The organism is Streptomyces altiplanensis (genome assembly GCF_053591575.1).
The window spans coordinates 1-56,702 of sequence record NZ_JBSFUB010000023.1 but is presented as its reverse complement, the minus strand read 5'-3'; the positions used below and the strand labels follow the sequence as shown (position 1 = coordinate 56,702).

Here is a 56,702-nt window from a genome sequence, read left to right as displayed (position 1 = left end):
GGTAGGACGTGCCGACACCGCCGACGTCGGGCAGGCCGCCGCCCGCGATGGCCTTGTCGTACTTCGACTGCACGTCCGCGATGGGGACCGGGACGTACGTGACGTCGATGTCCGGGTTCTCCTTCTCGAACGCGTCGATGATCTTCTGCCACACCGCCGTGCGGGCACCGCCGTTGTTGTCCCAGAAGGTGATCCTGCCCTTGCCGGAACCCTCTTTTCCGCTGTGGTAGCCACTGCCGTCGTCACCGCAGGCTGTCGCGGTCAGGGCCAGCACCACCGCGGTCAGCGACGCCACGGCCGCCTTCCCCGCCCTGTGATGCTTCATCCGCTTGGCCGGTTCTTCCTCCGGATTCGGTCGGTTGCGGGCAGGGGAGGGCGTCCTGGGGACGAAGGGCATCGGCGCTCTTCCGTATCTCACGTATCGCGTCTCGTATATGACGTACGAAGTACGACGCGATGAAACTAGGACCGCACTTGTGTTTCGTCAATGCTTCGCACACGACAAGTTCCGTGTTTCTTCAGCGAGTTGGGATTGGCACATCCGCCGCACCCATGTACGGAGGGACTGCTCGTCCGAGGAGGGCCGAAGGGCGCACTGGCTCAGCGCACCTCACCGGTACCGGGCCATTGGTACAGTCGAGAGACGGAGGTCCGCGCCGGAAGGAGACCAACGGATCATGGCGGTGGACGAGCTCGACACCCGCATCCTGCGGCTGCTCATCGAGCAGCCCCGCACCAGCGTGCGCGAGTACGCCCGGGTGCTCGGCATCGCCCGCGGGACGCTCCAGGCCCGGCTCGACCGGCTGGAGCGCGACGGCGTGATCACCGGCACGGGCCCGGCCCTGTCCCCCGCCGCGCTCGGCCACCCGGTGCTCGCCTTCGTGCACGTCGAGGTCACCCAGGGGCACCTGGACGAGGTCGGCGACGCGCTGGCGGCCGTGCCCGAGATCATCGAGGCGTTCTCCATCACCGGTGGCGGCGACCTGCTGACGCGGGTGGCGGCGCGCGACAACGGGCACTTGGAGGACGTCATCCAGCGGCTGATCCAGATTCCCGGCGTGGTGCGGACACGGACCGAGGTGGCGCTGCGCGAGCGGGTGCCGCACCGGCTGCTCCCGCTGGTCGAGTCCGTGGGCAGGGCGGCCGCGAAGCAGCGCTGACCGGCGGCTTGGCATGCTGGAGCCATGAGCATCCCGCCCCGCACCTCAGTCGTCTTCGATCTCGACGGCACCCTCGTGGACAGCGAGCCGAACTACTACCGGGCGGGCCGGCAGCTGCTCGCCCGGTACGGCGTCACGGACTTCACCTGGGAGGAGCACACCCGCTTCATCGGCATCGGCACCCGCGAGACGCTGGCGGCCCTGCGGGAGCGGTACGGGATCACCGCGCCGCTCGACGAGATGCTCGCCGGGAAGAACCGGCTCTACCTGGAGCTGGCGGCCGCCGCCACCGAGGTGTTCCCCGAGATGCGGAAGTTCGTGGAGCGGCTGCACGCCGAGGGGACCCCGATGATCGTGGCCTCGGGCTCCTCCCGCGCCGCCATCGAGGCGGTGCTCGCGGGCACCGGCCTGGACGCCCTGATCACCGCGGTCGTCTCCGCCGAGGAGGTCCCGCACGGCAAGCCCGCGCCCGACATCTTCCTGGAGGCCGCCCGCAGGCTCGGCGCCGCCCCCGCCGACTGCGTGGTCCTGGAGGACGCCCCGGCGGGAGCGGCGGCGGCGCACGCCGCGGGCATGCGCTGCGTCGCCGTGCCCTATGTGCGCGGGACGGCGGACGACCCGGCGTTCGCCACGGCCGGGCTGCTCTTCCCTGGCGGCCAGAGCGAGTTCACGGCGCGGGCCGCGTACGACTGGCTCGGGCAGTCGCCGTCGCCCGCCCCGCCGGACGGGCGGCGTACGCGCCGGGTTCGCCATGGGTGAGCGTCCCGGTCCCGGTGATCAGGGCGGGCTTGGCGGGCATCCGTCCCGCCCGGCGGGGGACGTGCCCGGTCCCGGGCAGCTCACCGAGCCGGTGCGCGGTGGTGTCCGGCCGCCGTGCCCGGCGGGCTCCGGACCGCCGGGCACGGAGACCGGCCAGCTGCTCCTCGGTACGTGAGGGCACGGCGCGGCTCCGATTCCGAGCAGGTGGACGCCGGCGCCGATGCCGATGAGCAGGGCGGCGCCGACTTCTCCGGCCGATTTTTCCGGCTGATTTTTCCGGCCCGCTCTCCGGCCCGCTCTCCGGCCCGCTCTCCGGAAAGCTCCATGGGAGCTGCCGCCGTGCTCGTCGCCAGTCGCGGGGAGACCGCCGTACGGATTCTCCGCGCCGCGGCCGAAGCCGGCACGCGCACCGTGGCGGTGCACGCCGAGGGCGACGCGGACGCGGCGCACGTCCGACCGGCCGAGCGGCGAACCCGGCGGCATGGCCCGGAGGGTGCGGTGCGCCTGGGCTGCCGCAAGGAGCCGGCGGCCGTCGCGGATCAGGACGAGCGGCGGGCGGCGCCCGTTCGCCGGCACCTGACGAGGCGACGGATTACCGGCCCTTCACACATACCCCACCGTTCCCGCGCGGCGGACTTGATGCGAGCATGCCGTTCGGCAGTATTCGCACAACGAGGGAAACGGAGCACCATACGTGAAAACTGGGGGCATATCATTCCGCCGGTGGGGGACGGCGCTGGTCGCGTCGACGGCGGCATTCGCGGTGATCACACCCACCACCACCGCACAGGCAGCCACCGGCCCTTCCGTCAGCGCGAAGGGCGCGTTCCTGCTCGACAGCAAGCCGAACAAGACGCTGTGGAGCAAGTCCGCCGACACCAAGCGGCAGATGGCCAGCACGACGAAGGTCATGACCGCCGTCGTGGTGCTGGAGACCCCGGGGGTCGACCTCAACAAGAAGATCACCGTCAAGCAGAGCCACCGCGACTACGTCGCGCGCAACGGCGCGAGCACGGCCGATCTGCGCACGGGTGACAAGCTGACGGTCCGTCAGCTGCTGTACGGGCTGATGCTGCCGTCGGGCTGCGACGCCGCGTACGCCCTCGCCGACACGTTCGGCACGGGCAGCACCCAGGCCGCCCGTACGAAGTCGTTCATCTCCAAGATGAACAAGAAGGCTTCCGACCTGGGGATGCGCAACACCACGTACGACTCCTTCGACGGCATTTCGCGGGCCGGGAACAACCTGACCACGCCCCGGGACTCGGCCAAGCTGGCCCGGCGCGCTCTCGGGAACTCGACCTTCGGGGCGGTCGTGAAGGCGACCAGCACCAAGCAGAAGGCCACCAACGGCCGGGTCTACACCTGGTACAACACGAACCAGCTGCTCGGTTCGTACAGCGGTGCCATCGGCATCAAGACCGGTACCGGTTCCGTCGCGGGCCCCTGCCTGGTGTTCGCCGCCAAGCGGGGCGACCGCACGGTCGTGGGGGTCGTCCTCAACGACGCCAACCGCTACACGGACGCCAAGAAGATGCTGGACTGGGCGTTCAAGACGCGCACGTCGATGAAGCTGCGCACGCTCCCGGCGGGAGCCGAGCAGGACTAGTCACACGCGGTGAGAGCGCCCCGGCCGGATCGTCTCCGGCCGGGGCGTTTTTGCCGTACCGGCAAGGACGTTTCCCAATGAGTGGGGTCCGGGCGCAGTATCTCCGGTGAAAGGGAGGTACTTCACATGACTTTTGACGTTGTGGTCGTCGGTGGCGGCGCCGCGGGGCTCAGCGGGGCCCTGACCCTGGCCCGGGCCCGCCGCTCGGTGCTGGTGATCGACTCGGGCCGGCCGCGCAACGCGCCGGCGGCCCACACCCACGGCTACCTGACGCGCGACGGCGTGGCCCCCGCTCAGCTGCTGGCCGAGGGGCGGGCGGAGGTGACCGGCTACGGCGGGGAGATCGTCACGGGCAACGTCGTGGCGGCGGAGCGCCTGGACGGCGGGGACTTCCGCGTCGTACTCGAGGACGGGCCGGCGGTCACGGCGCGTCGGCTGCTGGTGACCACCGGACTGGTCGACGAGCTCCCCGACGTGCCCGGTGTGGCCGAGCGGTGGGGACGCGAGGTGCTGCACTGCCCGTACTGCCACGGCTGGGAGGTGCGTGACCAGCCGGTCGCCGTCCTGGCCACGGGGCCGCTCTCGGTGCACCAGGCACTGATGTGGCGGCAGTGGAGCAAGGACGTGACGCTCTTCCTGCACACCGCGCCCGAGCCGGGCGACGAGGAGTACGAGCAGCTCGCCGCCCGCGAGATCGCCGTGGTGGACGGCCGGGTGGCGGGCCTGGAGGTGACGGACGACCGGCTCACGGGGGTGACCCTGGAGGACGGCAAGGTCTTCCCCTGCCGGGCCGCCGTGGTCGCGCCGCGCTTCACCGCACGGGCCGGCTTCCTCACCACGCTGGGCCTGGAGGCGACCGAGCAGGAGAGGGACGGACACGTCATCGGCAGTTACGTCGCCGCCGACGCGACCGGGGCGACGGCGGTGCCGGGGGTGTGGGTGGCCGGCAACGTCACCAGCCTGACCGAGCAGGTCATCGGCGCCGCCGGCGCGGGTGTGCGCGCCGGCGCGGCGCTCAACGCGGACCTGATCGCCGAGGAGACGCGCCGGGCGGTCGCCGCCCGGCGCCGGGCCGGGTGACCGGGGGCGCCCGTACTCCTCCCGTACCCCCTGGGGGGACGTCCCGCTCCCAGGGGGTTTTCCCCTTCACCTTCGGCTTCGGCTTCGGCTTCGGCGGGTGCCGGACCGGGCCGCCCGCCACGGCGTCTTCGGCCCCGCTCACGGCTTGAGCAGGGTCTTGATCATGCCGTCCTGCTTCGTCTGGAACGTCTTGTACGCCTGGGGCCCGTCCTCCAGCGGCAGGGTGTGGGTGGCGAACCCCTCGACCCCCAGCGGGTCCTCGTCACCGAGGAGCGGCAGGATGTCGTCCACCCAGCGGTGCACGTTGGCCTGGCCCATCCGCAGCTGGATCTGCTTGTCGAAGAGCGTCAGCATCGGCATCGGGTCCGCCATGCCGCCGTACACACCGGACAGGGAGATCGTCCCGCCCCGGCGCACCACGTCGATCGCGGTGTACAGGGCGTGCAGCCGGTCGACCCCGGCGTGTTCCATCACCCGTTGCGCGACCGGGTCCGGCAGCAGGCCGGCCACCCACTGCGCGGCCTTGGCGACGGGCGCGCCGTGGGCCTCCATGCCGACGGCGTCGATCACGGAGTCGGTGCCCCGGCCACCGGTCAGATCGCGGACGGCGTCGGGGAGGCCCTTCCCGTAACTGCGCAGATCGAGCGTCCGGACGCCCCGGGCGCCCGCGCGGCTCAGCCGCTCCGGCACCAGGTCGACACCGATCACCAGGCTCGCGCCCCGGTGGAGGGCGATGCGGGCCGCCATCTCACCGATCGGTCCCAGGCCGAGGACGGTCACGGTGCCGCCGGGCGGAATCGCCGCGTACTCGACGGCCTGCCAGGCGGTGGGCAGTACGTCGGAGAGGTAGACGAACCGTTCGTCGGGCGGTCCATCGGGCACCTTGACCGGCAGGCTGTCACCGAACGGCACTCGCAGGAACTCGGCCTGCCCGCCCGGGACTTGGCCGTAGAGCTTGGTGTATCCGAAAAGCGCCGCGCCGGTGCCGCGCTCTCGTACCTGGGTGGTCTCGCACTGCGAGTGCAGTCCCTGTTCGCACATGAAGCAGTGCTGGCAGGAGACATTGAACGGGATCACGACCCGGTCGCCCGGCGCGAGCGCGGTCACACCGGCGCCCACTTCCTCGACGACACCCATGGGCTCGTGTCCGAGGATGTCCCCCGGATCCAGATAGGGGGACAGCACCTCGTACAGGTGGAGGTCGGAACCGCAGATGCCGGACGAGGTGACGCGTACGATCACGTCGGTCGGCTCTTTCAGCTCCGGGTCGGGCACCGTGTCCACCCGTACGTCCCGCTTTCCGTGCCAGGTCAGTGCGCGCATGGTCTCTCTCCTCGTCACCGAGTTCCTCTGACGCTCCGGGTCCCCCCTCCGGCCGCCGTCATGCCCGGTCGCCCGGCGCGCCGTACGCGGCGGAGGCCCCGGCCGCCGTACCCGGCGGAGGCCGGGCGCGCCGGGTTTGGCCCGGGGCGGGGCGGGCACCCGGCGGCTCATGGATGGGCTGCCACTGGACCAGAGGTGGTTACGCAGGGCTGCCTGCGCGGACACCGACCCCGAACTCTTCTTCCCCGTGGGCGTCAAAGGCCCCGCACTGGACGAGCAGGCCGCGGCCAAGGAGGTGTGCGGGCGCTGCCCGGTGACCCGGCAGTGCCTCGCCTACGCGCTGCGGTCCGGACAGCGCAGCGGGGTGTGGGGCGGGATGGGCGAGGAGGAACGCTCCCCCTTGCACCGGGCCAGAGCGCGGGCCGGCCAAAGCGGGCACTCTCGTCACTGAAGCGCCCACTGAAGCCAGGAGCCAGGTCACCGGCGCGGGAACCTGCTCCGGCAGGCTGTTCACGGGCGTACGCGGGCGTCCCGCCGGACCGCCGGGACCGGCGGCACCGGTCGGGTGGCACCGGCCCGGCGGCACCGGTCGGGCAGCCGCGGCGTGCTCAGCCGCTCACCGCCGGTTCCCCCGCGCCCGTTGTCTGTTCGGACCAGATGACTTTGCCGTTTTCGGTGTAGCGGGTGCCCCAGCGTTCGGCGAACTGGGCGACGAGGAACAGGCCCCGGCCGCCCTCGTCGGTCGTCGCCGCGTAGCGCAGGTGCGGCGCGGTGCTGCTGGTGTCGGAGACTTCGCAGATCAGGGTGCGGTCGTACAGCAGACGGACCCGGATCGGGGCGGCGCCGTAGCGGATGGCGTTGGTGACCAGCTCGCTGAGGATCAGTTCCGTGGTGAAGGCCTCCTCCTCCAGTCCCCAGTCGGCGAGCCGGCGGGCGACTCCCTTGCGGACCTCCGCGACGGCGGAAGGGGCCGGCGCCACGTCCCAGTCGGCGACCCGGTCCGGGTCGAGGAGGCGCGTACCGGCCACGAGGAGAGCGACGTCGTCGCTCGGAGGCGCGGGCAGCATCGCTTCGAGCACGTCGGCGCAGATCTCCTCGGGGCTGCGCCCGGGGCGGCTCAGGCTGGTGCGCAGCAGCTCCAGGCCGGTGTCGATGTCCCGCTTGCCCGCCTCGACGAGGCCGTCCGTGTAGAGCACCAGCCGGCTGCCTTCCGGCACGTGCAGTTCGACCGCCTCGAAGGGCAGGGTGCCCAGGCCGAGGGGGAGGCCGGCGGGAATCGCGGGAAACTCCACGGTGCCGTCGGGCAGGACCAGCGCGGGTCCCGGGTGGCCCGCTCCGGCGACGGAGCAGTTCCCGGTGACCGGGTCGTAGATCGCGTACAGGCAGGTGGCACCGGTGACCTCCACGCCTTCGGGCCCGGCCCCCTCCTCCTGGTCCATCCGGGCGACCAGTTCGTCGACGCGTGCGAGGAGCTCGTCGGCCGGCAGGTCCAGCGTGGAGAAGTTCTGGACCGCCGTGCGCAGCCGCCCCATCGTGGCGGCCGCGTGCAGACCGTGCCCGACGACGTCACCGACGACCAGGGCCACACGGGCACCGGGCAGCGGGATGACGTCGAACCAGTCCCCGCCCACCCCGGCCCGCGCCGGCAGGTAGCGGAAGGCGACATCGAGGGCGTCCTGCTCGGGCACACCGCTGGGCAGCAGGCTGCGTTGCAGCGCCACCGCCGTCTCGTGCTCGCGGGTGTAGCGGCGGGCGTTGTCGACGCAGACGGCGGCCCGGGCCACCAGTTCCTCGGCGAAGGTCACGTCTTCCTCGTCGAAGGGTTCCGGGTTCCGCGAGCGCCAGAAATTGGCCACCCCCAGGACGACGCCGCGCGCGTGCAGCGGCACCGAGAGCAGTGAGTGGACTCCGTACGCGAGGAGCTGCTCGATGCGCTCGGGATCGCGCCGGCGCAAGGTCTCCGACGTCGCCACGTCGGTTTCCAGGATCGCGCGGCCGTTGCGCATGCCCGCGGTGGCCGGCGGGCTGTCGGGGGCGAGGCCGGTCACGCTGCCGATCGGGCGGAAGGGAGGGTACGGGCTCAGGCCGGAGACGGCCGTGCGGAGCATTCTCGTGACCGTTCCGGGGCCGGTCGCCGGTTCCTCTCCGCGCAGCACGGGTTCGGCCAGGTCGACCGTGGCGGTGTCGGCGAACCGCGGGATCGCCACCTCGGTCAGCTCCTGCGTGGTCCGGGTGATGTCGAGGGTGGTGCCGATGCGCGTGCCGGCCTCGTACAGCAGGAGCAGGCGCTCCCGTACGCCTTCGGCCTTTCCGGCGAGGGCTCTCAGCTCGGTGGTGTCCCGCAGGGTGGCGACGGTTCCGGGGGGTCCGCCGTGTTCGCCGGTGTGCCGCAGGCTGACGGCCAGCAGGCGGTCACCGGCCCTGCGGAGCTCGTCCGTGGCGCCCCGGCCGGAGGCCAGCAGTCCGGCGACGGCGGGGTCCAGACCCACATCCGTCACGGCGCGGCCCTCGGCGTCCGCGGGCAGGCAGAGCAGTCGGCGCGCCTCGTCGTTGGCCAGCAGCAGCCGCCCGTCGTCGCCGATGATGAGGACCCCTTCCCGGACGGCGTGCAGCACCGCGTCGTGGTGCTCGTACAGCCGGGCCAGCTCGGCCGGATCCAGGCCGCGGGTCTGCCGCAGCAGGCGCCGGCTGACCAGCACCGCCCCGCCGGAGGCCAGTACCAGCGCCACGGCGGCGGAACCGAGGAGGACCGGCAGCTGGCGGCCCCCCGTGCCCTGGACCCGGTCGACCGTGATCCCGGCCGTCACCGAGCCGGCGGCCGAGCCGTCCTCCCGGCGGACGGCGGACACGGAGATCACGGAGGACCCCGCGGCCGTCTCCGTGATCCGCGTGACGGGTTCGGCCGGAGGTTCTCCGGGGCCCTTCACGTGATCTCCGATGAGGGAGGGGTCCGGATGGGTGTACCGGATTCCGTCCGGTGAGGACACGACGACGAGGTCGACGCCCGCTCCCTTCCTGGCCTCCTCGGCCCACGGCTGGAGAACGGCGGTGGGATCTCCGCTGTCCAGCGCGGGCAGGATCGCCGGGGAGTGGGCGAACGTCTCGGCGACGGCGAGCGTGCGCTGGCGGGCCTCGTCCATGCTGTCGCGCCGCGCCTGGAACACCTGGGACGCCACTGCCGCGGCGATGAGCAGCACGACGAAGACCAGCAGGAGCAGGAACACCTGCCCGGCCACACTGCGTACGCCGAAGAGGGACCGGAAGCGCGGGCCCGGCGGCCGGGACCGCCCGTCCCGGCCGGGCGGTGCGGAATCCACGTGGCCGCGGCCTCGTCCGCCACCGCTCCGGTGCGGCCGCCGGCCGGCTCCGCGGAGCCGCGCCCCGATCCGGTTGAATCCGCCCATAAGGCCATTCTTGCCTCATTGTCGCGGCTCCGGCGACGGCGGTCGGGCGGGCCGGGCCGCTTCCGCGCGCGAACGCGAAGACGACCGGGACCGTGCCGGCCGGGCGGATACGACCGGATGCGTACAGCCGGACGCGGGCGGCGGGCCGGTGTCGCGGATCCGCGGCAGCGCCGGCAGCGCGGGCGGCCGCAGCGAGGGGTCGCCGACCGGATCGACGGTCAGTTCCCCTTCCCGCTCGGCTTCGTCGCCCGTACCGGGGCACCTTCGCGCGGAAGTCCGGCGTCCGGGTCAGCCGACCGGGAGCCGGTCTCCCACGGAGGCGGCCGCGGAGCGTACGCCGTGCACCGCACCGGAGACGCCGGCGCCCGCCTCGCGCCCGGCCCGGCGCACGCGGCGACGGCCGGAAGAGGCCGCGGCGCGCGAGCGGTAGGCCAGTGACGGCTTCCCGTGCGTGTCCGCGGCGGCGATCAGCAGCCCGCCGAGCAGGGACAGGTTCTTGGTGAACTGGGTGCGCTGACGGGCCCGCTCGTCAGGGTCCTCGGTCTTCCACCAGGCGTGCCCGGCGAGGGTCGTGGGGACGAGCGAGACCGCCAGCGCGAGGGCTGCGGCGCGCGGGAGGCGGCCCGTCGCGAGCAGGGCGCCGGCCCCCAGCTGAACGGCTCCGTTGATCCGTACGAGCCGGACCGTGTCGTCCGGCAGCTGGGGGATCCGGTCCGTGACGGGCTGGACGACCGGGTCGGCGGCGGAGAGCACGGAGTGCGGGTCGCGGAAGGTGCGCAGTCCGCCCGAGAGGAAGACGGAAGCGAGCAGGGGGCGTGCGGCTTTCCTCAGAATCGGCATGGTGAGCGCGTGCCCCGAATCCGGGCGGGGCACGCGTGTGCGTCAGGAGTGATGCCGGCCGCTCCCCCGCTCGCGTACCGGACGCCCCGGCGTCGGCGCCGTCCGCCGCCACGTACGCGCGACGGCCGGCGCCGGCGCCGGCCGTCGCGGCGGCACAGCAGGCCCCGGGGCCGGGCCCGGCAACACCGTGCCGCCGCCGTGGTGGGCCGTTCATCGCGGGCCGGTCCGAGGCAGGAGGCCCGCCCCCGCCTCCTGGACCCGGAACGCCCGCCGGGAGCCCTCCGCCGTGACCCGCACCCCGTCGCCCTCGCGCACCGCGCGGAAGACGCCCGCGGGGCGTCCCTCCAGGTCGGGGACGGTGACCACGGCGCCGTCCGTGTCCGGGGTCACGAGCAGCGTCAGGTCGTCGAGCCAGTCGCCGTCGGGGCGCCGGTCGTCGGAGCCCAGCGGGAGCAGTGCCCCCGGGCGCACGTACAGCGGCAGGCTGTCGAAACCGTGGACCTCGCGCCTCCATCCCGGCCCCTGGACCGTCTCGCCGGTCAGCAGGTGCGTCCAGGCGCCTTCGGGGAGGTAGAACTCGACGTCTCCGTCGGCGGTGAAGACGGGGGCCACCAGGAGATCGGGACCGAGCATGTACTGGCGGTCCAGGGTGCGGCAGGCGGGGTCGTCGGGGAATTCCAGCAGCATGGGGCGCATCACGGGGACGCCGGTGCGGTGCGCCTCGACCGCGACGCCGTAGAGGTACGGCATCAGGCGGTGCTTGAGCAGCGTGAACTTGCGCGCGACCGCCACCGCTTCCTCGCCGAACGCCCACGGCACCCGGTACGAGACGTTGCCGTGCAGCCGGCTGTGCGAGGACAGCAGCCCGAAGGCGAGCCAGCGTTTGAAGACCTCCGGCTCCGGTGTGCCCTCGAAGCCGCCGATGTCATGGCTCCAGAAGCCGAAGCCGCTCAGGGACAGGGACAGGCCACCGCGCAGGGATTCGGCCATGGCGCCCAGGGACGCGAAGCAGTCGCCGCCCCAGTGCACCGGGAACTGCTGCCCTCCGGCCGTCGCCGACCGGGCGAAGAGCACCGCCTGGCCCGGGCCCCGCTCCTTCTCCAGGAGTTCGAAGACCGTGCTGTTGTAGAGGTGCGTGTAGTAGTTGTGCATCCGCTCCGGATCCGAGCCGTCGTGCCAGACCACATCGGTGGGGACGCGCTCGCCGAAGTCGGTCTTGAAGCAGTCCACGCCCTGGTCGAGGAGGACGCGCAGCTTGTCCGTGTACCACTCGCGCGCCCCCGGGTGGGTGAAGTCCACCAGGGCCATGCCCGGCTGCCACAGGTCCCACTGCCAGATGTCGCCGTTCGGGCGCCGTACCAGGAAGCCCCGGGCCGCGGCCTCGGCGAACAGCGCGGACTTCTGGGCGATGTAGGGGTTGATCCACATGCTGACCTTGAGGCCGCGCTCCGTGAGTCTGCGCAGCATGCCCTCCGGGTCGGGGAAGACCTCCGGGTCCCACTCCAGGTCCGACCACTGGTATTCGCGCATCCAGAAGCAGTCGAAGTGGAAGACGCTCAGCGGGATGTCGTGTTCCGCCATGCCGTCGACGAAGGAGGAGACGGTCTCCTCGTCGTACGGCGTGCAGAAGGAGGTCGTCAGCCACAGCCCGAACGACCAGGCCGGGGGCAACGCGGGACGGCCGGTCAGCGCCGTGTAGCGGCGCAGCACGTCCTTGGGCGTCGGTCCCGCGACGACGTAGAACTCCAGCGACTGGTCCTCGACGCTGAACTGCACCTGTCCGACGGACTCGGAGCCGATCTCGTACGACACCTTGCCGGGGTGGTTGACGAAGACGCCGTAGCCGCGCGAGGAGAGGTGGAAGGGGATGTTCTTGTACGCCTGCTCGCTGCTCGTGCCGCCGTCGGCCTGCCAGACGTCGACGCTCTGGCCGTTCTTGACGTACGGGGTGAAGCGTTCGCCGAGGCCGTAGATGTGCTCGCCGACGCCGAGCGCGAGCTGCCCGATCATGTGGTGGGCGCCGTCGGGGGTGGTGGCGAAGGCGGTGCCCCGGCGCTCGACGGCCGTCAGCCGCTGCCCGTCGGCGTCGAGGAACTCCAGGCCCCAGGGCGCCTCGGCGCCGGTGTTCAGGCGCAGTGTGAGCGGTCCGCTGGTCAGCTCGGTGACGTCCGCCTCACGGCGGACCTTGCCGGCGCCGGGTTCCGCCTGCGCGCCCGGCAGGGCGAAGTCGGGGCCGCGGTGCGCCCGGCCGGCGTGGTGGGTGGTGCGGACGCCGATGACGCCCTCGGCCGGGGAGAAGCATTCGACGGTGATGAGCGGGGAGTTGAGGGTGTCGCCCCGGTCGCGTACGCGCTTGACGGACGCGTACGCCGTGAAGTGGTCGTCGCCCGCGCGCAGATCGCGTACCTCGGTGGCGTACGAGGCCTGTACGCCGTCGCGCATGAGCCAGAAGCCGTCGGTGAACTTCATCGAGTGGTGTTCCTCGGATTCGGTGCGGACGGGAAGGTGAGCCGTGCCAGGCGGACGGAGCCGCGCAGCCGCACGGCCAGGTCGTGCACGCCGGAGGCGGTGAAGGGGGCGGTGCGGGTCGCGTAGTCGTACGGTCCGCCGGCCGGGGTGACGGCGACGGTGGTGGCCGTGGCGCCCCAGGTGAGTTCGACGGATCCCCCGCCGGACGCCTCGACGGTGACGGAACGGACGCCGTCCTCCCCGAAGTCGCAGTCGCGGAAGACCAGTTGTCCCTCGGCGGCGCCGTCGGCCGGTGTCACGGCGTCACCGGACGCCCTGGTGCGGTCGACGATCTCGGTGCCGCGCTGTTCGTCGTACGACGCGGCATCGAGGCCCGCCTCCCGTACGGGCCTGGCGGCGAGCGGGTCGCCTTCGGCCCGTACGGACGCGGTGAGCCTGATGTCCGCGCTGGAGGCCCCGGCGAGCAGTTCGTACGTGCCGGGCGCCACGGTCCAGCGGGCGTGGGCGACGTCCCAGAACCCCAGCTCCGACAGCGGGAGCCGGAACTCCAGGCGCTGTGCCGCCCCTGCGGCGAGGTGCACGCGGCGGTGCGCGGCGAGCTGCCGGGACGGCCGGAGGACCGGCGGGTCCACCGCCCGGGTGTAGAGCTGGACCACTTCGCCGGCGTCGACGGGACCGGTGTTCGTGACGGTCAGCGTGACGTGGAGCAGGTCCCCGTCGCGCTCGGCCGCCAGGTCCTCGTAGGCGAAGGACGAGTAGCCCAGGCCGTGTCCGAAGGGGTAGAGCGGGGAGCCCCCGAAGTACAGGTACGTCTGGCGGGAGCCGATGATGTCGTAGTCGAACAGGTCCGGGAGGTCGGCGTCGGCCGCGTACCAGGTCTGCGGCAGCCGCCCGGCCGGTGAGACGTCGCCGGCCAGTACGCGGGCGAGCGCGGTGCCCGCGGCCTGGCCGCCGTGCGCGCTCCAGAGCAGCGCGGGCAGCTCGGCGTGGGCGTCGGCGACCGCGTACGGATAGGCCGAGACCAGGGCCAGCGCGGTACGCGGATTGGCGTCCCGGGCCGCGCGCCACAGCCGTTCCTGGTGCGGCGGCAGGGCCAGCGTCGTACGGTCCTCGGTCTCGCGCCCGTTGATGTGCGGGTCGTTTCCGGCGACGACGACCACGACGTCCGCGGCGGCCGCGGCGCGGGTCACCGCCTCCTCGCCCCGCTCCAGGAATTCGATCGTGAAGCTCTCCCCTTCGGCGGCGACCTCCACCGTGCCGTCGGCGGCGACACCGACGTACCCGCCCGTACCCGTGTGCCTGAGGAGGGACTCCTCCCCCCGGCTCTCCAGCGTGAAGGTCTCCTGGACCACCCATCCTCCGGGCCGGTCGGCGGACGCGCGGACGAATCCGTCGGCGCCGGCCGAGAGGTACCGGCCGTCGGGGGCGCGCAGCGTCAGCGTTCCGCCGCCCCAGTCGATCAGGGCGAGTTCGGTGGGCTCGGACCCCGTGGTCAGGGGCGGCAGGTCGGTACGGCCCGTGAGCAGCGCCGGGTCCAGTGCGCCTTCCACCGCCTGCTCCTCGCCGCCCGCCGGGGCCCGGGGCACCTGGAGCCAGCCCGTGGAGCACTTCAGGCGGACCCGGTCCACGCCCTCGGCGAAGGTGACGTTCTCGGCGCCGAAGCGTTCGCGCAGGCCGTCGAGTGCGGTGGAGCGGCGGATCAGCGAGCCGCTGTACCAGTCGGTCTTGCACTCGTCGGCGAGCAGTCCCACGACCGCGATCCGGGTGCCCTCGGCGAGCGGCAGCATCCCGTCGTTCTTGAGCAGCACGATCGCCTGCTCGGCGGCCTCCTGGGCGAGGGCCCGGTGCTCACCGGTGTCGAAGTCCCGCAGGGTGGTGCCCGCGTACGGATCGAGACCGGGGTCGAACTCTCCGAGCCGGAACCGGACGGAGAGGTGGCGGCGTACCGCCGTGTCGATGTCCGACTCGGTGAGCAGCCCCTGTTCCAGGGCGCGGCGGATCCGGCCGGTGACGACCGACGCGTCGGTGCCGTGGTCGGTGAAGCTGTCCACGCCGGCGCGGAGCGCGGCGGCGGTGGCCTCTTCGTGGGTGTCGAAGTACTTCTCGGATTCGACGAGGTTGGTGGGCGCGCCGGCGTCGGAGCACACCAGCAGCTCCTCGTCGGTCCAGGTGCGCAAGTGCTCGGACAGATGGGGCGACACGTGGTTGGGACGGCCGTTGACCAGGTTGTACGCGGGCATCACCCCGGCGACCGCGCCCGCTTCGACGGCTCCCCGGAAGGCGCGCAGGTCGTACTCGTGCAGCACGCGCGGCCGCACCGACGCGGACGAGGTGTCCCTGAGGGTCTCGTTGTTGTGGGCCAGCCAGTGCTTGAGCACGGGCGCGGTGCGCCAGTAGACCGGGTGGTCGCCGCGCAGGCCCCTGGTGTACGCGACCGCGATCGCCGTGGTGAGTACGGGGTCCTCCGAGTACCCCTCCTCGCCCCTGCCCCACAGCGGGTGGCGCAGCAGGTTCACGGTGGGAGCCCAGACGTTGAGGCCGACGCGGTCGTCGCGGGAGCGCATGGCCCGCGCTTCGGTGCCGACCGCCTCGCCGACCCTGCGCACCAGGTCCTCGTTCCAGCTCGCGCCGAGCCCCACCGCCTGCGGGAAGACCGTCGCGGGCCCCATCCAGGCGACACCGTGCAGGGCCTCCTGTCCGGTGCGGAAGGGGCCGATGCCGAGCCGTTCCACGGCGGGTGCGAACTGGTGCAGCATCGCGATGCGTTCGTCGAGCGTCAGGCGGGCCAGCAGGTCGTCGATGCGCTTGCCGAAGGGAAGATCGGGGTCGCGGAACGGTGGCGGGCTTGTCGTCACGTACATATCCCCTTGTGGCGCTGGAGGAAGAAATCTTCGAAGCGCTTCGATGCTCGGTGCTCGACGGTTCGCGTGTCAAGGACTCACACCGACGCACCACGGCCCCCTCAAGCAGCGGATGGACTACACCACTTCCGTGCTCTGACCGAAGAATGTGCGCATCGAGCCTTGTTCCGGCTCGCGGCTTCACTTAACCTCGCAGCAACATTGAAGCGCTTCGAAAGCCGACCGGCGGTTACCGCTGTGTGTCCAGGCGCGCCACGAAGGGTTGACGCAATGACGCCGAACTTCCCATCCTCCCGCTCTGCCCTGAGCCGGAGAAGCCTCCTCTCGTCCACCGCGGTCGCCGCGGTGGCGGTGGCCGGCGGCATGCCGCTGCTCACCGCCTGCGGGGGCGGCGGCGGGTCGAAGAACGAGGGCACGACAACGGGGAAGAAACTGAAGGACCTGCTCCCCTCCTACGCGGCGACGTCCCTGGTCACCCCGGACTTCCCCAGCAGGAACGGTTCCGCGGCCGGCTTCACCACCGCGCTGCCCGCCGACAAGCTCGTCGTGTCGGTCCCGAAGAAGCTCGGCAGGGGCAGCGAACTCACCATCATGTCGCCGATCTACGGCACGTCCCCCCAGGCGGGCAATCCGTACTGGACGGCGATGGACGAAGGGGCCGGTGTCCGCGTCAAGTGGCAGAACCAGGACGGCGCCACCTACGGCCAGAAGCTGGGCGCGGTCCTCGCCTCCAGCTCCATACCGGACGCGGTCGTCATCCCCGGCTGGGAGCTGATGGGGAAGATCCCCAGCGCCGTCAGCAACAAGTTCGCCGACCTGGGCCCGTACCTGTCGGGCGACAAGGTCAAGGAGTACCCGAACCTCGCCGCGATCCCCACCCCGGCCTGGCGGCGGTCGGTCTTCGGCGGCAAGCTGCGCGGGCTGCCGATGCCGGGGGCCGACACCCCCAACATCGCGGCGTTCTACCGCGCCGACCTCTTCGACCAGAAGGGGCTCACCGCGCCGAAGTCCACCAAGGAGTTCTACGACCTCTGCAAGGAGCTCAACGCCCCGAAGAGCAAGGTCTGGGCCTGCGGTGACATGACCTGGGCGGCCTACGTCTTCTTCGGCGTACTGCCCGAGAAGCCGCACTACTGGCAGCTCGTCGACGGCAAGCTGGTCAACCGCTACGAGACCCCCGAGTTCCTGGAAGCCCTGGACTGGTCGCGGTCGCTGTACTCGGCCGGCTTCGTGCATCCGGACGCCAAGTCCGAGAGCGGCGACATCGGCAACCTCTTCGCCGGCGGCAAGGTCCTGATGTACAACGCCGACCTGTCCGACTGGTACGGGAAGACCGCGGTCCAGCGCGTGGAGAACAAGAAGTTCGCCATGGCGGCGATGGACTACTTCGCCCACGACGGCGGCAAGCCCACCCTCTACGCGGCCGCGCCCTCCAACATGTGGTGCTTCATCAACGAGAAGGCCGACGAGAAGACGGTCCGCGACGTCCTCGCGCTCGCCAACTTCACCGCCGCGCCGTACGGCTCCAAGGAGCAGCGGCTGCGGCAGTTCGGTGTCGAGGGTGTCCACCACACCCTCGAGAACGGGGTGCTCACCAAGAACGGCAAGGGCAACAACGAGGTCTTCGGGACGTACGAGTACATCGCTTCCTCCGCTCCCTTCCTCGCCTACCCCGACCAGCCCGACGTGGTCAAGGGCATGACCGGGTGGCAGCAGCGCATGGGGGCGTACCTCAAGAAGCCGCTCTTCTACGGCATGCAGATCCAGGAGCCCAACCGGTACACCGAGCTCAACAGCCAGTTCGAGGACCTGGAGAAGGACATCGTGCGCGGCCGCAAGAAGATCGGTGACATGCAGCGGGCGGTCTCCGACTGGAAGTCCGGCGGCGGCGACGAGCTGCGCGACTGGTACATGAAGCTGCTCGACGAGACGGGCAGCTCGGCCACCTGACCAGCGCCGCGCGGCACCGAGGAGACACGATGGCCCACAGCACTTCGGCCAAAGACCCGGGGGTCGCCCCCGGGGAGAGCACCACGGGGGTGACCCGGGCGGACCGCGGCGACACGCGGCAGCCGCCACCTGACGAGGGAGAGGAAACCGGCCGGAGCGGGGAGCGGGCAGGCACCGAGGAGGAACGCCCCGGCTCCGGCAGGACAGCGAACGGCATCACGCTGCGGCACCGGCTGCGGCGGGACCGCGCCCTGCTGCTGATGGTCGTGCCGGCCCTCCTGCTGCTGCTGGTCTTCAACTACGTGCCGCTGATCGGCAATGTCGTGGCCTTCCAGGACTACGACCCGTACATCGCGGACAACGCGTTCCAGGCGATCGCGCAGAGCCCGTGGGTGGGAATCGAACACTTCCGCCACATGGTCGAGGACCGGCTGTTCTGGCAGTCGCTCAGGAACACCCTCGCGATCTTCCTGATCCAGCTGACGCTGTTCTTCCCGGTCCCGATCCTGCTCGCGCTGTTCATCAACAGCTTTGTACGCCCCCGGGTGCGGGCGGTCGCCCAGGCGATCCTCTACCTGCCGCACTTCTTCTCCTGGGTCCTGGTCGTCACGATCTTCCAGCAGATGTTCGGCGGGGCGGGCCTGGTGGCGCAGACGCTGCGCGACCACGGCCACAGCGGGTTCGACCTCATGACCGACCCGGGTCTGTTCAAGTTCCTGATCACCTTCGAGATGGTCTGGAAGGACGCGGGCTGGGGGGTCATCGTCTTCCTCGCCGCGCTGGCCGCCGTCAGCCCGGACCTGTACGAAGCCGCCGCGATGGACGGCGCCGGCCGCTGGCGGCGGATGTGGCACATCACCCTGCCCGCCCTGCGTCCGGTCGTGGCGCTGCTCCTGGTGCTCCAGGTCGGCAACGCGCTCACGGTCGGCTTCGAGCAGATCCTCCTCCAGCGCACCGCGGTCGGGCCGACCGCCGCCGAAGTCCTGGACACCTACGTCTGGAACATCGGTATTCAGAACGGCAACTTCAGCTACGCGGCCGCCGTCGGGATCATCAAGGGCGTCTTCGGCCTCCTGCTGGTGCTCGGAGCCAACAAGGCCGCCCACCTGATGGGCGAGCAGGGGGTGTACAAGCGATGAGCGCGCTCATGGGAACCACACAGGGCCGCTTCGTACGCGGCCGGCTGCGCCCGGCGTGGGAGGAGGAACCCAGCCGGGCGGGGCTCGCCACCAAGGGGGTGACGCTGGTCCTGGTCTGCCTGGGCGTGCTCTTCCCGGTCTGGGTGGTGATCGTCACCAGCCTGTCCTCGGCGAAGACGATCACCGAGACCGGCGGCCTGGTGGTGATCCCCCGGGACATCACCTTCATCGCCTACCAGGAGCTGCTGAGCGGTGGCCAGGTCACCCGCGCCGCGCTGGTCAGCGTCGGCGTCACCGTCATCGGCACGCTCTTCAGCATGACGGTGTCCGTGCTCTGCGCCTTCGGCCTCTCGCGCACCGGGTCCGTGCTGCACCGGCCGATCCTCGTGTTCCTGATCGCCACGATGTTCTTCGGCGCCGGACTGATCCCCACCTACCTGGTGGTGCAGGGCCTGGGGCTCACCGACACCTATCTGTCGCTGATCCTGCCGAGTGCTCTCAACGTCTTCAACATCCTGGTGCTGCGCGCGTTCTTCATGAGCACCGCGCAGGAACTCATCGAGAGCGCCCGCATCGACGGAGCCGGAGACCTCCGTATCCTCTGGCAGATCGTCATGCCGCTCTCGCGGGCGGTGGTCGCGGTGATCACGCTCTTCTACGCGGTCGGCTACTGGAGCGCGTGGTTCAACGCCTCGATCTACATCAGCGACCCCGACATGCTGCCGCTCCAGAACATCATGCAGCAGCTGGTCATCAAGCAGACCCGGCCCACCGGCCTGGCGCAGGTCATCAACACCGGGCAGCTGTCGCCGCTCGCCATCCAGATGGCGGTGATGGTGCTGGCCCTCGTGCCGGTCGCGGTGCTCTCGCCCTTCGTGCAGAAGCACTTCAAGCAAGGCATGCTCACCGGCGCGATCAAGGGCTGACGGCCCTGCCCCGCTCCCGGCTCCCGAGGCCGGGACTCCGGACCGCCGCCGCGCGCGAGCGCACCTGAACCGCCCGCGCGCGGCGGCACCCACCACTCGCGTCCCCTCTCTCCCCCTCCTGCCCGCAAGAAGGAGACCACCATGCCGGAATCGCCGCGTACGCCCAGCAGACGTTCCCTGCTCGCCGGTGCCTCGGCCGCGGCCGCGCTCGCCGCGCTGCCCGCCGCCCCGGGCGCCGCCCACGCCGCGTCCGCCCCGGGCCCCGCCCCCGCCGGCGCGGCCGCCGGCACCCGGCCGTACCGCTGGCGCAACGCCGTCATCGGCGGCACCGGCTTCATCACCGGTGTGCTCTTCCACCCCCGGGTGAAGGGGCTGGCCTACGCCCGTACGGACATCGGCGGCGCGTACCGGTGGTCCGACACCACCGGTACCTGGACCCCGCTGACCGACCACCTCGGCTGGGACGACTGGAACCTGCTGGGCGTCGAGGCGATCGCCGTCGACCCCGCCCGTCCCGACCGCCTCTACCTCGCCCTCGGCACGTACTCCCAGCCCTGGAGCGAATACGGCGCGGTACTCCGCTCGGACGACAGGGGCGCCACGTGGTCCCGCGCCGACCTGACGGTCAAGCTCGGCGCCAACGAGGACGGCCGCGGCACCGGTGAGCGCCTGCTCGTCGATCCGGGCGCGGGCGACACCCTGTGGCTGGGCACCCGCCACGACGGCCTGCTCAGGTCGACGGACCGCGGCGCCACCTGGGCCGCGGCGGACTTCCCGGCCACGCCGTCCGCCTCCGGCCAGGGCATCACCTTCCTCGCCGCCGCGGGACGGGCCGTGTACGCCGGCTGGGGCGACGGCGGCGCGGCGAACCTGTACCGGAGGACCGGCGCGGGCTGGGAGGCCGTACCCGGGCAGCCGGCCGGCGAGAACGCCAAGGTGCCGATCCACGCCGCGTACGACACCGGCACCCGCGCCCTGTACGTCACGTACGCCGACAGCCCCGGGCCCAACAACCAGACCGGCGGCTCGGTCCACAAGCTGAACACCGTGACCGGCCGGTGGACGGACGTCACCCCGGTGCGGGAGGGCGGCGCCTTCGGCTACGGCGGTCTCGCCGTGGACGCGCGCCGCTCCGGCACGGTCGTCGTGTCGACCAACAACCGCTGGTCGGAGGTCGACACCCTCTTCCGCTCCACCGACGGCGGGAAGTCCTGGACCTCCCTCAAGGACACCGCCGTCCTCGACGTCTCCGAGACCCCCTACCTGAAGTGGGGTGAGGACAAGCCCAAGTTCGGCTGGTGGATCCAGACCGTCGCCATCGACCCGTACGACTCGAAGCACATCGTGTACGGCACGGGCGCGACCCTCTTCGGCACCCGCGACCTCGTCCACTGGGCACCGCAGATCCGGGGCCTGGAGGAGGCCGCCGTCCGCCAGCTGATCTCGCCCCCGGCCGGTGAGGCGCATCTGATCAGCGGGCTCGGGGACCTCGGCGTGATGTACCACGAGCGGCTGACGGCCTCCCCCTCGCGCGGCATGGCGTCGAACCCCGTCATGGGGTCGGCCACCGGGCTCGCCCAGGCCGCGCTCAGGCCCTCGTACGTGGTGCGGGCCGGCTGGGGCGACCACGGCAACGGCGCGTACTCCCGCGACGGCGGCCGGACCTGGGCGCCCTTCGCGGCCCAGCCGGACCTCGCCACCAGCGCGCCGGGGCCGATCGCCGTGAGCGCCGACGGGAAGACCCTGCTGTGGTCCTTCGTCCACTGGGACGGAACCAGGCACCCCGCGCACCGCTCCGCCGACAACGGCGCCACCTGGTCCGAGGTCCCTTCCTTCCCGAAGGGCGCCGCACCGGTCGCCGACCCGGTCCGCCCGGCGCTCTTCTACGCGTACGACTCCGACGCGGGAACCCTGTACGCCAGTACGGACAGCGGCCGCACCTTCACCGCCCGGGCGACCGGACTGCCGTCCGGCGACGCCCAGTTCAAGATCGTGGCCGCCCCCGGGCGCAGCGGCGACCTGTGGCTGTCCGCCAAGGAGAACGGCCTGTACCGGTCGGCGGACGGCGGCGCGTCCTTCACCCGGGTCACCAGCTGCCGGGCCTCGTACAACCTCGGCTTCGGCAGGGCCGCCCACGGCGCCCCGTACCCGGCGGTCTACCAGGTCGGGTCCGTGGACGCCCTCACCGCCGTCTACCGCTCCGACGACGGGGCGAAGACCTGGATCCGCATCAACGACGACGCCCACCAGTGGGGCTGGACCGGCGAGACCATCACCGGCGACCCCAGAATCCACGGCCGCGTCTACCTCGGCACCAACGGCCGCGGCATCCAGTACGGAGACCCCAAGTGATCAACGGCCGGCTGCTCTTCGGCGGCGACTACAACCCCGAGCAGTGGCCCGAGGAGGTCTGGTCCGACGACGTACGCCTCATGAAGCAGGCGGGCGTCAACTCCGTCACCCTCGGCGTCTTCTCCTGGGCGAAGATCGAACCGCGCCCCGGGGCGCGCGAGTTCGGCTGGCTGGACCGCCTGATGGACCTGATGCACGAGAACGGCATCGGAGTGGTCCTCGCGACCCCCACCGCCTCCCCGCCGCCGTGGATGGGCAAGCTGCACCCCGAGACGCTGCCGCGCGACGAGGACGGCCGGACCGTCTGGTGGGGTTCCCGCCAGCAGTTCTCCCACTCCAGTCTCGTCTACCGGCGGTACGCGGCCGCCATCACCGAAGACCTCGCCGCCCGCTACGGCAGTCACCCGGCGCTCACCATGTGGCACATCAACAACGAGTACTGCACCCACGACTGGGGCGACGAGGCGGCCCGCGCCTTCCGCGACTGGCTGCGCGCCAAGTACACCTCGACGGACGCCCTCAACGAGGCCTGGGGCACCGCCTTCTGGAGCCAGCGCTACGACTCCTGGGAGGAGATCCTCCCGCCCCGCCGCGCGCAGTACATGAAGAACCCGGCCCAGGTGCTCGACTTCAAGCGCTTCACGTCCGACGCGCTCCTGGAGTGCTACCTCGCCGAGCGCGACATCGTCGCCCGCCACACCCCGCACATCCCGGTCACCACCAACTTCATGCCGTTCTGGACGGGTCAGGACGCCTGGGAGTGGTCCCGCCACGAGGACATCGTCTCGGTCGACATCTACCCGGACCCCAAGGACCCGTGGGCGGGCCAGTACAACGCCATGATCGGCGACATGACCCGCTCCCAGGCGGGCGGTCCCTGGATGGTGATGGAGCAGGCGGCGGGCCCGGTCAACTGGCGCGGCGTCAACCACCCCAAGCCGCCCGGCCTGAACCGCCTGCTCTCCCTCCAGTCCGTGGCCCGCGGAGCGGACGCCGTCTGTTACTTCCAGTGGCGGCAGTCCCGGCAGGGCTCGGAGAAGTACCACTCCGGGATGGTCAGCCACGCGGGCGAGCACGGCCGTACGTTCCGGGAGGTCGGCCGCCTCGGTGCCGAGCTCGCCCGGCTGGCCCCCGCGGTCACCGGCACCCACTCCCCCTCCCAGGTGGCGATCCTGCACGACTGGGAGTCCTGGTGGGCCGACCAGCAGGAGGGCCGCCCCTCGGTCCACGTCGAGTACCCGCAGGTCGTGCGGGCCTGGCACCGCGCCCTGTGGGAGGAGGGCGTCGCGACCGACTTCGCCCGCCCCGAGGGCGCGCTGGGCGGGTACGCCGTGGTCGTCGTCCCGCACCTCTACCTCCTCACCGACGCCGCGATCGACAACCTCCTGGCGTACGTGCGCGACGGCGGCACCCTCGTGTGCGGCTTCCACACGGGAGCCGCCGACGAGGACGACCGCATCCGCCCCGGTGGCATGGATCCGCGCCTGAGGGAGCTCTTCGGCATCCGCACGGTCCACGAGTGGTGGCCGCTGGACGCGGACGAGACGGTGGAGTGCGAGGGCTTCCGGGGCACGCTGTGGTCCGAGGAACTGGAAGCCGCGGCGGACGCCGAGACACTCGTCCGCTACAAGGGTGGCGAACTCGACGGTCTGCCGGCCGTCCTGCGCAAGGGCCGCGCGCAGTACGTCTCCACCCTCCCCGAGCCGGAGGCGCTGCGTGAACTGCTCGCGCGCGTCACCCGGGAAGCCGGCGTACGGCCTCCGCTCACCGGTCTCCCCGCCGGGGTGGAGGCCGTACGCCGCGGCGAACTCCTCTTCCTGCTGAACCACGGGCGCGAGCCGGTGACGGTGAGCCTGCCCGGCAGCCACGACGACCTGCTCAGCGGCGCCTCGATCGAGGGCTCGCTGGTGCTGGCCCGTTACGGCGTGGCGGTGCTCCGCCCGTAACCCTCCCCCTCCTCCCCGCCACCTCTCACACATCCCCGAACCCCCGCGCGGTCCCCCTGACCACGCGGTAGCGCGTCCCCCCACCCCCATGGAAAGGAACACCCATGGCACGTCGCACGCTCGTCACAGCCCTTCTCGCCCCCGCACTGGCCCTCACCGGCCTGGTCGGCCTCGCGTCGGCCCCCGCCCACGCCGCCGTCTGGAACACCTGCGACAAGTGGGGCAACACGAGCCTGAACGGCTACACGCTCTACAACAACATCTGGGGATCCGGCGCCGGCAGCCAGTGCGTGTGGGCCAACTCCGGCACCACATGGGGGGTCTGGGCCGACCACCCGGCCACCAGTGGCATCAAGTCCTACCCCAACTCCAAGAAGGTGATCGGCAAGTCGATCACCGCCCTGTCCTCGCTCTCCAGCAGCTACAACGTCACCGTCCCGTCGTCGGGCGACTACAACACGTCGTACGACATCTGGGACACCGACTACGACTACGAGATCATGCTCTGGGTCAACCACAACGGCAACGTCGGCGCCCTCGGCTCGTACCAGGGAACCGTGACCCTCGGCGGCCACACCTGGGACACCTACAAGGGCAACAACGGTGCCAACGAGGTCTTCTCCTTCCTCCGCACCTCCGACTCCGCCTCCGGCACCGTGAACATCCTGCCCGTCCTGAAGTGGATCAAGGACACCAAGCGCTGGATGGGCAACGAGACCATCGGTGACGTCCAGTTCGGTTACGAGATCAGCGGCTCGCCGGGCGGTCTGGACTTCCGGACCAACAACCTGACGGTCTCCTCCAGCTGATCCCCGCGCCCCGCGGGCACCGGGTCGCCGCGGCAGCCTTCCCGAAGGCCGCGGCGGCCCGGCTGCGCATCTCCTCCCCCCTCCCCCCACACCACGAGGACGACTCCATGCCCGGATCCGCCCGCCTCGCCCGCCGGCGCCGCCGAGGCGTCATGAAGACCGCGGGACTGCTCGCCACCGCGCTCGTCGCGACCGCCGGCGCCCTGACCGTCAGCCAGTCCGCCGGAGCGGCCGGTGCCGCCGGTGCCGCCGGTGCCGCCGGAGAGATGTCCCGGCCCGCCAACAAGGCCACCACCGCCCTGGCCGCCGCGCGCGTGGCCGAGAAGCTCGGCCGCGGGCCCGTCGCCGTACCCGCGAGCGGAGGCGTCCTGGTCACCTGGCGCATGCTCGGCAGCGACACGGAGGACGTGTCCTTCAAGCTGTACCGCGGCGGGACGCTGATCCAGCAGACCCAGAAGACCAACTACCTCGACACGGCCGGGAGCACCGGCTCCTCGTACGAACTCCGGGCCGTCGTCGGCGGTGTGGAGCAGCCGGGCGAGAAGGCCGGCGTATGGGCCTCCGGCCGTCTCGACATCCCCCTCGACAAGCCGCCGGGCGGCACGACCCGCGACGGCGTCGCCTACACCTACGCCGCCAACGACGCCTCCACGGCGGACCTGGACGGCGACGGCGCCTACGAGCTGGTCCTGAAGTGGGCGCCGTCCAACGCCACCGACGTGGCCAACTCCGGTACCTGCACGGGCCCGACGGTCTACGACGCGTACGAGCTGAGCGGCAGGCGGCTGTGGCGCGTGAACCTCGGGACGAACGTGCGCAGTGGTTCGCACTACGACTCGTTCCAGGTGTACGACTACGACGGTGACGGCAGGGCCGAGATGGCGCTCCGGACGTCCGACGGGTCGAAGGATTCCGCCGGCACCGTCATAGGCGACGCGAGGGCCTCGCACCTGGCCGCCGACTGCGCGGTGCTGAGCGGCCCCGAGTTCCTGTCGGTCTTCGACGGGCGGACCGGCAGAGTCATGGACTCGGTCCCCTTCGAGCCCGCGCGGGGCGCCGTCTCCGACTGGGGCGACACCTGGGGCAACAGGGAAGGGCGGCTGCTGTCCGCCACCGCGTACGTCAGCGGCTCCAGGCCCAGCATGATCTTCAGCCGCGGCATCTACGAGCGCGTCGCGCTGGCGGCGTACGACTGGAACGGCACCGGCCTCACCCGCCGCTGGAAGTTCGACAGCAACAGCTCCACCAACGCGGGCAAGGGTTACGACCAGCAGGGCAATCACAATCTCGCGGTCGCCGACGTGGACGCGGACGGCAGGGACGAGATCGTCTACGGCGCCATGGCCGTCGACGACAACGGCCACGGGCTGTGGACGACCAGGCTGGGTCACGGTGACGCGCTGCACGTCGGCGACCTGGATCCGGCCCGTCCCGGTCTGGAGTCCTTCAACGTGCACGAGCACACGGGCTCCGCGTACGGCTACGAGATGCACGACGCGAAGACCGGCGCGGTCCTGTGGGGCGGCAGAACCGGAACCGACGTCGGCCGCGGCATCTGCGCGGACCTGACACGCGGCCACGCCGGGGCCGAGTGCTGGTCCAGCGGCGGCGGGCTCCACGCCGCCGACGGCACCAGGATCAGCGACACGGTCCCGGCCTTCGGCGGCGGCGCCTCGTACAACTCCGCGATCTGGTGGGACGGCGATGCCCACCGCGAGCTCCTCGACCACCGCTGGTCGGGTTCGGCGGGCTCCGGTTACGGCCAGGTGCTGAAGTACGACGGCGACAGTGAGCTCACCCGCATCTGGTACGACCAGGACGCCCGGTCCAACAACTGGACCAAGGGCAACCCCTCGCTGAGCGCCGACCTCCTCGGCGACTGGCGCGAGGAGATGCTGTGGCGCAACGCCGACTCCACCGCGCTGCGGCTGTACACCACCCCGCACCCCACCGAGTACCGCCTGCCGACGCTCATGAGCGACCCGGTCTACCGGCTCGGTGTGGCATGGCAGAACACCGGCTACAACCAGCCGCCGCAGGTGAGCTACTACCTCGGCACCAAGTGAGGGAGGAAGCCCGGAACTGACCGGACCCACGGTACGGGCCGGGCCGGGCCGGGCCGGGCCGGTGCAGGCCAGGCGGGTGCAGATCAGGCGGGGTGCGGGTCAGGGGTCGGCGCGGGTCAGGCGGGGGCGGGCCCCGTGCTGGCCCGCACCGTCAGTTCCGGGGCGAGCAGTTCGATGCCGTCCGTGCCGTGCCCGTTCAGCTTGGCGACGACGTGCTCCACCGCCCGCCGCCCCATCTCCTGGGCCGGGATGGCCACCGACGTCAGCCGTACGGAGGCATGGACCGCGACCGGGTCCGGGCAGACGGCGACCACGGACACGTCCTCGGGGACCGCCCGGCCCTGCCGGCGCAACAGGGCGAGCAGTGGCTCGACGGCCGACTCGTTCTGCACGACGAAGCCGGTGGTGCGGGGCCGCTCGTCGAAGATCCGGGCGAGGGTCGCGGCCATCGCGTCGTACCCGCCGTCGCTGGGGCGGTGCAGCAGACGCAGGTCCAGCTCGCGGGCGCGGGCGCGCAGCCCTTCGAGGGTGCGCTCGGCGAAGCCGGTGTGCCGCTCGTAGACGGCGGGCGCCTCGCCGATCACCGCGATGTCGCGGTGGCCGAGGCCGGCCAGGTGCTCGGCGCAGAGCGCACCCGTCGCCACGAAGTCGAGGTCCACGCAGGTCAGCCCGACAGTTTCGGCGGGCAGACCGATGAGCACGGCGGGCTGCCCGCTCTCGCGCAGCAGCGGCAGCCGGTCGTCGTCGAGCTCGACGTCCATCAGGATCATGGCGTCCGCCATCCCGCTGCCGGTGACCCGGCGTACGGCGGGCGCCCCCTCCTCGCCGGTCAGCAGCAGCACGTCGTACCCGTGGGTGCGCGCGGTCGTGGCGACGGCGACGGCGATCTCCATCATCACGGGTACGTACATGTCGGTGCGCAGCGGCATCATCAGCGCGATGATGTTGGACTTGCTGCTCGCCAGGGCCCGGGCGCCCGCATTGGGGTGGTAGCCGAGATCCTGGATGCTGCGCTCGACACGCAGGCGCGTCGCGGAGGAGATCGAGCGCTTGCCGCTGAGGACGTAACTCACCGTGCTGGCCGAGACTCCGGCGTGGCGGGCGACCTCGGCGAGGGTGACCATTCGACATCTCCCGAACATGGCGGCCGGGGTGGCGAAACGCTTCGCCTCCGGCTGCCGCAGTGTCAGTGACAGATACTGGTTCCGACCTTAGAGGGGCACTTCAGAGCTGTCCAGAGGGTGAGTCGAAGCGCTTCGACTTATTGTCCTCCCGTCCAGGGCGCACGGGGGACGGAGGCACGGTGGTGCGGCGCCCCCGGGAGGGACGCCGCACCGGTGCTCCGGACGTTACAGTGCCGGATGGGCGTTCTTCAGGAGCTGCTGGAACTGGGCGGAGAACCACTGGCCGGACAGCGGAGCGTCGGGCAGGGCACCCGACATGTTGTGGTTGTTCCGGGGGTTGCCGGTGTACGTCGGGTCGCACATCCGGTCGAAGCCCTTCCCCTCGTCGTTGGGGATCGCCTTGCTGGCGCCGTCGGACTCACCCGGGGGCTTCATCCAGACGTACGCGTCGATCCCCGCGGCGGGCGCGGCCTGCGGACGCTCGCCGAGCCCGGCACCCGCCTGGTTGCACCAGTTGCCGAGGTGGATGCGGCGGTCGTAGCGGCCACCGTCCACATAGGTGTCGACGGTGGTCTTCGGCCCCGGCTGGGCGGGACGGGCGCTGCCGCCCCAGCCGTTGCGCGAGGTGTCGATCAGCATGCCGAGCTTGGTGTCGAAGCCGATCGAGACGAGCTTGTTGCGCATGGCCTGCGCGTAGGAGAGCTCATCGGTGTAGCGGTTCCAGTCGACCCACTTGGACTGGCGGACCGAGACACCGTTGACGCTGTCGTCGATGGTGAAGTTGTTCTCCTTCAGGGCGCTGTAGTTGGCGGTGTTGACGATGAACCCGTGGACGTCGCCGACCGTGGCGCCCTCGGCCGTGGCCGCCTGCTTGAACAGGTCGGCGGAGGCACCGAAGTTGTCGTCCCAGCCGAGCCAGCCGTGGTGTCCGGCGTCGACGTAGTTGTAGACGTTGGGTGCGTTTCCGAGCTTGTTGAGGGCGTAGCCGACCCCCTTGATGTAGTTGCCGTTGGCCTTCATGACGTCGCAGTTCGGCGTGGCGGTGGGGCGCGGCGTGACGTTGGTGACGAGGTTGGGCAGCGAGTCGATCTCGACGGTGGTGACGATCCGCAGCGAGGCGTACTTCGGGTCGGCGAGGATCGCCGCGATCGGGTCGATGTAGTCGCTCTTGTACTTGTCGATCTCCGTCGCGCCGAGTTCGCCGTTGGAGGCGAGGGCGGCGCAGTCACGTCCCGGCAGGTTGTAGATGACGAGCTGTACGTAGAGTTCGCCGGTGCCCTTCTGCTTGAGCGCCTCGTCGAGGTGGTCGCGCAGGCCCATGCCGGTGCCCACGCCCTCGATCGCGGCGGTCCGGTCGAGCCAGACGCCGGTGGGCTGGCCGGCCACGGCGGCGCCGCCCGGTTCGGCGGCGGCCTTCGCGGCCCACTCCGGGTTCACGTACCCCTTGGCACCGGCATACGGGTTGTCCACCCGGGTGCCCGGCACGGGCGGGTCCGTGGGGTCGGGGCCGGGGCCGGGGCCGCCTCCGTCGACGTTGCAGGTGACGCCGTCGAGGGTGAAGGCGGCGGGCAGGGCGTTGGTTCCGCTGTGGGTGGCGTTGAAGCCGAAGCTGACCGAGCCGCCCGTGGCGAGCGAGGCGTTGTAGCCCTCATTGGCGGCGGTGACCTGGGCGCCGCTCTGGCTGATCCTGGCGTTCCACCCCTGGGTGACCTTCTGGTCGCCGGCGTACGACCACTTCACGGCCCACCCGTTCTTGGCGGAGCCGTGGTTGGTGACGGTGACGGCGGCGCTGAACCCGCCGCCCCACTGGTTCTGCACCTTGTAGTCGACGGTGCAGGGGACGGCGGACGCGCCCGCGCCCGTGTCCGTGGGCATCGTCGCCATGGCGGTTCCGGCCGTCCCGGACACCAGCGCGAGCGCGGCGAGTAACGCGATTCTTGTGCGGTTCATCTCGGGTCCTGTCTGTCGAGTCGTCCGAGGTCCTGACGGCGCATCGGTGTGCCGTCACATCTGCCGATCAGCGGCGGCCCGAAGGAGGGTTTCCAGGCGTTCGGGGCCAACCGGGGTACGCCGGTCCGTGCACATCGGGCCACGGCGCGGCGACAGGCGTGAGCATCGTGTTCCGGCTCGCCACCGAAGGCGGGGCGAGGGCGGCACCGACAAGCGGTGCGGGTGAATGCGGGGGGCGTCACATGAGCGACTCCTTACAGCTCTGACACGCCGTCACAGACGCGTCGACTGATGGAACCGCTCCCACTGGTGTTTTGAAGCTAGCGGCAAGTTCCGTCAAGCAACAGAGGAGTTCACGTATTCATCTGTCGAATTAGTTCGACTCTTCAAGCCCCTTGACCCCTCTCGCTTCCCCTCTCCACTCTGGGAGCGCTCCCACTGGTTCGCAGCTTGTTGTTCCGCCGACGGAGTGAGCAGCACGGCAAGACCGAACTCCACTCCGGTCGGCGGAGTCGCACCCGTCTCCACGTCATCACCGGTTCCGGGCCCCACCGGCACCACTGAAGGGACACCCCCCATGCGATCCCCTGTGCCACGGCCGGGCAGAGCGCGCCTGCTCTCCGTCCTGCTCGCCCTGCCGGCCCTGACCGGCGGCCTCCTCGCCGGCGCGCCACCGGGCTTTGCCGAACCGGCAGGCCGGGCCGCCGCGGACAGGCCGGCCGCGGCGGTGGCCGCGGACACCTACACCTGGAAGAACGTGCGGATCGACGGCGGCGGCTTCGTTCCCGGCATCGTCTTCAACCGCACCGAGAAGAACCTGGCCTACGCCCGCACCGACATCGGCGGCGCCTACCGCTGGCAGCAGGACACCCGGACGTGGACACCGCTCCTGGACTCGGTGGGCTGGGAGGACTGGGGGCACACCGGCGTCGTCAGCATCGCCTCCGACGCCGTCGAGCCGAGCAAGGTCTACGCGGCCGTGGGCACGTACACCAACGACTGGGACCCGGGCAACGGCGCCGTACTGCGCTCCTCCGACCGGGGCGCGAGCTGGAAGAAGACCGGCCTGCCGTTCAAGCTGGGCGGCAACATGCCGGGGCGCGGCATGGGCGAGCGCCTCGCGGTGGACCCGCACAAGAACAGCGTGCTCTACCTCGGCGCGCCCAGCGGCAAGGGCCTGTGGCGCTCCACGGACTCGGGCGTCACGTGGTCGCAGGTGACCGCCTTCCCCAACCCCGGCAACTACCGGCAGGACCCGTCCGACACGAGCGGGTACGCCTCCGACAACCAGGGCATCGTCTGGGTCACCTTCGACGAGTCCACCGGATCGCCGGGCAGCGCCACCAGGACGGTCTACGTGGGCGTCGCCGACAAGGAGAACACGGTCTACCGCTCGACCGACGCGGGCGCGACCTGGTCGCGGCTCGCGGGCCAGCCCACCGGTCTGCTCGCCCACAAGGGCGTCCTCGACGCCGAGAACGGCTACCTCTACCTCCCCTACAGCGACACGGGCGGACCGTACGACGGCGGCAAGGGCCAGGTCTGGCGGTACGCGACGAAGACCGGGGAGTGGAAGGACATCAGCCCGGTCGCCGAGGCCGACACGCACTACGGCTTCAGCGGACTGAGCATCGACCGGCAGCGCCCGGGCACCGTCATGGTGACCGGCTACAGCTCCTGGTGGCCGGACACGCAGATCTTCCGCTCCACGGACCGGGGCGCCACCTGGACGACGGCCTGGTCCTACTCCTCGTATCCCGAGCGCGCCAACCGCTACACGATGGACGTCTCGTCCGTGCCGTGGCTGTCCTGGGGCGCGCATCCCGCGCCGCCCGAACAGAGTCCGAAGCTGGGGTGGATGACCGAGGCCCTGGAGATCGACCCGTTCGACTCGGACCGCATGATGTACGGGACGGGCGCGACGGTCTACGGAACCGAGAACCTCGGCGCGTGGGACACCGGCGGCAAGTTCACCGTAGAGCCGATGGTGCGGGGCCTGGAGGAGACCGCGGTCAACGACCTCGCCGCGCCGCCGTCCGGGGCGCCGCTGCTGAGCGCGCTGGGGGACATCGGCGGCTTCCGCCACACCGACGTCACCAAGGTGCCGGCGCTGATGTACCAGTCGCCGAACTTCTCCACCACGACCAGTCTGGACTTCGCCGAGTCCGAGCCGGACACGGTGGTACGGGTGGGCAACGCCGAAGCGGGCCCGCACGTCTCCTTCTCCCGGGACAACGGCGCCACCTGGCAGGCGGGAAGCGACCCGGCCGGCGTGACCGGCGGCGGCACGGTCGCGGTGTCCGCCGACGGCGGCCGGTTCGTGTGGAGCCCGCAGGGCGCGGGGGTGCAGACCGGATCCGGCTCCTCCTGGACCGCGTCCACCGGTCTGCCGGCGGACGCGGTCGTGGAGTCCGACCGTGTCGACCCGAAGACCTTCTACGGCTTCAAGTCCGGCACTTTCTACGCCAGTTCGGACGGCGGTGCGACCTTCACGGCGAAGGCGTCCAGCGGACTGCCCACGGACGGCAGCGTCCGTTTCAAGGCGGTGCCGGGCGCCAAGGGCGACATCTGGCTGGCCGGCGGATCGGCCGGGGGCGCGTACGGGCTGTGGCACTCGACGGACGGCGGGGCCACCTTCACCAGGCTGACCGGCGTGACCGAGGCCGACACGATCGGTTTCGGCAAGGCCGCGCCGGGCGCCTCGTACCAGACCCTCTACACCAGCGCGAAGATCGGCGGCGTACGCGGCATCTTCCGCTCCACGGACGCCGGAGCGAGCTGGACCCGTATCAATGACGACGCCCACCAGTGGGGGTGGACCGGCGCGGCCGTCACCGGTGACCCCCGGGTCTACGGACGGGTGTACGTGGGGACCAACGGCCGCGGCATCCTGTACGGCGACACGGCGGACTCCGGCGGTCCCGGCGGTCCCGGCGGTCCCGGTGACCCGGGCGACCCTCCGGGCCCGGGCACCTGCTCCGTCACCTACAGGATCACGAACCAGTGGTCCGGCGGCTTCCAGGCCGAGGCGACCCTCACCAACAGCGGCAGCACGGCCTGGGACGGCTGGTCGCTGGGCTGGTCCTTCCCGAACGGCCAGAAAGTCACCCAGCTGTGGAACGCCTCGTACGCACAGGAGGGCGCGGCGGTGACGGTGAAGAACCTGGGCTGGAACGCGAAGGTGCCACCCGGCGCGTCGGTCGGCTTCGGGTTCACCGGCAGCTGGTCGGGGGCCAATGACGGACCCGCGGCATTCACCCAGGGGGGCAAGGCCTGCACCACCGGCTGACACCGCTCCGACAGGGCCGGGGGGCGCGTGTGTGTACGCACCCGCCCCCCGGTGTGCCCGCCGAAGGTTCGTCCGTTCGCACTACTGCTGTGGCGATGACCCGTGCGGTGTGTGAGCGTGATCGGGATGTCGCGGACAGGCGCCGTCGAGACCTTCTGCCCCAGGGAGCCTTCAGATGTCGGAACGCAACACCGTCCTGCGCAGTCTGCACGATCTGGGTCTGGCCGCGTGGTTCGGCGGTTCGCTGATGGGAGCCGTAGGACTGAACGGCGCCGCCGTGTCCGAGGGCGGAACCGAGGCCGCCGGCGCGCGGATCGCCAGTAGCGGCTGGGCGAAATGGACGCCGGTCAACGCCGCCGCCATCGCGGTCCACCTGGTGGGCAGCAGCGGCCTGCTGGCGGCCAACGCCGCCCGCGTCGCGACCCAGCAGGGTGTGGCGGCCTCCACCCTGGCCAAGACGGTTCTCACCGGTGGGGCACTGGCCGCCACCGCGTACGCCCGGCTGCTCGGCAAGAAGGTGGAACTCGCGTCCTCCTCGGACCCCGAGGACACCGAGAAGGCGGCCAAGCACCCCGTCGACCTGGAGAAGGCCAAGCGCCACCTGGCGTGGATGCAGTGGGCGGTGCCCGCGACGACCGGCGGCCTGCTGATCCTCAACGCCCTGCACGGGGAACAGCAGCGCCCCTCGCAGCAGCACCAGGGCATGCTGCACAGGATGATGCCGCCGATGCCGGCGATGGGCCGGCACATGTGAGACGGGTTCCGGGCCGCCCCGCGCCGGCGGCCTCGGACCACGCACCTGCACGGGCCCGGCTTCCGTACGGTCCACGGAAGCCGGGCCCGTGCTCCGGGCCACCGGCTCGCCGGCGATCCGTCCGTACCCCTGACGACGCTCCTCGGGCGGACCCGGGCGGCAGCCCTGTACGCGGCTGCCACCGGGGCGACGACGGGGGAGATCGCCCGAGCGGCAGGGGTTTCCGCGGCGTCCGCCAGCCGGCACGCCACCGCACTGCGTGACGCCGGGCTCATCATCAGCAGCCGGCACGCCACGACGGTGCTGCACACTCTCACCCCCGTGGGCGCCTCGGTGCTCCGCGCGTCCTCGAACGGGGACGGCCCGTGACCACCGGGGCCGCACGTCATGGACCGATGCAGTGCGACCTGGACGCATGCATGACGCGACCGCAGTACGCGACGAAGGCATCGTCGGCCGCGTCTCCGACCGCAAACGCAGACACCGGCCCTGGCCGGTAATCGCCACGCGCACCGGGACGGTCCAGGACATCGGTCGGTCTTGTGCGCCTGGGCGCCGGCAGACCGGTCCGCCGGCGCCCAGGCGTGCTCAGGAGCAACCGGGGGCTGTTCCTGCGGTGCTGGTGGCTTTCGTGAGGACGGGTCAGCCGGGCCAGGTGCCGGTCAGGCGTCGCACCGCGGTGGCGCCGCCGCGGTCGACGGCCGCTTTCACGGCGGCGAAGATCGCGCCCTGGGCGGTGGCGGCGAGCAGGACCTCCCGCCAGCCGCGGTCCTCGTCGGTGGCGTCCGGGGCGTCTTCGTCATGACCGATGACTTTCCATGCCTGTTTGAAGACGGCGCCGGCCACGAGGCCACCGACGGCGCCGAGCACCATGCCGACGGGCTTGTAGGCGATCTTGGACGCTTTCATCAGCGTCCGCTCCTCTTACGGCGCACGAGGACGAGCACGGCGAGCGCGGCGACTCCGGTGATGAGCAGGCCACGGTTGCCGCGTGTGCTCTCCGCTGCCTGATACGCCTTCTCCAGGACCGGGTCCGGGGCCTTCTCCTGAAACTTGTCTGCCACGGCGGCCGCTGCCTGCGCGATCTGCTCCTTGGCCTGTGCGGCCTTCTCACGGACCGGCTCGGGAGTCTTGTCCTGCGCCAGCTGCAGTGCCTGAGCGGCCTTGTCCTGCACCTGGCTCCTGACCTGTGCCGCCTTCTCTTGTGCCTGGGCTTTGACATCGGCCTTGGCGGCCAGTGCTTCGACGGTCTGACCGAGCTTCTCGCGGGTTCCTTCCACCTGCTCGCGGAGCTCTTCGGGGGTGGGCGTGGAGCCGTTGTCCTGCGGGTTGACGGTCATCGGTGCGCTTTCTCCTTGATCTCAGCGACGTCGGCCTTGACGCCGTCGATGGCCAGCTCAGGGGCGGGCGGGCTCGCCTGGCTGATCTGTTTCTTGCCCACGGCGGCGAGCACCGCGGCCAGTACCGCCAGGACCGCGGTCACGGTCAACGCGGAGACCCACAGCGGCCACATCAGGCTCAGTGCCACGATCGCGGTGGCGACAAGAGCCTGGAGGGCGAGGAAGCCGACCGCGCCGGCTCCGCCGAGCAGGCCGCCTCCGACCCCGAACCGTTTGCCCTTCTGCTGCATCTCGGCCTGCGCGAGGCGCAGTTCCTGCCGCATCAGCTGGGAGACCTGCTCCGACGCCTGCTTGACCAGCTCACTCACCGGCGCCTCGGCCTCGAAACTCTGACGCGGCGGGGGGTCCATGGACGTGCTCATCGTCCTACCTGCCTTTCCATGCTCAGCCGGGACACGCCGTAGACGTGACCCGGCATGACTGCCGGCGGCCGCGCCCCCGGTGTCGGCTTCCTTTGCCGACGCCGGGGGGTGACGTCGTGGACGGGCGCGTCGGCGTTGCGTTTGGCGGAGTCGATGCCGTTCGGGCGGACGCGGTGGGTTTCGTAGTACTCGCTGGTGAGGATCAGTGCGAAGTGGCAGCCCTTGCCGGGCCGGTGCCGTACCTCAAAGCGTGCCGCCATGACACCTGACTCTCCGTTCGTATCGGTACGGGGCGTTCTTCGCCGCGTACCCGAGCTCTGTCCGGCCATGCGGGCGGCCGGCAGCCCGTACAGGGGTTACAGCAGCCTGCGGAGCAGCCGAGGTGCGCGGTGGACCAGCCAGGCACTGGTCAGTCCGATGGCGGCGCCGACCGCGACGTCGCTGGGGTAGTGCGCTCCGCTGTGGACACGCTCCACGGCCACCATCGCGGCGGGGACCGAGGCGGCCGCTCCCCACCACGGGGAGACGAGGGCCACCGTGGCGGTGAAGCCCACGGCGGCCGCGGTGTGTCCGGAGGGGAAGGAGGAGCTGTCCGGCCGGTCCTCGGCGTCGTCGTGCGGAATGATCTCCACGGGAGGTCTGCGCCGCTCGTACAGCTGCTTGCACCCCGCGTTGCCGATCAGCTGCGCGGTGAGCATGCCGGCCAGGCCCGCCGCTGCGGCTTTGCGCTCGGTGTGCCCGCCCGTGGCGGCCATGACCAGGGCGGTGCCCCACCAGAGTTTCGTTTTCTCCGCTGCGGACTCCACCGTCGGCAGCACTTGCCGGACCCAGGGCGAATCCCAGGAGGCGGCTCGGCGGGTCAGCTGCCGGTCGAGGCCCTGGAAGTCATGAAGTAGACGCATGATCATCTGCTTCCCCGCCATCCGTGTTCCTACGCCAGTCCGTGTTCCTGCGCCAGTCCGTGTTCCTGCGCCAGTCCGAGCGGCGCGTGCCGGGGCCCGGCGGAGCCGGGCTAGCTGCCGGCCATTTCCCTGCGGTCGTCGTCGGTCCATGCGCGGGTGTCGCGGGGCTGGACGTACGGCTCCTCGTGTTCGGGGTGGCCGCCGATGATGGCGCGCTCGCGAGCCATCTCCGCGTCGAACTCGAGGCCGAGGAGGACCGCCAGGTTCGTGATCCACAGCCACACCAGGAAGATGATCACTCCGGCGAGGGTGCCGTACGTCTTGTTGTACGAACCGAAGTTCGCCACGTACAGGGCGAAGCCCGCCGAGGCGATCATCCAGATGACCAGGGCGAGGAAGCTGCCGGGGGTGACCCACGCGAAGCCGCGGCCCCTGACGTTGGGGGAGGCCCAGTAAAGGATCGCGATCATGATGGTGACGAGGAGGACCAGTACGGGCCACTTGGCGATCGACCACACCGTCAGCGCGGAGTCTCCTATGCCCAGTGCCGTGCCCACGTGCTGGGCGAGTCCGCCGGTGAACACCACGATGAGCGCGCTGACGCACGCCATGACCATCAGCACCAAGGTGACGCCCACCCGCACCGGCAGTACCTTCCACACCGGCCGGCCCTCCGGCATGTCGTAGACGGCGTTGGAGGAGCGGATGAACGCGGCCACATAGCCGGACGCCGACCACAGCGCACCCAGCAGGCCGACGATCGCCAGGACGGATCCGGTGCCGCCGTTGCCCTGCAGTTGGGTGACCGCGCTGGAGATGATGTCCCGCGCCGAGCCGGGGGTCATCTGCTTGAGGTTGTCCAGGATGCTCTTGGTCGCTGATTCACCGGCGATGCCCAGCAGGGAGACCAGTACCAGCAGAGCGGGGAAAAGTGCCAGTACCCCGTAGTAGGTCAGCGCCGCGGCGCGGTCGGCCAGCTCGTCGTCCTGGAACTCCGCCACCGTCCGCTTGAGCACCGCCCACCACGACTTCGTTCGCATCTCGGTCGGTTGGTCCGGTGCGTCGCGCTCCACCTGCGGGTCCGGACCGGGCTCCGAGCCGGTACCGGAATCCGGCTCCGTTCCATGGTCCGTCCGCCGGTGCCGGGTATCGTCATGCTTTCGCTGCCACATTGATGCCATGGCACCCGGGTAACCGGAAACACCGGGTCCTGAACCTCGTTCTCCGCTCCGGGCGTCGCTCCTCGCGACTACGGACGCAGTCTCGTGCGGGTGTTCCGGCGTCGGCCTGTCGGCACAGCGAGTTCACCGCCGACGCCGACCGCACAGCCACGCGCCTTCGTGACGTCCGGCGGCCTGCACGGCTGCGGGCGGGCGCGGACGCTCTGCCAGGACCCGGCCCGAGAACACGGCGACAGGGGCTCGGCGCAGGGCGGCGGGCTTCTGTCTCATCGTCGCGCGTGCCGGGCCCTGCGGGAGTGGCGGTGCCGTCGGGCGGGCAAGGGCGCGAACAGGCGTTCCTCGTATCGGCCCAGTACAAGCACCAAGCAGAGGAAGAGCGCCGGCAGCAGCACCGCGATCACTGCCATGAACACCAGAACAGTGTCAGGCCAGGGCCTTGCCGAGAACCCGGGCCGCGTGAAGGACGTCGGGCAGTGGCAGCCCCAGGGCGCCGGCGAGTTCGGCCAGCTCCTGCTCAGTGGGATGGACGGGGCCGCTCGCCCCGTCCTCCACGAACGCCCTGATCCGTGGCGTACGGATTCCGGTTCGCTCCGCGAGGGCCTGCACGGTCAGGCGACGGCGGCGCATGGTTACTTGCAGGATCTCTCCGAGGTCAGCCATTCCACTCGCCTGCCCACAGCAGAGGTACTCAGTCCTCGCACGCGAAGAACTCGGCCGCGCGGCCCGCACCGTTTTCGTCCGCGACCACCTCGCCGGCCCCGGGCCGCGCCGGGAGATCCACCCCCGAGCCGGTCTCGCAAGGGTCTGATACAGGTACGGAGAAACGGCCGCCGCGTCGCAGGTCTGGGCGGCCACGTCGCCGGCCAGCCCAGCTCTCCGCCGGAGCCCGCAGCCACCTGCGCCGGGCCTGCGTTTCGGCGGGCTCCACCGGCCGGCAGGCCACGGAGGTGATCGTGGGACGCCTGACCGGTCGTAAGGCCGCGAACGCCAAGCTGCCCTACGCGGGCAATCACATCAGCCTCGGCCGACGGGACGGAATCCTGCAGATGGTCGACGACGGAGCGCGGGCGAAGCCGAAGTGCATGGGCGGCCGGGAGGCCGTGCGGATCAAGGCGGGCCTCCTCGGCATCTCGCTGTGGGGCGTCTCGCACCCGGCCTTCGGCCTGCCCAGGCGCAAGCGCCGCCTCGCCGCTGCGGAGACCCCGGCACTGCAACGCGCGATGTGCTCAACCTCGATGAAACTCGATGAAAGACGTGACCGGTTCCCCGGTCAGTTGCTCGAAGCCCCCGTCAGTACCGCTGAGCCTTGGCGATCCTGGGCGTCAGCACCGGCTCGACGGGCTTCCGGCTGATGGCCAGGGGCTGAGCCTTCTCCCCGGGGTCGAGATCCTGCGCGCCGACGATCCTGCTCTCCACCACCTTGCCGGAGGGATCGGTGAAGTCGACCTTGACGGCATACGACGCCTGCTTGTCGGAACGGTTGGTGATGTTGACGACCACGGCGAGGATCCCGCCGGTCTGAGCTTTCGGTTTTCCGGTCAGCGAGACGTCCGCTCTCGCGTTGCCACCGCCCGGCACCTTCTTCAGCTCGGCAGCGGCCGCCGCGTTGGCGCGGGCCGTTTCGGCCGAGACGGATGCCTCGAAGGCGGAGGCGGCAGCCGATGCCGACGAGGCCGCAGCGGACGCCGAGGCGCGGGCCGAAACCTCCGCGGAGGCCAGGGCGGACGGCGGCGTGCCGGTGAAGGACGACGTGTCAGGCGGTGTCGGGCGTGGGCTGAAGGGTGAACTGCTCGCACCCTCGCCCTCGCCCTCGCCGCACGAAGTGAGGGTGGCCACGCCAGCTGTGGTCGTGACCAGCACCAGGGTGACCGCGGCGAGCCGCTGCTTGCTCGCCGGACCTCTCGTGCGTCTGGTCACGAGGTCTTTCCTTCCGCGAGGGGACTGTCCAGGCACGGGCAGGGTCCTACTGAGTGCCGGCGAGCTGCTCCGCAAGCTCTCTCTCGTCCTGTTCCGCGAGCGACGTCTTGAGGACGGTTCCGCCGTAGGGCTGCATGGCAGCGGCGAACTTGTCCTCGGTGATCTTCGAAGCCATGATCACGACGGCAGCGGAGCCGGGCTTGAGGAGAGACTGGACTTTTTCCCGGAAGCTGTTGTCGACACCCATTTGGCTCAGCTTGCCGAAGAGCCCACCGAGCGCGGCGCCCACCACTCCGATACCTGGCGTGAGGATGAGCATCCCGAAGACCAGGCCCCACAGAGCACCCGCAGTGGCCGACTTGGCCACTTTCTCGCTCTTGGCGGGAGTGTCCACATGAGTCTCGCCGTCTTCGTCCACCGAGACGACAGCGAGCCCGTTGAGTTGGACGACGAGGTTGTTCTGCAGTTCCTGCACTGCCTTGAATGCCTTGGGCCGGGTGCCGGGGCGGCCGGCTCCATCCTCGCGTCCGGTGGCGGGACGGCACCCTCGATCACGTCGGTGTTCTGGCTCTGGACGCCGTCCGCCCCGGCGCGAGGTTCGTCGCGATCCGCACCGGTACCTGCGTACGGCCGTGGCGCCGACGGTCCGTACCCCGGACTGCCGGACTTCTCGGCCGTGTTCACGCAGGTGGTCGTCAATCGGTGACGAGGCCGTCCGGCGAGGACCGGGCGAGCCCGGCGAGCGTGCCGAGTGCCTGGGAGAGGACGTCGGGCTGCGGTGAGGCGAGCCCCAGCCGGATGGCGTTCGGGGCGTGGCCGCGGCCGACGGTGAACGCGGCGGCGGGCACCACGCCGATACCGTGCCGGGCCGCGGCGGCGACGAAAGTCTCCGCGCGCCACGGGCGGGGCAGCTGCCACCAGCAGTGGTAGGAGCGCGGATCGCTCTGCACGGCGAATCCGGCGAGATGCCGGGCCGCGATCTCCTGCCGTACCACCGCTTCCCGTTGCTTGGCCTCCACCAGCGCCTTCACGGTGCCGCCCTGCTGCCAGCGGTGGGCGGCCTCCAGGGCGAACCGCATGGGGGCCCAGCCGCCCGACCGCAGAGTGGAGAGGATGTCGCTCGCCCAGGCGTCGGGCGCCACCACGAAGCCGAGGGTCAGACCGGGTGCGATGCGCTTGGACAGGCTGTCGATCAGGACGGTGCACTCGGGGGCGTATGCGGCCAGCGGCGGGAGTTCATCGCGGAGGAAGGCCCAGACGGTGTCCTCGACCGCGGGAATCCCATGTCTCAACAGGACGTCGGCCAGCCGCTCGGTGCGCCGGGCGGGCATGGTGAGCGACAGCGGGTTGTGCAGCCTCGGCTGTACGTAGACGGCGTGCAGCGGGGCGGCGGCGTGGGCCTCCTCGACGGCCTCCGGGATCAGCCCCTCACCGTCCATGGCCAGCGGGACGAGGGTGATGCCGAGCCGGGCGGCGACGGCCTTGACGACCGGGTAGGTGAGCTCCTCGACGCCGAGCCGGGCGCCCGGCGGCACCAGGGCGGTGACGACGGCCGAGATCGCCTGCCGCCCGTTGCCCGCGAACAGGATCCGCGCCGGGTCCGGGCGCCAGCCGCCGCAGGAGAGTACGTCGGCGGCGGACTCCTGGACGGCCGGGAGGCCGGACGCGCCGACCGGTCGCAGAGCGCACCCGAGGGCATCGGGCCGCAGCAGCCCGCCGAGTCCTTCGGCGAGGAGCTCGTTCTGCCCGGGTGCGACCGGGTAGTTGAGCTCCAGGTCGATACGGCTGCCGGCGGGTTCGGTGAGCGCGGGGGCGGAGGCCGCGGGCTCCGTGGGCGCCGCGCGGACGAAGGTGCCGCGTCCCACCTCACCCACCGTCAGGCCCCGGCGGGCCAGTTCCCGGTACACGCGCGTGGCGGTGGAGCCGGCGATGCCGTGCTGCCGCGCGAACTCGCGTTGCGGGGGGAGCCGGTCGCCGGGCCGGAGGGTGCCGGCTTCGATTTCCTCGGCCACCGTGTCGGCGACGCTCTGGTAGTTCCTCACGGCTCTCCCGCTGTCCAGGTGGCTCTCGTCCCGGCGTCCCATCCAACCACCATATTGCACCGAGAGCAATGTGTGTATTGCATTGAGTAATTGCTCGCAATAGACTCGGTTCATTCCTGCGGAAGGGGGCGGCGGACCGGTCGGACGCTGCCCGGCGCCACCCCGACGAGGAACCGCGGCAAGTGGCGGAGGGGTTCGGACAGGCCGCCGAGGTGTGACAGGGGACGGTGGCACCGCACAACACCGGATGAGGCGTTTTCATGGTTGAACTGAGCGGGATCCTCGGCGTGATGACGGTGGCCCTCGGCATGGTGCTCACCCCCGGACCGAACATGATCTACCTGGTCTCCCGCAGCATCACCCAGGGCAGGCGTGCCGGGATGATCTCCCTCGGCGGTGTGGCGCTCGGCTTCATGGTGTACCTGCTCGCCGCGAACCTGGGCCTGTCGGTCGCCTTCGCCGCCGTACCCGAGCTGTACTTCGCGGTGAAGCTCGCGGGCGCCGCGTACCTCGCCTACTTGGCCTGGAACGCCCTCAAGCCGGGTGGCGTCTCCGTTTTCACCCCACAGGACGTGCCGCACGACTCACCGCGCAAGCTGTTCACGATGGGGCTGATGACGAACCTGCTCAACCCGAAGATCGCCATCATGTACCTCTCACTCATTCCCCAGTTCATCGACCTGGACAAGGGCCACGTCCTTCTCCAAGGCATCGTTCTCGGCTCGGTCCAGATCGTCGTCAGCGTCGCGGTCAACCTCGCCGTCGTCCTGGCGGCCGGCGCGATCGCCGTCTTCCTCACCCGCCGCCCCTCCTGGCTCAAGGTGCAGCGCTACATGATGGGCACCGTGCTGGGCGCGCTCGCCGTCTCGCTGGCCGTCGACACCTCGGGTCCGTCCAAGGCGAGCTGACGGTAAGCCAGCAGGGATTTGCACCGGGGGCGTGTGGACGGCAACGGCCGTGAACCGCTCTGCGGAAGCCCGTCTTCCTGGCCACGCCGTTCCCCACCTCCGGGCGTTCGACGGACCGGGAAGGAACGGCAGCCAGAACTGCTCGGTGAGCGGGACGCTCGTTGTCGCCGAGGCCGGCTGCGGGATGTACCTCCGCCTGGTCGTCACCGGCGAATGTGCCGGGCAGGCCCGGCTCGACGACCGCGTGACGGGGGTGGCTTGTCGCCCGGGCCGGACTTTTACGGCTGGTGCGCTGCTCTCTGGGCGTAATTCTGCGGGGAACGGACCCGTCCCCGCACACCAGTGTCAAACTGCACGTATGAACGAGTCCGTGAAGGGTCCCGCCAGTTACTTTCCGTCGATCGAGCAGAAGTACGGTCGTCCGATCGCGGAGTGGAAGGACCTCATCCGATCATCGCCGCTGACCAAGCACATGGAACTGGTCGCCTGGCTCAAGACCGAGCACGGCCTCGGGCACGGCCATGCCAACGCGCTGGTCGCGCACACCCTCGCGGAGGACAGCGGCAAGTGAGCGGTCGTCATCCGGTGCGCCGGTGCGTTCCCGGCGCGCCGGCACCGATGCCGCCGCCGTCCTCCGCAACGGGCAGACGCCCGTCGGCGGACCTCAGTCCGGTCATCGCCTCTTCCATCGCGTGGTGCGCGGCGAACAGGCACGGCGTGCTGTAGATCGCCACGTCGACCCCGAGCCCGGCCAGCTCGGTGAGTGACAGACGTGGTGACTTGCCGCCCGCGATCTGGTTGAAGAGCAGCGGTTTGCTGCCGATGACGTCCCGGATCCGGCGCCGGTTGCGGCAGATCACCCCAAAGGTGCCGCGACACCACCCCTGCTTCTCCCGGCCCGGCCCCGTCGGCGGCCGGCCCCGGCCGCTCCGCTAGCCATCGAGGTCGTTCGCTCCCGGATCGATCACCTCGTCCAGTACCTTCCGCACCGCCTCGTACGCGGCGGCGAAGATCTCTGCCGCCGGAGCGTCCCGGGAACCGCCCGCCTCGACGGTGTCCGACCGGGCCCGCCAGTGCTCTTCCTGCTGCCCGGCCCAGTCACGAGCCCTGCGCACACGTCGCAGGAGTTCATCCGCGTCCACGACATCGGTCATGTGCGGAACCTACCCACCCGACGCCCTCGAAGCACCAGTGTTCTTCGGCCACCCGGGCGGACGCGCGGACGGCACCCGTTCGGAGGCACGCTGGAGGCGATGCGGGCGCTTACGGGTACTCGACCGGGCATGCCCCCGAAACCCGGTGTGCCGCACGACGGCCGCCCCGCGCAGCACGGACGCCGGCTCCCGCGACTCCAACGGCGACTGCGGGCCTCGGTCCTCGCGCTCACCTGGGCCCGGGGACGCGAGGTGGAACTCATGCACCGTGCCATGGGTTTCGCGGCACTGAGTTTCCTCACCCTGGTGCCGCTGCTGATCGTCGTCGCCGCGGCCGACCTCGCGAGCGGGCGCGGCTTCGCCCGGTGGATCGTGGCGGGGCTCGGCGTGTCCGAGAGGTCGCAGGAGGAGGTGAAGGAACTGTTCGGCCGGCCGGGCCAGGCGCTGCAGCAGACAACGGCGCTCGGTCTCGCCGCGCTGGCCGCTTTCGGGGTGACGTTCGGATCCGCCGTGCAGACCGGGTACGAGCGCGTGTGGGACCTGCCGACGACGCGGTGGCACACGATGTGGCGTCATGTCGTCTGGCTGGCCGGGCTGGTGGCCGCCCTGCTGCTCTTCGTCATGACGCCCGCTCCCGACGAGTCGCCCGTGGTCGCGACGGTACTGGTCGTCGGCGGTGACCTCATCGGCTTGTTCTTCTTCTTCTGGTGGTCGCAGCGGTTCCTGCTCTGCGGCCGGATCCGCTGGCGCGCGCTCGCGCCGGGGGCCGTGGCGACGGCGGTGGGGCTACTGGGGCTGCGGATCTTCAGCCAGTTCGTCTTCTCGCCGCTGATCGCGTCGAACGCGGTGACGTACGGCCCGATCGGGACCGTGCTGGTTCTCCAGTCCTGGCTGGTGGGAGTGGGATTCGTCGTGTACGGCGGGGCGATGGTCGGGCGGCTGGTCCACGAACGGCGAGTACGGCGCACGCGGGCCCCGGGGCCCGGAGAGCCGGACTGACGGCCCCCGCCCCGCGTACGAAGCGCACGGGGAGGGGGCCCGGGCGAGCCGCCCGGGCCGGCTCCCGGCCCATGGCGGCGGGCGGGTCCCACGCCGCGGACCTGCGCCGGGCGCCGATCCCCACCGCCCTGTGCTTCCACGGGGCAAAGGACTGGCCGTACGGCGAGGTCCTCGACCACCTCCCCTTCGCCGCCGGGGGCCGGATCGCCGCAGCGGTCCCGCTCACGGACGGCCGGCGGGGCCGGTCACGACGGATGGTCGGCGGGGCCGGTCACGACGGACGGCAGGCGGCCGGGCCGGGCCGACGGCGACCGCCTCCGGCCTCCTCGTTCACACGCCGCCGCCCTTGTTCCCCTCCGGCCCGGCTGTTCGCGGCGACGCGTGCTGCAAGCGCTCGATCATCCGCGACGCCTCGGCCTTCGTGAGGTTCTGCGGAACCTCCTCGTGCGCCTCGCGGGCCAGGGTGTGCAGGTAGCTCAGCTGCGCGCCGGTGGCCGGCTCGTCACCGGTCACCCACTCCTCGACGTCCTTCTCCGGGTCCTGTTCGCTCATGTCCGGTCCACTACCCCGCATCCCCTGCCGGGCTCCCGCCACGGGCGGGTCCCGCTCCGTACGGCGCAACGCGGGTGCCCCGTTCGGCGCAGACCCAGGTCCGGAAGGAGAAACAGAGGGGCTGGTCGCCGGTTTCGTCAGCAGGGCGACGAGGGGAAGGCAAGGGCCGGTTTCCGTGCCGTACGTACGGTCAGCGGTGTGCAGGGGCTGCGGCGGGCCGAGCCCACGACCGCGACGGTGCCGCGCACCGCACCCCCGGGCGCCACCTATGGTGCTGAGGTCTTCTCTCACGGAGGGCTCGGCACCATCGCGGTCGCTCCGGTGCTCTCCCTCATCGGTGCAGCCGCACGGCAGGCCGCGACAGAGCAAGGAAAACGACCGACCATGAAACTGAATCAGGCCATACGCTCCGCCGCGCCGGTCACCGCGGTCGCGGCCGGCTTCCTCGCGACGCTCATCGGGGTCACCAGCTCCGTGGCCATCGTCCTCACCGCCGCCAGGGCCGCGGGCGCGGACACCGCCCAACTCGACTCCTGGGTGCTCGCGCTCGGCGTGGGGATGGGCATCACGTGCATCGGCCTGTCGCTGCGCCACCGCGCGCCGGTGGTCACGGCGTGGTCCACCCCCGGCGCCGCCCTGCTGGCGACCAGCCTGCACGGGGTGACCATGGCGGAGGCCGTGGGCGCGTTCCTCTTCTCGGCCGCCTTGATCACGCTCAGCGGAGTGACCGGCTGGTTCGAGCGGATCATGGACAGGATCCCGGTGGCCCTGGCGTCCGCGCTGCTCGCCGGAGTGCTCGTACAGTTCGGCACCGGACTGTTCGGTCAGATGGAGGACAACTTCCTCGTCGTCTTCACCATGTTCGCCGTCTATGTGACAGGCAAGCGGTGGCTCCCGCGGTACGCGGTCATCGTGGCCCTCGTGGCCGGTGTGATGGCGACCGGCGTACAGGGATCGTGGAAACTCGGTGGATTCCACGCCTCGCTGGCCGCACCTTCCTTCGTACGCCCGGAGTTCTCCTGGCAGGTACTGATCGGTGTGGGCCTTCCCCTCTTCGTGGTCACCATGGCGTCGCAGAACCTGCCGGGCGTCGCCGTACTGCGTAACGCCGGATACGACACCCCCGTCTCGCCCCTGCTCACCTGGACGGGCTGCGTCAACTTCCTGCTGGCCCCCTTCGGCTGCTTCGGGCTCAACCTGGCCGCGATCACCGCGGCGATCTGTACGGGAGAAGAAGCGCACCCGGACCCGCGCAAGCGCTACATGGCCAGTGTCTGGGCCGGCGTCTTCTACCTGCTGATCGGCGTATTCGGCGGCGCCGTGGGATGGCTGCTCACCGCCATGCCCCAGGCGCTGGTGCTGGGCATCGCGGGAATCGGTCTCCTCGGCACGATCGGCAGCTCCCTCACGTCCTCGCTCGCGGACGTGAACATGCGCGAGCCCGCTGTCGTCACCTTCCTGGCCACGGCCTCCGAGTTCACCCTGCTCGGCATCGGATCCACCTTCTGGGGCCTGTGCGCCGGCGTACTGACCGCCGTGGTGGCCGGCCGGCGGCGGAGGCCGGACAGGACCGCTCCCGTACAGCAGCGGCCGGAGGAGGCAGAGGGCGCCAGGGCGTAGCGGACCCGTCGGCTCGGCCGGCCCCCGCCGGCGCCTTGCCCGGCTGGACCGGCGGACCTGCGGGTGGTTCCGGCCCGGCCGTTCGGCCGGTGTCCGGCTGCCCGTTGCCGTGCAGAGGGGACGGGCGTCATGGTGTGCGGCCGCGTCCTGTGAGAACGGTCCATCGGCCGTGGGCTGTTGCTCCCGTGCGCCTATCCTGCACACATGACGATCTTGGCGAAAACCGTTCCTCAGCCCCTCCGCGGTGAGGGGTGGGAGGAGCCCGTGACACTTCCTCCGGCCGGGGGAGCACCGCAGCTGTGGCTGGTACGGGCAGCCGAGTTCAAGGAAGTCGCGACGGCCCGGGCCGGTGTGCTGGACGCCGCGGAGACGGCCCGGGCGGAGGCGTTCCGCAGGGCCGGGGACCGGGACACGTACGTCGCGGTGCACGTCGCGCTGCGCATGCTGCTCAGCCGCTACCTGGACACCGAACCCCAGGACATACCCCTGATCCGGCTGGACTGCCCGTCGTGCGGCGGGCCGCACGGCCGGCCGGCCGTGAAGGGGCAGCCGGTCCACTTCTCGCTCTCGCACAGTGCCGGTCTCGGGCTGCTGGGGTTCGCCGCAACCCCTGTCGGCGTGGACGTGGAGGAGGTTCCGCAACCCGGGACCGTCGAGGAGATCGCGGCCATGCTGCATCCGCGGGAGACCGCGGAACTGGCCGGGTACGAGGACGCCGACCGGCCCCATGCGTTCGCCCGGGCCTGGGCACGCAAGGAGGCGTACCTGAAAGGGCTGGGCACCGGGCTTGCGCGCGGCCTTTCCACCGACTACCTGGGCACGGCACAAGTCCCCGGGGCCGACCTCCCGGGCTGGCGGATCGGCGACGCCGATGTGGGCGAGCACCACGCGGCGGCCGTCGCCGTACGCCACTGACGGCCAAGGACGCGATGGCCGTGACGAGGCAGCGCCCAAGGAAACCGTCCGGGCGGGGCGGCTGACGGAACGTCTTCGACCGGTCCGGCGCCGTCGACGGGCACGGCGGGGAATACCCTCCCGCCCCTGTTTCGCTGAACGCCACCACCAGACCACGCAAGAACCTGCCGTGACCACGGCGCCCAGTTGAAAGGCCCCCCCGTGACCCAGCCCGCCAGCACTCCGACCGTCGAGCGCAACGATGCCGGACACCGTTACGAGATCCTGCTCGACGGTACGGCCGCCGGCCTGACCGCATACCGCGACCGCGGCGATCAGCGCGTCTTCTGCCACACGGAGATCGACGACGCCTTCGCCGGCCGGGGCCTGGCCTCGCACCTCGTGCGGCAGGCGCTCACCGACGTCCGCGCCTCGGGGAAGCGCATAGTGCCGGTCTGCCCCTACGTGGCCAAGTACCTCCAGAAGCACGACGAGTTCAGCGACATCACCGACTCCGTGACCCCCGACGTGCTGCGGTGGCTCCGCACGGAGCTCGGCTGATCGCTCCCCGCGCAAGGACGGCCGTCGGCCGGGCTGGGGCCTGGGGAACGCCGCCACGCACGAGCGCCTGGTACGTGAGCTCGCCCTCGGCACGGACGCCGCCGTGGTCTTCGTGGAGTACGGCCGTGCCCCTGAAGCACGGTATCCGGTGGCCGTCGAGCAGTGCTGCGCGGTCGCGAAGCGGATCTGCGAGCGAGGCGGCGAGACCGGTCTGGACGGAAGCCGGATGGCCGCGGTGGGCGAATCGGCGGGAGGCAATCCGGTTGCGGGACTGACTCCGCTCGCCAAGGAGCGGGGAGAGGTGCGACTGGTGCAGCAGGTGCTGTTCTGCCCCGTCACCGACGCCCGCTTCGACACCCCCTCGTACCGGCAGTCCGCCCGGGGCCACTTCCTCACCCGGGAGACCATGCCCGCAACGGAACGCCCGGCGGATTACGCCCCGGACGCCCGCCATTCGGCCGCGTAGTCGTCGAAGATCGCTCGCAGGTGGTGACCGATCTTCAGGTAGTCGAGGTCGTCCAGGTTGGCGAGGGAGACGCGGACCGACCACTCGGGGCCGTCGAACCCGCCGCCGTTGAGGAGGACCACATGGGTCTGTTCGGCCAGGCGGAAGAGAGCGTCGACGGGTTCGTACTCCTTCCGCAGGAAGGCCGCGAAGTCCTTGCCGTGGACACGCTCGGCCTCGGCCAGCAGGTCGAGTTCGACGTAGTAGCCCGCGCGCCCGGGGTCGTCCGCGATCCGCATCCGGGCGCCTTCGAGCAGCAGGCCGAGCCGCTGCCGCACGATGGCACGGACCTTGTGCTTGTACGCCTGTCCTTCGTCCACCATGCCGAACAGGGAGAACACGGTCATCATCACCTGTTGGGGCAGGGAGAGCCCCGCCGTGTGGTTCAGGGCGACCTGACGGGAGTCCGCGACCAGGCGGTCGATGAACCTGATCTTCCCGGGCTCCAGGCTGAGGGTGCCGTACCGCTTGTCGAGGCGGTCCTTCGTCTCCCGCGGGAGACGGGCGATCATCTCGTCGATGACGTTGTCGTCGTGCAGGCCGATGACACCGAGCCGCCAGCCGGTCGCGCCGTAGTGCTTGGAGTACGAGTAGACGAGCAGGGTGTTGCGGGGCAGGTCCGCGGCGATGGAGCGGAAGCCCTCGACGAAGGTGCCGTACACGTCGTCGGTGACGATCATCAGGTTCGGGTTCTTCGTCGCGACGATGTCCCTGATCTGGCCCATGACCCGGTCGCTGAGCGCCAGTGACGGCGGATTGGAGGGGTTGACCAGGCAGACGAGCTTGACCGAGGGGTCTTCGAGCTTGGCGACCTCCTCGGCGGGGTAGCGCCACTCGCGCACGCCGACCTCGGTGAACAGGTCGGCGCTGACGTGCACGACGTCGAACTCGTACGTGTCGAGTTCGGGGATCTCGATGTACGGCGTGAACACGGGGACCATCAGCGCGATCCGGTCGCCCTTCTCCAGCAGCCCGTTCTTCATCAGCGAGTCGAAGACGTAACACATCGCCGCCGTGCCGCCCTCGGTCGCGAACAGGCTCAGCCGGTTGTTCCCGGGCGGCCGCCCGTCGAACAGCTCGTCGGCGAGGTACGCCCGGACGACCTTCTCGGCGTGCGTCAGCATCCGGTCCGGAACCGGGTAGTTGTCCGCGGTGATGGAGTCCGTGAGCTCGTGGACGAAGGCGTCCTTGTCGAAGCCGAACCGTTCGAGCCCGTACCGCACGCACGTGTCCAGCAGCTCGATGCCGGGCAGGCCCGGGTGCTGCCGCACGAAGGCGTCGAAGCGGGCGCCCGCTCCCTGCCTCTCCGGCATGCCGCCCAGGTTGTCCGCCGTCCAGACCCTGCGCGACTCCGACAGGGCGAAGTAACCGAGCGCGTAGAACGCCTCGCGCGGCCCGGTCGCCACCCAGTTGGGGTTGCCGCGGCCGGCGTTGAGCATCTGGACGCCGGACTTGTCCTTCTGTCCGGGCTCGTCCTCCTGGGTGACCTGGGCGAGCTGGATGAACTTGTCCTTCAGCTCGAAGGGCGAGAGCCGCGCGAGGGACTGGATCTCCTCGCGCGAGAAGCTGGTCTTGGGCATGGGCTTTCCTCTGTGGCTCGTACGCGGGACACGGGTCAGTGCTGGAGAAGGACGATGACGGCGCCCCAGACGGTCAGCAGGACGTTGCCGACGGCGTACGGGACGGTGTAGCCGAGCGTCGGGATCTGGGACCGGGACGCCTCGTTGACGGCGCCGATCGCGGCCGTGGTGGTCTGCCCGCCGGCCAGGACGCCCATCAGGACCGGGAAGCGGATCTTCTGGATGTGGTGCCCCACCAGGAAGCCGACGACCAGCGGGACGACGGTCGCGACGGCGCCGAAGAGCAGCAGCCCCCAGCCGGCCTCCGCCAGGCCCGAGGTGAAACCGGGCCCGGCGTTGACACCGACCACGGCGACGAAGAGGCAGAGACCGAAGGTGTCCATGAACCACTGGGCGCCCGGCGGGACGTTGCCGTACGTCGGGTACTTGCCGCGGATCCAGCCGAAGACCAGGCCCATGATGAGCGCGCCGCCGGAGGTGGAGAGGCTGATCGGGACCCCGGAAACGGTCAGGGCGGGGATGCCGACGCAGCCGCCGAGGAAGATGCCGAGGCCGACCCAGGTCATGTCGGTGGCGAAACTGGTCGGAACAGGCTTGCCGATCTCCTTCGCGGCGGGGTCGACGAGGCGCTTCGGGCCGGTGAGGACGACCGTGTCGCCGCGCTCCAGCTCGGTGGACAGGCGGTGGGGGAACTCGGAGCCGGACCGGTAGAGCCGGTCGACGAAGACGCCGGCCATGAACGGCTCGCGGCGCAGTGCGGCGATCGTTCTGCCGAGGTGTGCCTTCTCGGACACGACGACGTGCATGGATTCGGTCCGGTAGCCGAGAAGTTCCACGTCGTCGCTCTCGTCACCGATGTGCGTACGGGGGTCGAACTCCACGAGGTCGTGGCGCAGGGCCGACACGGCGACCACGTCGCCCTCGCGCAGGGTGGTCCGCTGGGTGTGGTCGATGATCGCGCCGTCCCGTCTGACCCGTGTGATGTAGATGCGGCGGCCGAGTTCCCTCTGCTGGTGCTCGAAGTCGTCGATGGTGCGTCCCGCCAGGTCCGGGCGCTGGACGGTGTGGGCGCGCAGGACCACTTCGTAGTACCCCTCACCGAGGTCGGGGTTCTCGTCGGGGGAGTCGAGCTCCTTGGCGAGCACGGCGGACTCGGCGGCGAGGTCCCGGCGGTAGAGCCGGGGCAGGACGCCGGCGAGCAGGACGGCGCAGAGGACGGTGCCGAGCGGATACGTCACCGCGTAGCCGACCGGGACCAGGTTCTCCTCGGTCTTCAGCCGGCCCGGGGTGAAGCCGGGCAGGGAGCCGATGGCGTCCTGGGCGACACCGATGACGGCGGACTGGGTGAGCGCGCCGCCGAGCAGGCCGGCGGAGAGTCCGGGCCCGTAGCCGAGCACCGTCGCGAAGCCCCAGCAGACGAGCAGACCCGTCACGCAGACCACGACCGCGTTGATCGCCTGAGGCAGGCCGTCCTTCTTCAGGCCCCGGAAGAACTGCGGGCCGACCCGGTAGCCGAGGGCGAACAGGAACATGATGAAGAAGAGGCTCTTCACCGTGTCGTCGATCTCGACCTCGAACTGGGCGCCGAGCACCAGGCCCGCGACCAGGCAGCCGGTGACCGTGCCCAGCGCGACGGCCCTGTAGCGGATCCTCCCGAGGAGGAAGCCGAAGGCGACGGTGATGAAGGCCAGCAGTTCGGGGTGGGGCTGGAAGATGTTCCGGTCGAGGAAGTCGATCACATCGGGGCCCTTCCCTAGGCGCCGAGAATGCCGACCAGGACGGGACCGGTCAGCGGCAGCAGGAAGTTGGAGAGGGTGTAGGTGATCGTGTACCCGAGGAGCGGCACCGTGCTCTGGGCCGTCTGGCTGATCGCGGTGATGGCCGGGGTCGAGCACTGCTGACCCGCGATGGCCCCGATGAGCAGCGGTTTCTCGATCTTCAGCAGTTTCAGGCCGACGACCAGCGAGAGGGTGGCGGGGATCAGGACCATCGCCACGCCCGCGAACGGGAGCAGGGCTCCGTACTCCTTCAGGAGCGGAGCGGCCTGAGGGCCGGAGGTGAGGCCCGTGCAGGCGATGAAGACGGCCAGCCCCATGTCCTTGAGGGTGGTCGCCGCCTGGGGCGGGAAGGCGCCGAAGGTCTGTCTGCGGGAGCGGAACCAGCCGAAGACCAGTCCGGAGATCAGGCAGCCGCCGCCGGTACCGAGGGAGAGCGGGATGTCGCCGAGATGGACGACGACCTGGCCGAGCAGGGAGCCGGCGACGATGCCCAGGCCGAGGTAGACGAAGTCGGTGGCGTCGTTGTTGACGACCGCCCCGATCTTCTTCACCAGCCGGTCCAGCCCGGAGCGGGCGCCCACCAGGCTGAGTACGTCGCCGCGGCGCAGCACGGTGTCCCCGGACGCCGGCAGGTGCTGGTCGTTGCGCAGCACCTCGGTGACGTACACACCGGACTGCCCGAACTCGGGGTGCCGGCGGCGTACGGCGTCGATGGTGAGGCCGTCCGTCGCCTTCTCGGTGACGGCGACCTGCTTGGTGGCGAGCGGGGCGTCCATGCCGGGAATGCCGGGGGTCTCCGGGCCCAGCTGCCGGCCCGCCGTGATGACCTCGCTCCGGCGGCCGACGAGCAGGACCAGGTCGGACAGCGAGAGTTCGAGGCCGGGCCCGGGGGTGAGCATCCTGCTGCCGCGCTTGACCGCCTCGACGGTGACCAGGCCGCCCCGGGCGGACTGCAGCTCCCCGACCGTCATCCCGTCGCCGGCCGTCACCGCGTACGTACGGCCGACCATGCCCGGCAGGGCTTCCCGCTCGTCCTCCTCCAGCGCGCCCTCGCCGCCCCGCATCTTCTCCCACAGTTCACGGGACGCCTCGCGCAGGTCGATCCGCAGCATCATCGGCATGATCTGGCTGGAGTACAGCACGATCGTGATCAGGCCGAAGAGGTAGCAGACGGTGTACGCGGTGGCCACGTTGCCCTGGTACTCGGTGACCTGGCCGGGGGTCAGGCCGGCCAGCTTGCCGATGGCCTCGGTCGCCGTACCGACCACGGCGGATTCGGTGGCGGCGCCGGCGAGGATGCCGGACGCCGTACCGACGTCCAGGTCGAACGCCTCCGCGAGGAGGAGCGCGATCGAGACCACGCACACCAGCTCGATCAGGCACAGCACGCCGAACCTGAGCCCCTTGCGGTTGAGGTTGGCGAAGAACTGGGGCCCGCCCATGTACCCGAGGGAGAAGATGAACAGCGCGAAGAACACCGTCTTCACGTCGTCGGCCACCTTCACCTCGGACCAGGCTCCCACCAGGAGCGCCACGATCAGCGTCCCGGCGATGCCGCCCAGCGTGATCGGGCCGATGCGCAGTTTGCCGACGAGGTACCCGGCTGCGAGGCAGAGGAAGAGGGCGAGCTCTGGATGAGCGCGCAGTACACCCATGGCACCTCGGTATTTGTATGAGGCAGTCAAACTAAGACAATTCAGGAATGTAGCCGCCCCATGCCGGTCCCGCTCGCCGGGGAGCGGGCATGCCTCCGTTCGGCCCTGGCGGGGGAGACCTGCCAGGACCCTTCGCCCGGAGCGGAAAGAACCTCTCCGGGCGACGCGGACTCCGATGAGCCCGCTACGCGGCCGTCCGCGCGTCCAGGGCCTCAAGCAGCCAGTCGTGTGCGACTCCGGGGGTCGGTTCCGGCCGCCCGCCCGGCGGGGTGGCGACCTCGGCCACCAGTTCCCAGTACCGGTCGATCCGGGGATCGGAGGCGAGCTGCCCGGCCAGCAGGCGACGGAACTCCGGAGTGTCCCGGGTGCCGTAGACACTCGCGTACGCGGCGACGAAGCAGTCCAGCGCCTCACCCGGGGCCGGGGCCCGGTTCCGCCGCAGCTGCCCGCCCGCGAGCTCGTACGCCTCGGCCAGGCCCGCGTACAGCACGGCCGACCCGCGGCTGCCCGCGGTCTTGTGCGCCTCCGGCTGGCAGTGCTCCACGCTCCCGCACGGGCGGGCCGCCAGCGCGTACAGACGGGCGAAGGCCAGCACCTGCGCCGGGGACGGGTCGTCGGGCGGCTGCACCACTGCCACCTCCAGGAACGCGGCGGTGGCCCGGGCCGGCATCCGCGGCGGCAGCCAGGCGCGCCAGAACCGGGCCAGCGCCTCGGTGCTGGGCGGGGTGGTCACGGCGCCGATCAGCCGCAGCCGGTCGGCCCGCTCCCCGGGCGGGCACTCCTGCACCAGCCGCAGCCCCGCCTCCCGCCACCGCAGGGCCCTGAGCTGGGAGCCGAGCGTACGCAACTGCCCGGCGACGGCATCCTCCAGGACCCTGCCCGCCGCGTCCTCCTCGTCGAGAATCCGGTGCACCTCGGGAACCGGCAGGTCGAGGGTGCGCAGCGAACGGATCAGGCGCAGCCGGTCGAGCGCCTCCGGGCCGTAGCGGCGGTGTCCCCCCGCGCTGCGGGAAGCCTCCGGCAGCAGACCGCGGTCGGAGTAGAACCGGACGGTCTTGACGGTGACGCCCGCGTGCTCGGCGAGTTCGCCGATACTGCACAGGCCGTCGCGCGACGTGAACACTTGAATCTCCCTCAGGGGGAGTTCCTACCGTACCGGCGAGCGCGGACGGCCATCGGGCCAGGCTGCGGACGGCGTACTGAGGAGAGGTTCATGACCGCATTCATCCTGGTGCCGGGCACGTTCACCGGCGCACACGTCTGGGAGGGCGCGGCGGCGCGACTGGCCGCGGCGGGCGCCGAGGTGCACACGCCGGACCTCACCGGACTCGGCGCGGGAAGCGGCCCCGCGCGTCCCGGCACGGACCTGGAGACACACATCGTGGACGTGCTGGCGGCGATCGACTCCGTCGACGCCGCAGCCGGGCGGGAGATCGTGCTGGTCGGCCACGACTACGGCATCCACCCGGTGCTGGGCGCCGCCGACCGGCGCGCGGAGCGCGTCTCCCGGATCGTCTACCTGGACGCCGGTATGCCGCAGGACGGGGTCCCGGCCCTGGCGGCGGTGCCCGACCAAACCCTGCGCGAGCAACTGGCCGAGCGCGCCGCGGGGGGCGGGGCGGCCGGCGAGCTGCCGCCCCCGGCCCGCGACGAGTGGCAGCGCTGGGGCAGCACCGCGGGCGTCCCCCGGGAGGCGCTGGACCGGCTCACCGCCCGCGCCGCGCCGCAGCCGCTGGGCACGCTGCTCCAGCCGCTCCGGCTGACCGGCGCGGTGGCCGCGGTGCCCGTCACCGGAGTGCTGTGCACCGGTAACGGTGCGGGCATCGAGATGCTCCAGATACGGGTGAACTTCGGCGACCCCGCCTTCGAGGCCCTGACCGGACCCCGCGTGACGTTCTTCGAACTCCCCACCGGGCACTGGCCGATGCTGTCCTGTCCCGAAGAGCTGGCGGAGGTCCTGCTGCGCGCCGCGGCGGGGGAGGGCCACCGGCTGAAGCCGGCCGGGACCACCGAACCGCCGCCGCACCTGCGGCCGTTCCTGCTGGACCTGCCCGAACCCGCCCGCGAGCGGACCGGGAACGTCGACCTGTACCTGCCCGCGGCCGAGGGCCCGCGGCCGGCGGTGGTCTTCGTGCACGGCGGCCCGGTGCCCGCCGGGGCGCGCCCGACCCCGCGGGAGTGGCCGGCCCTGACGGGGTACGCCCGGTACGCGGCCGGGCAGGGCGCGGTGGGCGTGACCTTCGACCACCGCCTCCACGACGTCACCGACTACGAGCGCGCCGCCGCGGACACGGCCGCCGCGGTGGAGCTGGTCCGGGCCGACCCGCGGGTCGACCCGGACCGGGTGGCACTGTGGTTCTTCTCGGGCAGCGGCCCGATGGCGGCGGACTGGCTGGAGGCGCCCCCGGCGTGGCTGCGCTGCCTGGCGGCCAGCTACCCGATCATGGCGCCGCTGCCGAACTGGGGGCTGCCCGAGGGGCGGTTCCGCCCGGCGGACGCGGTGGTGGCCGCGGGCGGCCTGCCCCTCGTGCTCACCCGGGCGGGACTCGAGATGCCCGAGATCGCCGCCACCGTCGCGGAGTTCCTGGCCGCGGCCGAGGACCGCGGAGCCGACGTGGAGGTGATCGACGTGCCGAACGGCCACCACAACTTCGAGGTGCTGGACCCGACCGACGAGTCGCGCGAGGCCGTGCACCGCGCGATGCGCTCGGTGCTGGCGCACCTGACGGCCTGAGACGGGCCGCTCCGACCGCCGTCCTCCGGGAGCCGCGCGAGAACCGCCCGAAGGCCGCCTTCCCCTTGCTCCTCGCGCTCCGCGCCGCCGCGCAGGGCTGATTCCCGCCACCGTGCCGGGAGACCGAGACGGGCCGCGGTCTCGCGGG

General features: G+C 71.3%; 47 protein-coding genes and 4 pseudogenes (1 of these 51 running past the window's edge). 26 read left to right on the top strand and 25 right to left on the bottom strand.

What is annotated here, in order from left to right:
* A protein-coding gene (locus tag ACWD0Y_RS13700; protein WP_450260536.1) for an ABC transporter substrate-binding protein crosses the window boundary here: on the bottom strand, window positions 1-325 show its 5' portion. 1,037 nt of this gene lie to the left of the window's left edge; 325 of the gene's 1,362 nt are visible here — the first part of the coding sequence; the start codon lies at window positions 323-325; the stop codon falls past the left edge of the window.
* A gap of 352 nt (window positions 326-677) precedes the next feature.
* Between ACWD0Y_RS13700 and ACWD0Y_RS13695 the strand changes: the two genes are divergently transcribed.
* The 5 genes and pseudogenes from ACWD0Y_RS13695 to ACWD0Y_RS13675 all read left to right on the top strand — a co-directional run bounded on the left by ACWD0Y_RS13695 (window position 678) and on the right by ACWD0Y_RS13675 (window position 4,608).
* On the top strand, window positions 678-1,160 hold the full coding sequence (locus tag ACWD0Y_RS13695) for an Lrp/AsnC family transcriptional regulator (protein ID WP_093802303.1): 483 nt from the start codon (window positions 678-680) through the stop codon (window positions 1,158-1,160).
* Window positions 1,161-1,184: 24 nt separating this feature from the next.
* Window positions 1,185-1,919: an HAD family hydrolase gene (locus ACWD0Y_RS13690; protein ID WP_450260535.1), complete on the top strand. Its 735-nt coding sequence runs from the start codon at window positions 1,185-1,187 to the stop codon at window positions 1,917-1,919.
* A gap of 324 nt (window positions 1,920-2,243) precedes the next feature.
* Window positions 2,244-2,378 (top strand): annotated as a pseudogene (locus ACWD0Y_RS13685) (biotin carboxylase N-terminal domain-containing protein); the annotation flags it as partial.
* A 235-nt stretch (window positions 2,379-2,613) separates the two neighbouring features.
* Window positions 2,614-3,528 carry a D-alanyl-D-alanine carboxypeptidase family protein gene (locus ACWD0Y_RS13680; protein WP_450260534.1) on the top strand — a complete coding sequence of 305 codons (915 nt, stop codon included), beginning with the start codon at window positions 2,614-2,616 and terminating at the stop codon, window positions 3,526-3,528.
* A gap of 126 nt (window positions 3,529-3,654) precedes the next feature.
* Window positions 3,655-4,608 carry an NAD(P)/FAD-dependent oxidoreductase gene (locus tag ACWD0Y_RS13675; RefSeq protein ID WP_450260533.1) on the top strand — a complete coding sequence of 318 codons (954 nt, stop codon included), beginning with the start codon at window positions 3,655-3,657 and terminating at the stop codon, window positions 4,606-4,608.
* Between the two features lie 138 nt (window positions 4,609-4,746).
* Here the strand turns inward: ACWD0Y_RS13675 and ACWD0Y_RS13670 are convergent, their stop codons facing one another.
* Window positions 4,747-5,931 carry a zinc-dependent alcohol dehydrogenase gene (locus ACWD0Y_RS13670; protein ID WP_450260532.1) on the bottom strand — a complete coding sequence of 395 codons (1,185 nt, stop codon included), beginning with the start codon at window positions 5,929-5,931 and terminating at the stop codon, window positions 4,747-4,749.
* Window positions 5,932-6,100: 169 nt separating this feature from the next.
* Between ACWD0Y_RS13670 and ACWD0Y_RS13665 the strand changes: the two genes are divergently transcribed.
* On the top strand, window positions 6,101-6,382 hold the full coding sequence (locus ACWD0Y_RS13665) for a WhiB family transcriptional regulator (RefSeq protein ID WP_450260531.1): 282 nt from the start codon (window positions 6,101-6,103) through the stop codon (window positions 6,380-6,382).
* Window positions 6,383-6,539: 157 nt separating this feature from the next.
* On the opposite strand, the gene ACWD0Y_RS13660 is transcribed toward ACWD0Y_RS13665, so the two are convergent.
* The 4 genes from ACWD0Y_RS13660 to ACWD0Y_RS13645 all read right to left on the bottom strand — a co-directional run bounded on the left by ACWD0Y_RS13660 (window position 6,540) and on the right by ACWD0Y_RS13645 (window position 15,499).
* Window positions 6,540-9,335, bottom strand: a complete 2,796-nt coding sequence (locus tag ACWD0Y_RS13660; RefSeq protein ID WP_450260530.1) for a SpoIIE family protein phosphatase — start codon at window positions 9,333-9,335, stop codon at window positions 6,540-6,542.
* A 288-nt stretch (window positions 9,336-9,623) separates the two neighbouring features.
* Window positions 9,624-10,175, bottom strand: a complete 552-nt coding sequence (locus ACWD0Y_RS13655; RefSeq protein WP_450260529.1) for a DoxX family protein — start codon at window positions 10,173-10,175, stop codon at window positions 9,624-9,626.
* A gap of 210 nt (window positions 10,176-10,385) precedes the next feature.
* Window positions 10,386-12,644 (bottom strand): alpha-xylosidase, encoded by a 2,259-nt coding sequence (yicI, locus tag ACWD0Y_RS13650; RefSeq protein WP_450260528.1) that lies wholly within the window; start codon window positions 12,642-12,644, stop codon window positions 10,386-10,388.
* Complete coding sequence (locus tag ACWD0Y_RS13645; RefSeq protein WP_450260527.1) at window positions 12,641-15,499, bottom strand: glycoside hydrolase family 3 C-terminal domain-containing protein; 2,859 nt, start codon at window positions 15,497-15,499, stop codon at window positions 12,641-12,643. Before ACWD0Y_RS13645 ends, yicI begins: the two co-directional genes overlap by 4 nt.
* A 276-nt stretch (window positions 15,500-15,775) precedes the next feature.
* On the opposite strand from ACWD0Y_RS13645, the gene ACWD0Y_RS13640 reads away from it, so the two are divergent.
* The 7 genes from ACWD0Y_RS13640 to ACWD0Y_RS13610 all read left to right on the top strand — a co-directional run bounded on the left by ACWD0Y_RS13640 (window position 15,776) and on the right by ACWD0Y_RS13610 (window position 26,693).
* Window positions 15,776-17,455 (top strand): extracellular solute-binding protein, encoded by a 1,680-nt coding sequence (locus ACWD0Y_RS13640; RefSeq protein ID WP_450260526.1) that lies wholly within the window; start codon window positions 15,776-15,778, stop codon window positions 17,453-17,455.
* A 29-nt stretch (window positions 17,456-17,484) separates the two neighbouring features.
* On the top strand, window positions 17,485-18,594 hold the full coding sequence (locus ACWD0Y_RS13635) for an ABC transporter permease (protein ID WP_450260525.1): 1,110 nt from the start codon (window positions 17,485-17,487) through the stop codon (window positions 18,592-18,594).
* Window positions 18,595-18,602: 8 nt separating this feature from the next.
* Window positions 18,603-19,520, top strand: a complete 918-nt coding sequence (locus tag ACWD0Y_RS13630; protein ID WP_450260524.1) for a carbohydrate ABC transporter permease — start codon at window positions 18,603-18,605, stop codon at window positions 19,518-19,520.
* A 141-nt stretch (window positions 19,521-19,661) separates the two neighbouring features.
* Window positions 19,662-21,872 carry a 1,4-beta-glucanase gene (locus ACWD0Y_RS13625; RefSeq protein WP_450260523.1) on the top strand — a complete coding sequence of 737 codons (2,211 nt, stop codon included), beginning with the start codon at window positions 19,662-19,664 and terminating at the stop codon, window positions 21,870-21,872.
* Window positions 21,869-23,818: a beta-galactosidase gene (locus ACWD0Y_RS13620; RefSeq protein WP_450260522.1), complete on the top strand. Its 1,950-nt coding sequence runs from the start codon at window positions 21,869-21,871 to the stop codon at window positions 23,816-23,818. Before ACWD0Y_RS13625 ends, ACWD0Y_RS13620 begins: the two co-directional genes overlap by 4 nt.
* A gap of 104 nt (window positions 23,819-23,922) precedes the next feature.
* Window positions 23,923-24,627: a glycoside hydrolase family 12 protein gene (locus ACWD0Y_RS13615; protein ID WP_450260521.1), complete on the top strand. Its 705-nt coding sequence runs from the start codon at window positions 23,923-23,925 to the stop codon at window positions 24,625-24,627.
* A gap of 107 nt (window positions 24,628-24,734) precedes the next feature.
* Window positions 24,735-26,693 carry a rhamnogalacturonan lyase gene (locus ACWD0Y_RS13610; RefSeq protein ID WP_450260520.1) on the top strand — a complete coding sequence of 653 codons (1,959 nt, stop codon included), beginning with the start codon at window positions 24,735-24,737 and terminating at the stop codon, window positions 26,691-26,693.
* 116 nt (window positions 26,694-26,809) lie between these two features.
* Here ACWD0Y_RS13610 and ACWD0Y_RS13605 read toward each other — a convergent pair whose 3' ends face one another.
* A complete protein-coding gene (locus ACWD0Y_RS13605) occupies window positions 26,810-27,817 on the bottom strand; it encodes a LacI family DNA-binding transcriptional regulator (protein ID WP_450260519.1) in 1,008 nt (335 codons plus the stop codon).
* A 225-nt stretch (window positions 27,818-28,042) separates the two neighbouring features.
* Window positions 28,043-29,767 carry a glycoside hydrolase family 6 protein gene (locus ACWD0Y_RS13600; protein WP_450260518.1) on the bottom strand — a complete coding sequence of 575 codons (1,725 nt, stop codon included), beginning with the start codon at window positions 29,765-29,767 and terminating at the stop codon, window positions 28,043-28,045.
* A 577-nt stretch (window positions 29,768-30,344) separates the two neighbouring features.
* On the opposite strand from ACWD0Y_RS13600, the gene ACWD0Y_RS13595 reads away from it, so the two are divergent.
* The 4 genes and pseudogenes from ACWD0Y_RS13595 to ACWD0Y_RS13580 all read left to right on the top strand — a co-directional run.
* Window positions 30,345-33,056: a cellulose binding domain-containing protein gene (locus ACWD0Y_RS13595; protein WP_450260517.1), complete on the top strand. Its 2,712-nt coding sequence runs from the start codon at window positions 30,345-30,347 to the stop codon at window positions 33,054-33,056.
* 175 nt (window positions 33,057-33,231) lie between these two features.
* Window positions 33,232-33,810, top strand: coding sequence for a hypothetical protein (locus ACWD0Y_RS13590; RefSeq protein ID WP_450260516.1), 579 nt, complete (start codon window positions 33,232-33,234; stop codon window positions 33,808-33,810).
* Between the two features lie 126 nt (window positions 33,811-33,936).
* Window positions 33,937-34,179, top strand: a pseudogene (locus ACWD0Y_RS13585) (helix-turn-helix domain-containing protein); the annotation flags it as partial.
* Between the two features lie 4 nt (window positions 34,180-34,183).
* Window positions 34,184-34,261: pseudogene (locus ACWD0Y_RS13580) on the top strand (transposase); the annotation flags it as partial.
* Between the two features lie 191 nt (window positions 34,262-34,452).
* On the opposite strand, the gene ACWD0Y_RS13575 reads toward ACWD0Y_RS13580, so the two are convergent.
* The 7 genes from ACWD0Y_RS13575 to ACWD0Y_RS13545 form a co-directional block, all read right to left on the bottom strand.
* Window positions 34,453-34,719, bottom strand: coding sequence for a DUF4235 domain-containing protein (locus ACWD0Y_RS13575; protein WP_450260515.1), 267 nt, complete (start codon window positions 34,717-34,719; stop codon window positions 34,453-34,455).
* Window positions 34,719-35,150: a DUF3618 domain-containing protein gene (locus ACWD0Y_RS13570; protein ID WP_450260514.1), complete on the bottom strand. Its 432-nt coding sequence runs from the start codon at window positions 35,148-35,150 to the stop codon at window positions 34,719-34,721. Before ACWD0Y_RS13570 ends, ACWD0Y_RS13575 begins: the two co-directional genes overlap by 1 nt.
* Window positions 35,147-35,572 carry a phage holin family protein gene (locus tag ACWD0Y_RS13565; protein WP_450260513.1) on the bottom strand — a complete coding sequence of 142 codons (426 nt, stop codon included), beginning with the start codon at window positions 35,570-35,572 and terminating at the stop codon, window positions 35,147-35,149. Before ACWD0Y_RS13565 ends, ACWD0Y_RS13570 begins: the two co-directional genes overlap by 4 nt.
* Window positions 35,569-35,832 carry a DUF1508 domain-containing protein gene (locus ACWD0Y_RS13560; RefSeq protein WP_450260512.1) on the bottom strand — a complete coding sequence of 88 codons (264 nt, stop codon included), beginning with the start codon at window positions 35,830-35,832 and terminating at the stop codon, window positions 35,569-35,571. The genes ACWD0Y_RS13565 and ACWD0Y_RS13560 overlap by 4 nt, the downstream gene beginning before the upstream one ends.
* Before the next feature lie 96 nt (window positions 35,833-35,928).
* Entirely contained in the window at window positions 35,929-36,474 is a 546-nt protein-coding gene (locus ACWD0Y_RS13555; protein ID WP_450260511.1) for a phosphatase PAP2 family protein, read from the bottom strand.
* Between the two features lie 110 nt (window positions 36,475-36,584).
* Window positions 36,585-37,646 (bottom strand): YihY/virulence factor BrkB family protein, encoded by a 1,062-nt coding sequence (locus ACWD0Y_RS13550; protein WP_450260510.1) that lies wholly within the window; start codon window positions 37,644-37,646, stop codon window positions 36,585-36,587.
* A gap of 432 nt (window positions 37,647-38,078) precedes the next feature.
* A complete protein-coding gene (locus tag ACWD0Y_RS13545; RefSeq protein WP_450260509.1) occupies window positions 38,079-38,315 on the bottom strand; it encodes an XRE family transcriptional regulator in 237 nt (78 codons plus the stop codon).
* A 293-nt stretch (window positions 38,316-38,608) separates the two neighbouring features.
* On the opposite strand from ACWD0Y_RS13545, the gene ACWD0Y_RS13540 reads away from it, so the two are divergent.
* Window positions 38,609-39,007 (top strand): hypothetical protein, encoded by a 399-nt coding sequence (locus ACWD0Y_RS13540; protein WP_450260508.1) that lies wholly within the window; start codon window positions 38,609-38,611, stop codon window positions 39,005-39,007.
* On the opposite strand, the gene ACWD0Y_RS13535 is transcribed toward ACWD0Y_RS13540, so the two are convergent.
* From ACWD0Y_RS13535 to ACWD0Y_RS13525, 3 genes are all read right to left on the bottom strand, one after another.
* Window positions 38,946-39,572, bottom strand: coding sequence for a hypothetical protein (locus tag ACWD0Y_RS13535; protein WP_450260507.1), 627 nt, complete (start codon window positions 39,570-39,572; stop codon window positions 38,946-38,948). The two genes, ACWD0Y_RS13540 and ACWD0Y_RS13535, sit on opposite strands and share 62 nt — an antisense overlap.
* A 46-nt stretch (window positions 39,573-39,618) precedes the next feature.
* The gene (locus ACWD0Y_RS13530) at window positions 39,619-40,047 is read right to left on the bottom strand and encodes a DUF1269 domain-containing protein (RefSeq protein ID WP_450260506.1); all 429 of its coding nucleotides are present in this window, start codon (window positions 40,045-40,047) and stop codon (window positions 39,619-39,621) included.
* Between the two features lie 220 nt (window positions 40,048-40,267).
* Window positions 40,268-41,656: an aminotransferase-like domain-containing protein gene (locus tag ACWD0Y_RS13525; protein WP_450260505.1), complete on the bottom strand. Its 1,389-nt coding sequence runs from the start codon at window positions 41,654-41,656 to the stop codon at window positions 40,268-40,270.
* A 218-nt stretch (window positions 41,657-41,874) separates the two neighbouring features.
* Between ACWD0Y_RS13525 and ACWD0Y_RS13520 the strand changes: the two genes are divergently transcribed.
* Window positions 41,875-42,522, top strand: a complete 648-nt coding sequence (locus ACWD0Y_RS13520) for a LysE family translocator (RefSeq protein WP_450260504.1) — start codon at window positions 41,875-41,877, stop codon at window positions 42,520-42,522.
* A gap of 358 nt (window positions 42,523-42,880) precedes the next feature.
* Window positions 42,881-43,093 carry a DUF4287 domain-containing protein gene (locus ACWD0Y_RS13515; RefSeq protein WP_450260503.1) on the top strand — a complete coding sequence of 71 codons (213 nt, stop codon included), beginning with the start codon at window positions 42,881-42,883 and terminating at the stop codon, window positions 43,091-43,093.
* Window positions 43,094-43,100: 7 nt separating this feature from the next.
* Here the strand turns inward: ACWD0Y_RS13515 and ACWD0Y_RS13510 are convergent.
* A pseudogene (locus tag ACWD0Y_RS13510) lies at window positions 43,101-43,364 on the bottom strand (isocitrate lyase/PEP mutase family protein); the annotation flags it as partial.
* 90 nt (window positions 43,365-43,454) lie between these two features.
* A complete protein-coding gene (locus ACWD0Y_RS13505) occupies window positions 43,455-43,676 on the bottom strand; it encodes a hypothetical protein (protein WP_450260502.1) in 222 nt (73 codons plus the stop codon).
* 129 nt (window positions 43,677-43,805) lie between these two features.
* Between ACWD0Y_RS13505 and ACWD0Y_RS13500 the strand changes: the two genes are divergently transcribed.
* Window positions 43,806-44,675, top strand: coding sequence for a YhjD/YihY/BrkB family envelope integrity protein (locus ACWD0Y_RS13500; RefSeq protein WP_450260501.1), 870 nt, complete (start codon window positions 43,806-43,808; stop codon window positions 44,673-44,675).
* A 330-nt stretch (window positions 44,676-45,005) separates the two neighbouring features.
* On the opposite strand, the gene ACWD0Y_RS13495 is transcribed toward ACWD0Y_RS13500, so the two are convergent.
* Entirely contained in the window at window positions 45,006-45,227 is a 222-nt protein-coding gene (locus tag ACWD0Y_RS13495) for a DUF3072 domain-containing protein (RefSeq protein ID WP_450260500.1), read from the bottom strand.
* Between the two features lie 384 nt (window positions 45,228-45,611).
* Between ACWD0Y_RS13495 and ACWD0Y_RS13490 the strand changes: the two genes are divergently transcribed.
* From ACWD0Y_RS13490 to ACWD0Y_RS13475, 4 genes are all read left to right on the top strand, one after another.
* On the top strand, window positions 45,612-46,847 hold the full coding sequence (locus ACWD0Y_RS13490; RefSeq protein ID WP_450260499.1) for a benzoate/H(+) symporter BenE family transporter: 1,236 nt from the start codon (window positions 45,612-45,614) through the stop codon (window positions 46,845-46,847).
* 264 nt (window positions 46,848-47,111) lie between these two features.
* Window positions 47,112-47,762 (top strand): 4'-phosphopantetheinyl transferase family protein, encoded by a 651-nt coding sequence (locus ACWD0Y_RS13485; protein WP_450260498.1) that lies wholly within the window; start codon window positions 47,112-47,114, stop codon window positions 47,760-47,762.
* Window positions 47,763-47,963: 201 nt separating this feature from the next.
* Window positions 47,964-48,302: a GNAT family N-acetyltransferase gene (locus ACWD0Y_RS13480; protein WP_450260497.1), complete on the top strand. Its 339-nt coding sequence runs from the start codon at window positions 47,964-47,966 to the stop codon at window positions 48,300-48,302.
* Window positions 48,303-48,342: 40 nt separating this feature from the next.
* Entirely contained in the window at window positions 48,343-48,768 is a 426-nt protein-coding gene (locus ACWD0Y_RS13475) for an alpha/beta hydrolase fold domain-containing protein (protein WP_450260555.1), read from the top strand.
* Here the strand turns inward: ACWD0Y_RS13475 and ACWD0Y_RS13470 are convergent.
* The 4 genes from ACWD0Y_RS13470 to ACWD0Y_RS13455 form a co-directional block, all read right to left on the bottom strand.
* Window positions 48,735-50,387: a bifunctional aspartate transaminase/aspartate 4-decarboxylase gene (locus ACWD0Y_RS13470; RefSeq protein WP_450260495.1), complete on the bottom strand. Its 1,653-nt coding sequence runs from the start codon at window positions 50,385-50,387 to the stop codon at window positions 48,735-48,737. The genes ACWD0Y_RS13475 and ACWD0Y_RS13470 overlap by 34 nt on opposite strands.
* Before the next feature lie 35 nt (window positions 50,388-50,422).
* Window positions 50,423-52,126 carry an aspartate:alanine exchanger family transporter gene (locus ACWD0Y_RS13465; RefSeq protein WP_450260493.1) on the bottom strand — a complete coding sequence of 568 codons (1,704 nt, stop codon included), beginning with the start codon at window positions 52,124-52,126 and terminating at the stop codon, window positions 50,423-50,425.
* A gap of 14 nt (window positions 52,127-52,140) precedes the next feature.
* Window positions 52,141-53,820 (bottom strand): aspartate-alanine antiporter, encoded by a 1,680-nt coding sequence (aspT, locus tag ACWD0Y_RS13460; protein ID WP_450260491.1) that lies wholly within the window; start codon window positions 53,818-53,820, stop codon window positions 52,141-52,143.
* Window positions 53,821-54,004: 184 nt separating this feature from the next.
* Complete coding sequence (locus tag ACWD0Y_RS13455) at window positions 54,005-54,943, bottom strand: helix-turn-helix domain-containing protein (protein ID WP_450260489.1); 939 nt, start codon at window positions 54,941-54,943, stop codon at window positions 54,005-54,007.
* 90 nt (window positions 54,944-55,033) lie between these two features.
* Here ACWD0Y_RS13455 and ACWD0Y_RS13450 point away from each other — a divergent pair, with 90 nt between their 5' ends.
* Window positions 55,034-56,554: an alpha/beta hydrolase gene (locus tag ACWD0Y_RS13450; protein ID WP_450260488.1), complete on the top strand. Its 1,521-nt coding sequence runs from the start codon at window positions 55,034-55,036 to the stop codon at window positions 56,552-56,554.
* Window positions 56,555-56,702: the final 148 nt, after the last annotated feature.

Bases quoted from the DNA above. Each gene is read 5' to 3' on its own strand.
- ACWD0Y_RS13500 (WP_450260501.1), top strand. From the start codon at position 43,806: ATGCCCCCGAAACCCGGTGTGCCGCACGACGGCCGCCCCGCGCAGCAC.
- ACWD0Y_RS13575 (WP_450260515.1), bottom strand. From the start codon at position 34,719: ATGAAAGCGTCCAAGATCGCCTACAAGCCCGTCGGCATGGTGCTCGGC.
- ACWD0Y_RS13570 (WP_450260514.1), bottom strand. From the start codon at position 35,150: ATGACCGTCAACCCGCAGGACAACGGCTCCACGCCCACCCCCGAAGAG.
- ACWD0Y_RS13670 (WP_450260532.1), bottom strand. From the start codon at position 5,931: ATGCGCGCACTGACCTGGCACGGAAAGCGGGACGTACGGGTGGACACG.
- ACWD0Y_RS13695 (WP_093802303.1), top strand. From the start codon at position 678: ATGGCGGTGGACGAGCTCGACACCCGCATCCTGCGGCTGCTCATCGAG.
- ACWD0Y_RS13490 (WP_450260499.1), top strand. From the start codon at position 45,612: ATGAAACTGAATCAGGCCATACGCTCCGCCGCGCCGGTCACCGCGGTC.
- ACWD0Y_RS13505 (WP_450260502.1), bottom strand. From the start codon at position 43,676: ATGACCGATGTCGTGGACGCGGATGAACTCCTGCGACGTGTGCGCAGG.
- aspT (WP_450260491.1), bottom strand. From the start codon at position 53,820: ATGGGTGTACTGCGCGCTCATCCAGAGCTCGCCCTCTTCCTCTGCCTC.
- ACWD0Y_RS13610 (WP_450260520.1), top strand. From the start codon at position 24,735: ATGCCCGGATCCGCCCGCCTCGCCCGCCGGCGCCGCCGAGGCGTCATG.
- yicI (WP_450260528.1), bottom strand. From the start codon at position 12,644: ATGAAGTTCACCGACGGCTTCTGGCTCATGCGCGACGGCGTACAGGCC.
- ACWD0Y_RS13655 (WP_450260529.1), bottom strand. From the start codon at position 10,175: ATGCCGATTCTGAGGAAAGCCGCACGCCCCCTGCTCGCTTCCGTCTTC.
- ACWD0Y_RS13470 (WP_450260495.1), bottom strand. From the start codon at position 50,387: ATGCCCAAGACCAGCTTCTCGCGCGAGGAGATCCAGTCCCTCGCGCGG.
- ACWD0Y_RS13495 (WP_450260500.1), bottom strand. From the start codon at position 45,227: ATGAGCGAACAGGACCCGGAGAAGGACGTCGAGGAGTGGGTGACCGGT.
- ACWD0Y_RS13525 (WP_450260505.1), bottom strand. From the start codon at position 41,656: ATGGGACGCCGGGACGAGAGCCACCTGGACAGCGGGAGAGCCGTGAGG.
- ACWD0Y_RS13550 (WP_450260510.1), bottom strand. From the start codon at position 37,646: ATGTGGCAGCGAAAGCATGACGATACCCGGCACCGGCGGACGGACCAT.
- ACWD0Y_RS13450 (WP_450260488.1), top strand. From the start codon at position 55,034: ATGACCGCATTCATCCTGGTGCCGGGCACGTTCACCGGCGCACACGTC.
- ACWD0Y_RS13675 (WP_450260533.1), top strand. From the start codon at position 3,655: ATGACTTTTGACGTTGTGGTCGTCGGTGGCGGCGCCGCGGGGCTCAGC.
- ACWD0Y_RS13615 (WP_450260521.1), top strand. From the start codon at position 23,923: ATGGCACGTCGCACGCTCGTCACAGCCCTTCTCGCCCCCGCACTGGCC.
- ACWD0Y_RS13625 (WP_450260523.1), top strand. From the start codon at position 19,662: ATGCCGGAATCGCCGCGTACGCCCAGCAGACGTTCCCTGCTCGCCGGT.
- ACWD0Y_RS13665 (WP_450260531.1), top strand. From the start codon at position 6,101: ATGGATGGGCTGCCACTGGACCAGAGGTGGTTACGCAGGGCTGCCTGC.
- ACWD0Y_RS13690 (WP_450260535.1), top strand. From the start codon at position 1,185: ATGAGCATCCCGCCCCGCACCTCAGTCGTCTTCGATCTCGACGGCACC.
- ACWD0Y_RS13560 (WP_450260512.1), bottom strand. From the start codon at position 35,832: ATGGCGGCACGCTTTGAGGTACGGCACCGGCCCGGCAAGGGCTGCCAC.
- ACWD0Y_RS13605 (WP_450260519.1), bottom strand. From the start codon at position 27,817: ATGGTCACCCTCGCCGAGGTCGCCCGCCACGCCGGAGTCTCGGCCAGC.
- ACWD0Y_RS13635 (WP_450260525.1), top strand. From the start codon at position 17,485: ATGGCCCACAGCACTTCGGCCAAAGACCCGGGGGTCGCCCCCGGGGAG.
- ACWD0Y_RS13660 (WP_450260530.1), bottom strand. From the start codon at position 9,335: ATGGGCGGATTCAACCGGATCGGGGCGCGGCTCCGCGGAGCCGGCCGG.
- ACWD0Y_RS13520 (WP_450260504.1), top strand. From the start codon at position 41,875: ATGGTTGAACTGAGCGGGATCCTCGGCGTGATGACGGTGGCCCTCGGC.
- ACWD0Y_RS13565 (WP_450260513.1), bottom strand. From the start codon at position 35,572: ATGAGCACGTCCATGGACCCCCCGCCGCGTCAGAGTTTCGAGGCCGAG.
- ACWD0Y_RS13555 (WP_450260511.1), bottom strand. From the start codon at position 36,474: ATGCGTCTACTTCATGACTTCCAGGGCCTCGACCGGCAGCTGACCCGC.
- ACWD0Y_RS13600 (WP_450260518.1), bottom strand. From the start codon at position 29,767: ATGAACCGCACAAGAATCGCGTTACTCGCCGCGCTCGCGCTGGTGTCC.
- ACWD0Y_RS13545 (WP_450260509.1), bottom strand. From the start codon at position 38,315: ATGGCTGACCTCGGAGAGATCCTGCAAGTAACCATGCGCCGCCGTCGC.
- ACWD0Y_RS13640 (WP_450260526.1), top strand. From the start codon at position 15,776: ATGACGCCGAACTTCCCATCCTCCCGCTCTGCCCTGAGCCGGAGAAGC.
- ACWD0Y_RS13515 (WP_450260503.1), top strand. From the start codon at position 42,881: ATGAACGAGTCCGTGAAGGGTCCCGCCAGTTACTTTCCGTCGATCGAG.
- ACWD0Y_RS13590 (WP_450260516.1), top strand. From the start codon at position 33,232: ATGTCGGAACGCAACACCGTCCTGCGCAGTCTGCACGATCTGGGTCTG.
- ACWD0Y_RS13630 (WP_450260524.1), top strand. From the start codon at position 18,603: ATGGGAACCACACAGGGCCGCTTCGTACGCGGCCGGCTGCGCCCGGCG.
- ACWD0Y_RS13595 (WP_450260517.1), top strand. From the start codon at position 30,345: ATGCGATCCCCTGTGCCACGGCCGGGCAGAGCGCGCCTGCTCTCCGTC.